General features: G+C 67.3%; 51 protein-coding genes and 1 riboswitch (2 of these 52 cut by a window edge). Of the genes, 32 read left to right on the plus strand and 19 right to left on the minus strand.

Going from position 1 to position 56,530, the window contains the following annotated elements; genetic code table 11:
• Window positions 1-908 carry the 3' portion of a zinc ribbon domain-containing protein gene (locus tag BLQ28_RS18135; RefSeq protein WP_093242295.1) on the plus strand. 46 nt of this gene lie to the left of the window's left edge, so only the last 908 of its 954 coding nucleotides appear in the window; the start codon falls outside the window, past its left edge; it ends in the stop codon at window positions 906-908.
• 133 nt (window positions 909-1,041) lie between these two features.
• Here the strand turns inward: BLQ28_RS18135 and BLQ28_RS18140 are convergent, their stop codons facing one another.
• Window positions 1,042-3,027 (minus strand): monovalent cation:proton antiporter family protein, encoded by a 1,986-nt coding sequence (locus BLQ28_RS18140; RefSeq protein WP_093242297.1) that lies wholly within the window; start codon window positions 3,025-3,027, stop codon window positions 1,042-1,044.
• A gap of 143 nt (window positions 3,028-3,170) precedes the next feature.
• Between BLQ28_RS18140 and BLQ28_RS18145 the strand changes: the two genes are divergently transcribed.
• Genes BLQ28_RS18145 through BLQ28_RS18160 form a run of 4 tightly spaced genes read left to right on the plus strand, consistent with a single transcriptional unit; the run spans window position 3,171 to window position 6,194 of the window.
• Window positions 3,171-4,172 carry a KpsF/GutQ family sugar-phosphate isomerase gene (locus BLQ28_RS18145; protein ID WP_093242300.1) on the plus strand — a complete coding sequence of 334 codons (1,002 nt, stop codon included), beginning with the start codon at window positions 3,171-3,173 and terminating at the stop codon, window positions 4,170-4,172.
• Window positions 4,172-4,720 (plus strand): KdsC family phosphatase, encoded by a 549-nt coding sequence (locus BLQ28_RS18150; RefSeq protein WP_093242302.1) that lies wholly within the window; start codon window positions 4,172-4,174, stop codon window positions 4,718-4,720. Before BLQ28_RS18145 ends, BLQ28_RS18150 begins: the two co-directional genes overlap by 1 nt.
• Window positions 4,717-5,379 (plus strand): LPS export ABC transporter periplasmic protein LptC, encoded by a 663-nt coding sequence (gene lptC, locus BLQ28_RS18155; RefSeq protein ID WP_176801157.1) that lies wholly within the window; start codon window positions 4,717-4,719, stop codon window positions 5,377-5,379. Before BLQ28_RS18150 ends, lptC begins: the two co-directional genes overlap by 4 nt.
• A 29-nt stretch (window positions 5,380-5,408) precedes the next feature.
• Window positions 5,409-6,194 (plus strand): SDR family oxidoreductase, encoded by a 786-nt coding sequence (locus BLQ28_RS18160; protein WP_093242305.1) that lies wholly within the window; start codon window positions 5,409-5,411, stop codon window positions 6,192-6,194.
• 90 nt (window positions 6,195-6,284) lie between these two features.
• On the opposite strand, the gene BLQ28_RS18165 is transcribed toward BLQ28_RS18160, so the two are convergent.
• Window positions 6,285-6,830 (minus strand): RNA recognition motif domain-containing protein, encoded by a 546-nt coding sequence (locus BLQ28_RS18165; RefSeq protein ID WP_093242308.1) that lies wholly within the window; start codon window positions 6,828-6,830, stop codon window positions 6,285-6,287.
• 260 nt (window positions 6,831-7,090) lie between these two features.
• A riboswitch (yybP-ykoY riboswitch) is annotated at window positions 7,091-7,254 on the plus strand.
• A 33-nt stretch (window positions 7,255-7,287) separates the two neighbouring features.
• Here BLQ28_RS18165 and BLQ28_RS18170 point away from each other — a divergent pair.
• From BLQ28_RS18170 to BLQ28_RS18185, 4 genes are all read left to right on the plus strand, one after another.
• Window positions 7,288-7,851 (plus strand): TMEM165/GDT1 family protein, encoded by a 564-nt coding sequence (locus BLQ28_RS18170; protein WP_093242310.1) that lies wholly within the window; start codon window positions 7,288-7,290, stop codon window positions 7,849-7,851.
• Window positions 7,852-7,984: 133 nt separating this feature from the next.
• Entirely contained in the window at window positions 7,985-9,139 is a 1,155-nt protein-coding gene (locus BLQ28_RS18175; RefSeq protein WP_093242313.1) for a homoserine O-succinyltransferase MetX, read from the plus strand.
• Window positions 9,136-9,723 carry a methionine biosynthesis protein MetW gene (gene metW, locus BLQ28_RS18180; RefSeq protein WP_093242315.1) on the plus strand — a complete coding sequence of 196 codons (588 nt, stop codon included), beginning with the start codon at window positions 9,136-9,138 and terminating at the stop codon, window positions 9,721-9,723. The genes BLQ28_RS18175 and metW overlap by 4 nt, the downstream gene beginning before the upstream one ends.
• 19 nt (window positions 9,724-9,742) lie before the next feature.
• Window positions 9,743-10,330, plus strand: coding sequence for an IMPACT family protein (locus BLQ28_RS18185; protein WP_093242318.1), 588 nt, complete (start codon window positions 9,743-9,745; stop codon window positions 10,328-10,330).
• Here the strand turns inward: BLQ28_RS18185 and BLQ28_RS18190 are convergent.
• Window positions 10,275-11,219, minus strand: coding sequence for an ion transporter (locus BLQ28_RS18190; RefSeq protein WP_093242320.1), 945 nt, complete (start codon window positions 11,217-11,219; stop codon window positions 10,275-10,277). The two genes, BLQ28_RS18185 and BLQ28_RS18190, sit on opposite strands and share 56 nt — an antisense overlap.
• A gap of 135 nt (window positions 11,220-11,354) precedes the next feature.
• On the opposite strand from BLQ28_RS18190, the gene BLQ28_RS18195 reads away from it, so the two are divergent.
• Window positions 11,355-11,861, plus strand: a complete 507-nt coding sequence (locus tag BLQ28_RS18195) for a bactofilin family protein (protein WP_093242322.1) — start codon at window positions 11,355-11,357, stop codon at window positions 11,859-11,861.
• Between the two features lie 30 nt (window positions 11,862-11,891).
• Here the strand turns inward: BLQ28_RS18195 and BLQ28_RS18200 are convergent, their stop codons facing one another.
• The gene (locus BLQ28_RS18200) at window positions 11,892-12,683 is read right to left on the minus strand and encodes a DUF72 domain-containing protein (RefSeq protein WP_093242324.1); all 792 of its coding nucleotides are present in this window, start codon (window positions 12,681-12,683) and stop codon (window positions 11,892-11,894) included.
• A 91-nt stretch (window positions 12,684-12,774) separates the two neighbouring features.
• On the opposite strand from BLQ28_RS18200, the gene BLQ28_RS18205 reads away from it, so the two are divergent.
• The gene (locus tag BLQ28_RS18205; protein ID WP_093242326.1) at window positions 12,775-14,286 is read left to right on the plus strand and encodes a M20 family metallopeptidase; all 1,512 of its coding nucleotides are present in this window, start codon (window positions 12,775-12,777) and stop codon (window positions 14,284-14,286) included.
• On the plus strand, window positions 14,283-15,134 hold the full coding sequence (locus BLQ28_RS18210; protein WP_093242328.1) for an alpha/beta hydrolase: 852 nt from the start codon (window positions 14,283-14,285) through the stop codon (window positions 15,132-15,134). The genes BLQ28_RS18205 and BLQ28_RS18210 overlap by 4 nt, the downstream gene beginning before the upstream one ends.
• A gap of 10 nt (window positions 15,135-15,144) precedes the next feature.
• On the opposite strand, the gene BLQ28_RS18215 is transcribed toward BLQ28_RS18210, so the two are convergent.
• The 6 genes from BLQ28_RS18215 to BLQ28_RS18240 form a co-directional block, all read right to left on the minus strand.
• Entirely contained in the window at window positions 15,145-16,320 is a 1,176-nt protein-coding gene (locus tag BLQ28_RS18215) for an MFS transporter (RefSeq protein WP_093242331.1), read from the minus strand.
• Window positions 16,317-19,247 (minus strand): DUF4132 domain-containing protein, encoded by a 2,931-nt coding sequence (locus tag BLQ28_RS18220; protein ID WP_093242334.1) that lies wholly within the window; start codon window positions 19,245-19,247, stop codon window positions 16,317-16,319. Before BLQ28_RS18220 ends, BLQ28_RS18215 begins: the two co-directional genes overlap by 4 nt.
• A gap of 123 nt (window positions 19,248-19,370) precedes the next feature.
• Entirely contained in the window at window positions 19,371-19,832 is a 462-nt protein-coding gene (locus tag BLQ28_RS18225; RefSeq protein ID WP_218121943.1) for a YidB family protein, read from the minus strand.
• Between the two features lie 101 nt (window positions 19,833-19,933).
• Window positions 19,934-21,289 carry a M20/M25/M40 family metallo-hydrolase gene (locus BLQ28_RS18230; protein ID WP_093242339.1) on the minus strand — a complete coding sequence of 452 codons (1,356 nt, stop codon included), beginning with the start codon at window positions 21,287-21,289 and terminating at the stop codon, window positions 19,934-19,936.
• Between the two features lie 106 nt (window positions 21,290-21,395).
• Complete coding sequence (locus BLQ28_RS18235) at window positions 21,396-22,124, minus strand: 16S rRNA (uracil(1498)-N(3))-methyltransferase (protein ID WP_093242341.1); 729 nt, start codon at window positions 22,122-22,124, stop codon at window positions 21,396-21,398.
• A 69-nt stretch (window positions 22,125-22,193) separates the two neighbouring features.
• The gene (locus BLQ28_RS18240; protein WP_093242343.1) at window positions 22,194-23,291 is read right to left on the minus strand and encodes an aminoglycoside phosphotransferase family protein; all 1,098 of its coding nucleotides are present in this window, start codon (window positions 23,289-23,291) and stop codon (window positions 22,194-22,196) included.
• Window positions 23,292-23,529: 238 nt separating this feature from the next.
• Here BLQ28_RS18240 and BLQ28_RS18245 point away from each other — a divergent pair, with 238 nt between their 5' ends.
• From BLQ28_RS18245 to rsmA, 3 genes are read left to right on the plus strand one after another with little or no spacing between them, the layout of a single operon-like run.
• Window positions 23,530-26,133, plus strand: coding sequence for an LPS-assembly protein LptD (locus BLQ28_RS18245; RefSeq protein WP_093242345.1), 2,604 nt, complete (start codon window positions 23,530-23,532; stop codon window positions 26,131-26,133).
• 21 nt (window positions 26,134-26,154) lie between these two features.
• Window positions 26,155-27,564: a peptidylprolyl isomerase gene (locus BLQ28_RS18250; RefSeq protein WP_093242347.1), complete on the plus strand. Its 1,410-nt coding sequence runs from the start codon at window positions 26,155-26,157 to the stop codon at window positions 27,562-27,564.
• 7 nt (window positions 27,565-27,571) lie between these two features.
• Window positions 27,572-28,336, plus strand: coding sequence for a 16S rRNA (adenine(1518)-N(6)/adenine(1519)-N(6))-dimethyltransferase RsmA (gene rsmA / locus BLQ28_RS18255; RefSeq protein ID WP_093242350.1), 765 nt, complete (start codon window positions 27,572-27,574; stop codon window positions 28,334-28,336).
• A gap of 52 nt (window positions 28,337-28,388) precedes the next feature.
• On the opposite strand, the gene BLQ28_RS32665 is transcribed toward rsmA, so the two are convergent.
• The 4 genes from BLQ28_RS32665 to BLQ28_RS18270 form a co-directional block, all read right to left on the minus strand.
• On the minus strand, window positions 28,389-28,637 hold the full coding sequence (locus tag BLQ28_RS32665) for a hypothetical protein (RefSeq protein WP_143012506.1): 249 nt from the start codon (window positions 28,635-28,637) through the stop codon (window positions 28,389-28,391).
• Window positions 28,616-29,041 (minus strand): barstar family protein, encoded by a 426-nt coding sequence (locus BLQ28_RS18260; RefSeq protein WP_086011111.1) that lies wholly within the window; start codon window positions 29,039-29,041, stop codon window positions 28,616-28,618. The genes BLQ28_RS32665 and BLQ28_RS18260 overlap by 22 nt, the downstream gene beginning before the upstream one ends.
• A gap of 50 nt (window positions 29,042-29,091) precedes the next feature.
• Window positions 29,092-29,505 carry a guanyl-specific ribonuclease gene (locus tag BLQ28_RS18265; protein ID WP_093243409.1) on the minus strand — a complete coding sequence of 138 codons (414 nt, stop codon included), beginning with the start codon at window positions 29,503-29,505 and terminating at the stop codon, window positions 29,092-29,094.
• A 181-nt stretch (window positions 29,506-29,686) separates the two neighbouring features.
• Window positions 29,687-32,035: an NADP-dependent malic enzyme gene (locus BLQ28_RS18270; RefSeq protein WP_093242353.1), complete on the minus strand. Its 2,349-nt coding sequence runs from the start codon at window positions 32,033-32,035 to the stop codon at window positions 29,687-29,689.
• 176 nt (window positions 32,036-32,211) lie between these two features.
• Between BLQ28_RS18270 and BLQ28_RS18275 the strand changes: the two genes are divergently transcribed.
• The 11 genes from BLQ28_RS18275 (at window position 32,212) to BLQ28_RS18325 (ending at window position 50,458) form a co-directional block, all read left to right on the plus strand.
• Entirely contained in the window at window positions 32,212-33,288 is a 1,077-nt protein-coding gene (locus BLQ28_RS18275; protein ID WP_093242356.1) for an SPFH domain-containing protein, read from the plus strand.
• A gap of 123 nt (window positions 33,289-33,411) precedes the next feature.
• Window positions 33,412-34,899 carry a DUF4178 domain-containing protein gene (locus BLQ28_RS18280; protein ID WP_093242357.1) on the plus strand — a complete coding sequence of 496 codons (1,488 nt, stop codon included), beginning with the start codon at window positions 33,412-33,414 and terminating at the stop codon, window positions 34,897-34,899.
• Between the two features lie 45 nt (window positions 34,900-34,944).
• Window positions 34,945-35,163, plus strand: coding sequence for a DUF350 domain-containing protein (locus tag BLQ28_RS18285; RefSeq protein ID WP_019653703.1), 219 nt, complete (start codon window positions 34,945-34,947; stop codon window positions 35,161-35,163).
• Between the two features lie 100 nt (window positions 35,164-35,263).
• Window positions 35,264-36,811 carry a polyamine aminopropyltransferase gene (locus BLQ28_RS18290; RefSeq protein ID WP_093242360.1) on the plus strand — a complete coding sequence of 516 codons (1,548 nt, stop codon included), beginning with the start codon at window positions 35,264-35,266 and terminating at the stop codon, window positions 36,809-36,811.
• Between the two features lie 7 nt (window positions 36,812-36,818).
• A complete protein-coding gene (locus BLQ28_RS18295; RefSeq protein WP_093242363.1) occupies window positions 36,819-38,456 on the plus strand; it encodes an FAD-dependent oxidoreductase in 1,638 nt (545 codons plus the stop codon).
• Window positions 38,453-39,574, plus strand: coding sequence for a saccharopine dehydrogenase family protein (locus tag BLQ28_RS18300; protein WP_256327353.1), 1,122 nt, complete (start codon window positions 38,453-38,455; stop codon window positions 39,572-39,574). The genes BLQ28_RS18295 and BLQ28_RS18300 overlap by 4 nt, the downstream gene beginning before the upstream one ends.
• Window positions 39,571-39,960 (plus strand): DoxX-like family protein, encoded by a 390-nt coding sequence (locus BLQ28_RS18305; protein ID WP_093242368.1) that lies wholly within the window; start codon window positions 39,571-39,573, stop codon window positions 39,958-39,960. Before BLQ28_RS18300 ends, BLQ28_RS18305 begins: the two co-directional genes overlap by 4 nt.
• Window positions 39,957-40,433, plus strand: coding sequence for a DUF2269 family protein (locus tag BLQ28_RS18310; RefSeq protein ID WP_093242370.1), 477 nt, complete (start codon window positions 39,957-39,959; stop codon window positions 40,431-40,433). Before BLQ28_RS18305 ends, BLQ28_RS18310 begins: the two co-directional genes overlap by 4 nt.
• A gap of 153 nt (window positions 40,434-40,586) precedes the next feature.
• Window positions 40,587-46,601, plus strand: coding sequence for an alpha-2-macroglobulin (locus BLQ28_RS18315; protein ID WP_093242373.1), 6,015 nt, complete (start codon window positions 40,587-40,589; stop codon window positions 46,599-46,601).
• Between the two features lie 71 nt (window positions 46,602-46,672).
• On the plus strand, window positions 46,673-49,030 hold the full coding sequence (gene pbpC / locus BLQ28_RS18320; RefSeq protein ID WP_256327354.1) for a penicillin-binding protein 1C: 2,358 nt from the start codon (window positions 46,673-46,675) through the stop codon (window positions 49,028-49,030).
• A 75-nt stretch (window positions 49,031-49,105) separates the two neighbouring features.
• On the plus strand, window positions 49,106-50,458 hold the full coding sequence (locus BLQ28_RS18325; protein WP_093242378.1) for an esterase-like activity of phytase family protein: 1,353 nt from the start codon (window positions 49,106-49,108) through the stop codon (window positions 50,456-50,458).
• A gap of 63 nt (window positions 50,459-50,521) precedes the next feature.
• On the opposite strand, the gene BLQ28_RS18330 is transcribed toward BLQ28_RS18325, so the two are convergent.
• The 5 genes from BLQ28_RS18330 to BLQ28_RS32670 form a co-directional block, all read right to left on the minus strand.
• Entirely contained in the window at window positions 50,522-51,058 is a 537-nt protein-coding gene (locus BLQ28_RS18330; RefSeq protein WP_256327355.1) for a Mor transcription activator family protein, read from the minus strand.
• 89 nt (window positions 51,059-51,147) lie between these two features.
• Window positions 51,148-51,555 carry a hypothetical protein gene (locus BLQ28_RS18335; RefSeq protein ID WP_093242380.1) on the minus strand — a complete coding sequence of 136 codons (408 nt, stop codon included), beginning with the start codon at window positions 51,553-51,555 and terminating at the stop codon, window positions 51,148-51,150.
• Window positions 51,552-51,803 (minus strand): hypothetical protein, encoded by a 252-nt coding sequence (locus BLQ28_RS18340; protein WP_143012507.1) that lies wholly within the window; start codon window positions 51,801-51,803, stop codon window positions 51,552-51,554. Before BLQ28_RS18340 ends, BLQ28_RS18335 begins: the two co-directional genes overlap by 4 nt.
• Window positions 51,800-52,192, minus strand: a complete 393-nt coding sequence (locus tag BLQ28_RS18345; RefSeq protein ID WP_093242387.1) for a hypothetical protein — start codon at window positions 52,190-52,192, stop codon at window positions 51,800-51,802. Before BLQ28_RS18345 ends, BLQ28_RS18340 begins: the two co-directional genes overlap by 4 nt.
• Window positions 52,192-52,593, minus strand: coding sequence for a transcriptional regulator (locus BLQ28_RS32670; RefSeq protein WP_143012508.1), 402 nt, complete (start codon window positions 52,591-52,593; stop codon window positions 52,192-52,194). Before BLQ28_RS32670 ends, BLQ28_RS18345 begins: the two co-directional genes overlap by 1 nt.
• Before the next feature lie 95 nt (window positions 52,594-52,688).
• Between BLQ28_RS32670 and BLQ28_RS18350 the strand changes: the two genes are divergently transcribed.
• From BLQ28_RS18350 to BLQ28_RS18375, 6 genes are all read left to right on the plus strand, one after another.
• A complete protein-coding gene (locus BLQ28_RS18350; protein ID WP_256327356.1) occupies window positions 52,689-53,411 on the plus strand; it encodes an XRE family transcriptional regulator in 723 nt (240 codons plus the stop codon).
• 115 nt (window positions 53,412-53,526) lie between these two features.
• Entirely contained in the window at window positions 53,527-54,102 is a 576-nt protein-coding gene (locus tag BLQ28_RS18355; protein ID WP_093242392.1) for a lysozyme, read from the plus strand.
• Window positions 54,099-54,749, plus strand: coding sequence for a hypothetical protein (locus BLQ28_RS33305; RefSeq protein WP_256327357.1), 651 nt, complete (start codon window positions 54,099-54,101; stop codon window positions 54,747-54,749). Before BLQ28_RS18355 ends, BLQ28_RS33305 begins: the two co-directional genes overlap by 4 nt.
• On the plus strand, window positions 54,746-55,015 hold the full coding sequence (locus BLQ28_RS18365; RefSeq protein ID WP_256327358.1) for a hypothetical protein: 270 nt from the start codon (window positions 54,746-54,748) through the stop codon (window positions 55,013-55,015). The genes BLQ28_RS33305 and BLQ28_RS18365 overlap by 4 nt, the downstream gene beginning before the upstream one ends.
• A 160-nt stretch (window positions 55,016-55,175) precedes the next feature.
• Window positions 55,176-55,655, plus strand: a complete 480-nt coding sequence (locus BLQ28_RS18370; RefSeq protein WP_093242397.1) for a hypothetical protein — start codon at window positions 55,176-55,178, stop codon at window positions 55,653-55,655.
• Between the two features lie 68 nt (window positions 55,656-55,723).
• On the plus strand, window positions 55,724-56,530 hold the 5' portion of the coding sequence (locus tag BLQ28_RS18375) for a phage tail tube protein (RefSeq protein ID WP_093242400.1). Its footprint extends 123 nt past the window's final position; 807 of the gene's 930 nt are visible here — the first part of the coding sequence; it begins with the start codon at window positions 55,724-55,726; its stop codon lies off the right edge, out of view.

The raw sequence follows: 56,530 nt of genomic DNA on the forward strand, positions 1-56,530 counted from the left end.
CGAATTTCTGCAGAAGCTGCGGCGACCCCCTGGTCGCCACGACCGACCGGATGCCACCGGCACCCAGCCCCGATCGCGAATGGGCCACCACCGCGCCGGCCCAGTTGCGCGCGCCGACCATTCCCGCGCCGCTGTTCGATCCTGGCGAACCCGTGCCTTCGCGTTCTTTCTTCGGCAAGTCGCCTTCGGTGCCGCCGGAAGACGAGCGAACCATCGTTGCCGCGCCCGGCCAGCCGTCGCGTGCGCCCTCGCCGTCTTCTGCTGGTTCGTCGTCGATGTCGGAAGCAGCCAGGGCCGAGCGGGCTGAAAGAAAGAAGACCCGGGTCAAGGTCCGGCGGACGGTTCCGGTCGAGCGGCCGCCGCGCAAGCGCGTGATCCTGCTGTGGCTGGGCCTGCTGGTGGTGGCGCTGGTGATGATCGTCGCGGGCTGGTATGGCTATGGGACGCGCAAGGCGCCGACAGCCGCCGAAGAGACGGCACCGCCTGTTTCGGAGCCGGCAGCCGCAGTTGTCGCAACGCCGCCGGTCGAAGCGCCGCCGGCGCCAGCCGCCGCCGAGCCGCCCGTGCAGCCGCAGGTGACAACGCCCGAAGCAGAAGCGTCACCGGCGCCTGTGGTGGCACCTCCTCCCAAGCCTGCCGCCAAGCCGCGCAAGCAGGCGACGGCTGCGTCACCGCCGCAGGGCGCCCCGGAGCCTTCTGCGCCGACCGTTGCGGCCGCCCCGCCGCCAACGCCCGCGCCTGCGGCCGAACCGATGGCCATGTGCGGCGACCGCAACTTCATCGCCAGGGCGCAGTGCATGGCCGCCCAGTGCCTGAAGCCTGAATACAAGGGGCACGCGCAATGTGAAGCGGTGCGCCGTCAACAGCGCATCGAAGAAGAAAAGCGCAATCCCACGTTGATCAACTAACTCGCCGCTGGCTGTGCGCACTTCGTGTCGCGCAGGCCTTTCGCGTTGCCAGTGCGGTCGCCGGCGTCGGGCAGATCCGGCGCCATGACTTCCGTGAAATGGAGCGGACAACCACCCCGTCAGGCTCAGGCGATCAGCCCTTTTGCAGCCGCTCTATAGCGATCGACAGCGCGGCGGGCTTGCCCGACAGCACCAGCGTGTCGCCGTCCGACAGCACCGTGTCGCCGGCCGGCGTGCGGGCCTGGCCGTCGTGGCGTCGCAGGCTGGCCACGCGCACATTCAGTGTCGGCAACGCGATCTGCTCAAGGCTCTGACCGATCGCGCGTGCACCCGGTGTGAGGGTGAAGCTGTTGAGTCGCTCGTGGTCGATCTCGTCGGCCTTGTCGTCGTCGGCGCCATGGAAGTAGCCGCGCAGCAGGTTGTAGCGGGCATCGCGCTGGTCTTGCACCACGCGGATCACCCGGCGCATCGGCACGCCGACCAGCGCCAGCGCATGGCTTGCAAGCATCAGCGAGCCTTCGATGGCCTCGGGCACGACCTCGGTGGCGCCGGCGGCCTGCAGTTTCTCGAGGTCGTGGTCGTCCTGCGTGCGCACGATCACCGGCACGTGCGGCGCATGGGCGCGGGTGTTGGCCAGCACCTTCATCGCGCCCGGCACATCGAGGTAGGTGACGACCACCGCGCTGGCGCGGGCCAGGCCGGCCGCCATCAGGGCCTGCAGCCGGGCCGCGTCGCCGAACACCACCGAGTCGCCGGCGGCGGCGGCCTGGCGCACGCGGTCGGGGTCGAGGTCGAGCGCCATGTACGGAATGCCTTCGCGCTCGAGGATGCGCGCCAGGTTCTGGCCGCAGCGCCCGTAGCCGCAGATGATCACGTGCTGCGCGGTGTTGATGGTCTTGCGCGCGATGGTGGTCATCTGCAACGATTGCTGCAGCCAGTCGCTGGCCACCAGCTTTCGCACGATGGCGTTGCTGTACATGATGATGAAAGGCGTGGCCAGCATCGACAGCACCATCGAGGCCAGCACCGGGTTGGCCAGCCAGGGCGGCAGCAGGCTGCGTTCTTGCGCCAGGGTCAACAGCACAAAGCCGAATTCGCCGGCCTGCGCCAGGTAAAGGCCGGTGCGCAGCGACACCCCCGAGGTGGCGCCCAGCACGCGCGCCAGCACCGTCACCAGCGCCAGCTTGAACAACAACGGCACCGCCAGCAGCACGCCCACCAGCAGCCAGCGCTCCACCACGATGTGCCAGTCGAGCGACATGCCGACCGTGATGAAGAACAGCCCCAGCAGCACGTCGTGGAAGGGGCGGATGTCGGTCTCGACCTGGTGCTTGTATTCGGTCTCCGACACCAGCATGCCTGCGATGAAGGCGCCCAGCGCCAGGCTCAGGCCGGCCAGTTCGGTCAGCCACGCGAGCCCCAGCGTGATCAGCAGCACGTTCAGGATGAAGAGCTCTTCGCTGCGCCGCCGGGCCACGAGCGTGAGCCACCAGCGCATGATGCGCGGGCCGCCATAGAGCAGCACGCCGATCAGGAAGGTCGCTTTCAGCAGCGCCAGGCCCAGTGCCTTGGCCAGTGCTTCGGGCGGCGCGCCGAGTGCGGGGATCAGCACCAGCAACGGCACCACTGCCAGGTCCTGGAACAGCAGCACGCCCATCACGCGCTTGCCGTGCTCGCTTTCGAGTTCGAGCCGCTCGGCCATCAGCTTGACCACGATGGCGGTGCTGCTCATGGTGAGCGCGCCCGACAACGCCAGCGTCGTCTGCCAGCCCAGGCGCCAGGAGGGCGGCAGCTGCGTGGAGATGAGCAGCGCGCCGATCGTGGCGAAGGCCATCGTCAGCAGCACCTGCAGCAGGCCGAGCCCGAACACGTGCTTGCGCATGGCGCGCAGCTTGGGCAGGCTGAATTCGAGCCCGATCACGAACATCAGGAACACCACGCCGAACTCGCCCAGGTGGCGGATGCCCTCGGAGTTCTGCGCCAATGCAAACGCATGCGGCCCGATCAGCACGCCGGCCGACAGGTAGCCCAGCATCGGCGGCAGCTTCAGCGACCGGCAGACCACCACGCCGATCACCGCGGCCAGCAAATACAACAGCGTGAGATCGAACGAAGACATAGGCGCCGATGCTAGAGCAAGACCCGTGCGCACGCGTTCGGGAAGGCACCGGGTACCCAGGGCGCGGGCGACCGTCTCCGGGGGGAGCCAGGGGCACAAAGTGCCGGGCGTGGGGACAGGCCCGTGGCCCGTAAAATCCGGCGATGAGCTCCCGCCCCGCCCCGGCCCTTGTGGTCGACCCCGAAGCCATCCTCGCTCGGGCACGCGTCACCTTCGACATCGAAGCCGAAGCCGTCCTCGGTCTGAAGACCCGGGTCGGCCCGAGTTTTGTGGAGGCCGTGCGCAAGATCCTCGACGTTCGCGGCCGCGTGGTCGTGATGGGCATGGGCAAGAGCGGCCACGTCGGCCGCAAGATCGCCGCCACCCTCGCCTCCACCGGCACGCCCGCGATGTTCGTGCACCCGGCCGAGGCCAGCCATGGCGACCTCGGCATGATCAAGTCGGTCGACCTGGTGCTCGCGATTTCCAACAGCGGCGAGGTCGACGAGCTGACGGTCATCCTGCCGGTGGTCAAGCGCCAGGGCGTGCCCCTGATCGCCATGACCGGCCGCGCCGACTCCACCCTGGCGCGCCACGCCGACATCGTGATCGACGCCGGCGTGGCCAAGGAAGCCTGCCCCCTCAACCTTGCCCCCACCGCGAGCACCACCGCCCAGATGGCGATGGGCGATGCGCTGGCGGTGGCGCTGCTCGACGCGCGCGGCTTCGGCTCGGAAGATTTCGCGCGCTCGCACCCGGGTGGCGCGCTCGGGCGCAAGCTCCTCACCCATGTCAGCGACGTGATGCGCTCGGGCGACGAAGTGCCGCGCGTACCGCCGTCCGCCACCATCAGCGAGCTGATGCGGGCCATGAGCATCAAGGGCTTCGGCGCCGCCGCCGTGGTCGAGCCCGATGGCCGCGCTTCGGGCATCTTCACCGACGGCGACCTGCGCCGCCTGATCGAAGCGGGCGCCGACCTGCGCACGCCCAAGGCGGCTGACGTGATGCACCGCGACCCGCGCACCATCCGCGTCGACGCGCTGGCGGTGGAAGCCGCCGAACTGATGGAGCAATGCGGCATCACCCGCCTGTTCGTGATCGACGGCGCGGGCGTGATCGTCGGCGCGATCAACACCAACGACCTGATGCGCGCGAAGGTCATCTGATGCCGCTCGAGTTCCAGGCCGAGACCTTGCTCGCCGCGCAGGACGTGCGCATCGTTTTCTTCGACATCGACGGCGTCCTGACCGATGGCGGCGTGTACTTCACCGAGCATGGCGAGACGCTCAAGCGCTTCAGCATCCTCGACGGCTACGGCCTGAAGCTGCTGCGCAAGGCCGGCATCACGCCGGCCGTGATCACGGGCCGCGACTCCAAGCCGCTGCGCGTGCGGCTCGAAGCATTGGGCATCGAGCACGTGCGCTACGGCACCGAAGACAAGCTGCCCGCCGCCCAGGCCATGCTCGACCAGTTGGGCTTCGGCTGGGCGCAGGCCGCCGCCATCGGCGACGACTGGCCCGACCTGCCGGTGCTGACGCGCGTCGGCTTTGCCGCGGCGCCCGCCAATGCGCATGCCGAAGTGCGGGGCATCGCGCGCTACGTCACCCGGGCACGCGGCGGCGAAGGCGCGGCGCGCGAATTCTGCGATCTGCTTCTGACAGCCTGCGGCCAGTACCGGCCGCTGCTCGACGCGGCCATGGGCCCGAACCGATGACCGACATCAAACGCGCGTGGAACCTGGTGCGCGACGCGCTCGACCGCGCAACGATCTACCTGCCCATCATCCTGACGGCGGCCGTGGCGCTCGGTACGTACTGGCTGGTGCGCAATGCGCCCAAGCTGCTGGAGCCCGCCGCCAAGGTCGCGCCCACGCACGAGCCCGACTATTTCATGCGCGACTTCGTGATCAAGAACTTCCTGCCCAGCGGCGAGCTGCGCAGCGAACTTCACGGCACCGAAGGCCGGCACTACCCGGACACCGACACCCTCGAAGTGGACATGGTGCGCATGCGCTCCGTGTCGCCCGAGGGGCTGGTCACCCGCTCGACGGCCAACCGCGGGCTGTCGAATTCCGACGGCAGCGAGATCCAGCTGTTCGGCAACGCCATCGTCATTCGCGACCCGGCCGTGGGGCCCAACGGCAAGCCGATGCCGCGCCTTGAATTCCGTGGCGAGTTCCTGCACACCTTCCTGGACACCGAGCGCGTCACGTCCAACAAGCCGGTCACCCTCATTCGCGGGGCCGACCAGTTCACGGGCGACACGCTCGACTACGACAACCTGAGCGGCGTGGCCAACCTGAATGGCCGGGTGCGCGGCCTGCTGATGCCGTCGCCGGCGATGCTCGCGCCGCCGCCGGCCAAGAAGCGCTGAAAAAAGAAGAACCCGGAAGCCACTCACGCATGACCACGTCTTCTCCGCTTGTTTTCATCACCGGCGCATCGAGCGGTATCGGCCAGGCCCTGGCCGCGAGCTTCAGCGACGCGGGCTATCGCCTGGCGTTGGTCGCGCGGCGCACGGGGGAGATCGAATCGTGGGCCAAGGCCTGCCAATTGAGTGCCGATCGCTATCAGGTCTATAGCGCGGACGTGGCGCAGACAGACAGCATCGTGGCCGCCGGCGCCGCCTGCATCGCGCAGCAGGGGTTGCCCGATGTGGTGATCGCCAATGCCGGCATCAGCGTCGGCATCGACACTGCGCAACGTGAAGACCTCGACGTGCTGGCGCAGACCTTTGCCACCAACAACGTCGGGCTGGCTGCCACCTTCCATCCGTTCGTGGAGGCCATGAGGAAGCGTGGCAGCGGCCGGCTGGTCGGCATCGCCAGCGTGGCCGCCATTCGCGGGCTGCCGGGGCACGGCGCGTATTGCGCCAGCAAGGCCGGCGTGGTCGCGTACTGCGAGAGCCTGCGCGGCGAACTGCACAACAGCGGCGTCAAGGTGGTCACGCTCTGCCCGGGCTATATCGACACGCCGCTGACGCAGGGCAATCGCTACGGCATGCCCTTCCTGATGAAGGCCGAGGACTTCGCCGCGCAGGCGCTGCGCGCCATCGAGGCCGGCACGAGCTACCGCGTGATCCCGTGGCAGATGGGCGTGGTCGCCAAGATCATGCGCATGCTGCCCAATGCCGTGCTCGACCGGGCGGTGCAGGGCCGCGCGCGCAAGAAGCGCAGCGGGGAAGCCTGAACAGGCTGAAGAAGAAAGGGCGCCACGCGCAGACCCATTGAAAAAGGCTCCCGAGGGAGCCTTTTGTCTTGGTGCGTTGATGCGCGTGGATCAGTAGCCGCTGTTGCCGCCACCGCCGTAGCCACCGCCACCACCGCTGCGACCACCACCGCCGCCGCCACGGGGGCCAGCGCCGTAGGGGCTGCGGAAACCGCCATCGCCACCACCGCCGCCACCACTGCGGCCACCGCCGCCGTAGCCGCCACCGCCGGAGCGACCACCGCCGCCGCTGCGATCGCCGCCACCACCGTAGCCGCCACCACCGCCGCCGTAGCCACCGCCACCACCGCCGCCATAACCACCGCCGCCACCACCGTAGCCGCCGCCACCGCTGCGCGGGGGACGTGCTTCCATGGGACGTGCTTCATTGACGACAACGCTGCGGCCGCCCAAGGGCTGACCGTTCATGCCGGTGATGGCTGCCTGCGCTTCCGCGTCACTGCCCATCTCGACGAAGCCGAAGCCCTTCGAGCGGCCGGTGTCGCGCTCCATCATGACCTTGGCGCTGGTCACTGCGCCGAACTGGCCGAAGGCCTGCTCGAGATCACCGTCGCGCACCGAGTAAGGCAGGTTGCCGACGTACAGTTTGTTGCCCATCAAGGGACTCCTATAAACACATCAAGAAAAGCGATGGAGTCCCGAAAGCATCACTCAAACGAGAGCCGTCGAGTCGCGCGAAACTGACCGATCACCGAACTGCCTCCCCACCAAAATGAAGAGGGAGGCTCGTGCATTATGGGTGAAATATCCGAAAAGCAAGCAGAAAATTGCTTCTTGCGGTAGCACTTGTCAAAACTTTAAAAGCTAGCGCACGCTTACGGAATCGGGAAGAGGTCCTTGGCGTTACAGGTAGAATCCGCCCCGTCATTGGGGAGTAGCCGCCTTCCGATTTGCGAGAAGGGCCCGCGTCAACAGACTTGTCCTGCCCCACACAGGACATGGCGCGTGCAGTGAACACACCTGGCGAGACCTTTGACCGTGCAACTTCGGGAAATATGGCCGAAGGTGTTGCACGGTCAATTGCGTCCTTCGGCCCAAGGAACCCACGTTCATCATGGAAGCTTTTCTCGTTGCAACCGGCGTAGTTGCGCTCGCCGAAATGGGCGACAAGACCCAACTCTTGGCCCTCTTGCTCGCTGCCCGTTTCAGGAAACCCTGGCCGATCGTGCTCGGCATCTTCGCCGCCACCATCGTCAACCACGCCCTTGCAGGTGCCGTGGGCAACTACATCACGCACTGGCTCGGGGCCGAGGCCCTTCGCTGGATCCTGGGCGGCTCGTTCATCGCGATGGCCGCCTGGATGCTGATTCCCGACAAGCTCGACGATGACGACGCCCCCGGCGTCTCGCAATTCGGCGTCTTCGGCACCACCGTCATCGCGTTCTTCCTGGCCGAGATGGGCGACAAGACGCAGATCGCCACCGTCATGCTCGCGGCCCGCTTCACCCAGGACTATTTCTGGGTCGTTGCCGGCACCACGCTGGGCATGATGCTGGCCAATGCACCGGTGGTGTGGCTGGGCGACAAGATCGTGAAGCGCGTTCCCATCAAGCTCGTGCACGGCATCTCCGCCGCGATCTTCCTGGTGCTCGGCATCATCATGATCATCGGCTGGTAGCAGTCGTTATCCGATGGGGCGATATACTGCCCCTTGCGCCGATTTGCTTCAGCTTGCGGGCGCTTTATAAATTCAGCTAAAGACAGGCGCGGCAGACCCGGCTCGTTTTTGGCGAGGCCGGGTTTTTTCATTCATGCCGTCACCTTTGGTCGTCACTTCGCAGTCGATGCAGTTCGCGGGCCCGCTGGCCCTGCGCAGCGGCACGTCGATCAGCGACTACACACTCGCCTACGAGACCTATGGCACGTTGAACGCCGACCGCAGCAATGCGGTGCTGGTGTGCCATGCGCTCAACGCTTCGCACCACGTCGCGGGGGTCTACGAGGGCCAGGCCCGCTCCGAGGGCTGGTGGGACAACATGGTCGGGCCCGGCAAGCCGGTCGATACCGACCGTTTCTTCGTGATCGGCGTCAACAATCTCGGCTCGTGCTTCGGCTCGACCGGCCCGATGCACGTCAACCCGGCCACGGGCAGCATCTACGGCGCCGACTTCCCGGTGGTGACGGTCGAAGACTGGGTCGACGCCCAAGCCGCGCTGCTGGATGCGCTGGGCATTCGCACGCTCGCGGCCGTCATGGGCGGCAGCCTCGGCGGCATGCAGGCGCTGTCGTGGACGCTGCAGTACCCCGACCGCGTGCGGCACGCCGTGGTGGTGGCCAGCGCGCCCAACCTCACGGCCGAGAACATCGCCTTCAACGAAGTCGCGCGCCGCGCCATCGTGACCGACCCCGACTTCCACGGCGGCCACTTCTATCAGCACGGCGTGATCCCCAAGCGCGGCCTGCGCATCGCCCGCATGATCGGCCACATCACGTACCTCAGCGACGACGTGATGAACGAGAAGTTCGGCCGCATCCTGCGCAGCGCGGTCGAGGGCGAAACGGTCGGCCTCGACTACCGCTACTCCACGCAGGACGTCGAGTTCCAGATCGAAAGCTACCTGCGCTACCAGGGCGACAAGTTCAGCGAGTACTTCGACGCCAACACCTACCTGCTGATCACCCGCGCGCTCGACTACTTCGACCCCGCACGCAGCCACGGTGGCCAGCTCAGCAAGGCACTGGCGCAGGCCACGGCCAAGTTCCTGCTCGTGAGCTTCAAGACCGACTGGCGCTTCTCGCCCGCGCGCAGCCGCGAACTGGTGAAGGCACTGCTCGACAACCGCCGCAACGTGAGCTACGCCGAGATCGATGCGCCGCACGGGCACGACGCCTTTCTGCTCGACGACGTGCGCTACATGGGCGTGGTGCGCTCCTACTTCGAACGCGTGGCGCAGGAATTCCAATGAGCGACCTCGACACCCAACGACTGATCGCCGCGCTGGTGCCCCAGGGCTCGCGCGTGCTCGACCTCGGCTGCGGCGATGGCGCCCTGCTCGACCTGCTGCAGCGTGAGCGCGGCTGCACCGGCTACGGCGTGGAGATTGCCGACGGCAACGTGCTGCAGTGCATCCGCCGCGGCGTCGACGTGATCCAGCTCAACCTCGACGAAGGCCTCGCGATGTTCGACGACGCTTCCTTCGATGTGGTGCTGCAGATCGACACGCTGCAGCACCTGCGCAATGCCGAGGTGATGCTGCGCGAGACCGCGCGCGTCGGCCGCTTCGGCATCGTCGCCTTCCCCAACTTCGCGCACTGGCCCAACCGCCTGAGCGTGGCGCGCGGCCGCATGCCCGTGACGCGCCGCCTGCCCTACCAGTGGTACGACACGCCGAACATCCGCGTCGGCACCTTCAAGGACTTCGAGGTGCTGGCCGGCAAGAACAACCTGCGCGTGCTCGATTCGTTCGGCCTGCAGAACGGGCGCGACGTGCGCTGGCTGCCGAACGCGCGCGCCAGCACGGCCGTCTTCAAGTTCGAGCGAGGCGGCTGAGCCGCGAGCACCGCACCGGATGAGCTTCACGCTGGCGCAGCCGGTTCACAGCGAGCTGGTCATCAAGAAGAGCCGTTTCATCGGCTGCGTGCAACCGGTGTCCGACCGGGCCGCTGCGCTGGCCGTGGTCGCCTCGCTGCGTGCCGAGCACCCTGCCGCTGCCCACGTGTGCTGGGCGCTGATGGCCGGTGGCCAGTCGGCCGCCAACGACGACGGCGAGCCCGGTGGCACAGCCGGCCGTCCCATGCTGGAAGTGCTGCGCCATCAGGAGATCGAAGGCTCGCTCGCGACCGTGGTGCGCTACTTCGGCGGTGTGAAGCTCGGTGCGGGTGGCCTCGTGCGGGCCTACACCGATGCCATCGCGCAAGCTCTTCTGGGCGCCACGCTCGTGCCGTTGGTGCGGCAGCGCAGCCTGCGTTGCGCGGTGCCCTATGCGCTCGAAGGTCTGGTGCGGCGCGAGCTTGCGGCGGTGGGTGCGGTGCTCGACGACGTGCAGCACGGCGACGATGTGCACTTTGCCTTCACGCTCCCCGCGCCCGAGGCCGATGCCTTCATCGCCCGCCTCGACGATGCTGCGCAAGGGCGCGTCGTCTGGCCGCAGGCGTGACGCGCCTGGCCGGTACCGCTGGTGCCGGTGCAGGTGCAGGCGTTGTCGCTGTCATGGCGAAGATGCCGCGCGGCGCCACGGCCGCAGGTGCCGCATCGTCGTTCGGTCCGCGCCGCGCCATCTCCGCCGTCACGATGCCGGTGGGCACGGCCAGCACGCCCCAGCCCAGCAGCATCATCACCGAGGCGATCGCGCGGCCCAGGTCGGTCTTGGGCACGAGGTCGCCGAAGCCCACCGTGGCCATCGTCGAGATGGCCCAGTAGATCGCCACCGGAATGCTGGTGAAGCCGTGCGTCGGCCCTTCGACCACGTACATCAGCGTGCCCATCACCAGCACCACCAGCATCACGAAGCCGACGAACACCGTGATCTTCCGGCGGCTCGATGCCACCGCCAGCACCAGCGCGCGGTACTCCACCGAGTAACGCGAAAGCTTGAAGATACGGAACACGCGCAACAGCCGCAGCACGCGCACGTCGATCAGGTAGGCCAGTTCGGGCGCGAGCGCCACCAGGAAGGTCGGCAGCAGCGCGAGCAGGTCGATCACGCCATAGAAGCTCAGCGCATAGCGCAGCGGCTTGTTCACGCACGACAGCCGCGCGATGTATTCGAGCGTGAAGAGAATGGTGAACACCCATTCGAGCGCATTGAACACAGGGCGCCATTGCTCGCGGATCGACTGCACGCTGTCCAGGATCACCACCAGCACGCTGGTCACGATCACCGCGATCAGCGCCAGGTCGAACAGCAGCCCGGCCCGCGTGTCGGCCTCGAAGATCACCGTGAACAGCGTGCGCCGCCATCCGCTGGCAGGCTTGTCGAAACGGGCGTCGGTGGTGGACGAGATGGCGCGTGCGGCGAGAGCGGAGTCGGTGTTCGGGCTTGTCATCTTCCAGGGCCTGGGTGGCATGAGCGGCCATTGTCATGCGCGGGAGCGACTTATTCGGTTACGCTTATTGCGCAATGAAGTGCCGCAGGCCATGAGTGCGTTCTTACGATAGTCCCTTTCTTGAGGAGCTCCCCTTTGGCTACACAGTCCCCCTTTTTCGGCAAGCGTGATCGTGACACCGACTCGTTGACGTCCCGCCCCGCGCCGCTGGTCGGTTCGGGCACCAATCTCTCCGGTACCCCCGTCAATCCTTCATCGCTGACCGCACAACAAGGCGGACTCGGCACCGCTGCGGCTGCAGCGCCTGCGGCCAAGGAAGGCGGCAGCAAGCTCACCGTCGGCCCGAACATCAAGCTCAAGGGCGTCGAGATCACCGATTGCGACACGCTCGTGGTCGAAGGCCTGGTCGAAGCGACCATGGACTCGCGCCTGATGCAGATCGCCGAGCAGGGCGAGTTCAAGGGCTCGGCTGAAATCGACATCGCCGAAATCCGCGGCGTGTTCGACGGCAACCTCACCGTGCGCGAGAAGCTCGTCATTCACTCGACCGGCAAGGTCACCGGCAAGATCCGCTACGGCAAGATCGTGATCGAAGAAGGCGGCCAGCTGTCGGGCGAGATCAGCTTCGGCGCCAAGGCTTAACGCAGTCTTCGGTTTACACGCCGTTCGGCCTCAGGCCGGCGGCGTCCATCCCAGGCGCTCCAGCAAGGCACCGGCCGCGGCCGGTGCCTTTTCCTTGGCGCCGTTGATGAAGTAGACGAACACGTCGCGCCTCTTAGTCGGCGGCCCGGCCCAGCCCTGCGCGCGCTCGGCCCAGGTGTCGAGCGCCTTCGGCCCGTAGCCGGTCTTGAGCTTCGCGTCGGCCATCATGAGCCGCGCATAGGCAAAGTCGCCTTCGGGTTCCTCGAACGACGGAAACTTGTCGGCATCGGTGAACACCGTCGACACCTTGTGCTTCTTCGCGAGCGCCTTGTAGGCCGGCACCATGAAGCTCTCGTGCCGCACGTCCATCACGTGGCGCAGCGTGCGGCTGCCCTCCTTCTTCGGCAGCAGTTCGAGAAAGGCTTCGAAGTCTTCGGGGTCGAACTGCTTGGTCGGCATGAACTGCCAGACGATCGGCCCCAGCTTGTCGCCCAACTCGGCGACGCCGCTGTCGATGAAGCGCTTGATCGAATCGCCCGCGCCCGACAGCAGCTTGCGGTTGGTCGCGAAGCGCGAGGCCTTCATCGAGAACATGAAGTCGGCCGGCGTGTCGTCGTGCCATTTCCTGAAGGTCTCGGGCTTGAAGGTGCTGTAGTAGGTGCCGTTGATCTCGATGGCACTCAGCTTGCGGCTCGCGTAGTTCAACTCCTTCGCGTGCGCGAGACCCTGGGGGTAGAAGTTGTCGCGCCAGGGCTCGTAGGTCCAACCGCCGATGCCCACCCTGATGTCCACCTTGGTCCGAGTCGATGCTGCCTTGCTCACATTGCGCTCCGGGTTGAGATCGCCCGCACTCTACGCGCGGTCGCGCCAAGGCGCAAAATGCGTTTTTTTCGTCACCCGCGGAGAACCCACGATGAACGCCCCCCTGCACCGCGAAATGCCCGCAGGCCTGCTCGATGCCGAGCGCGCCCTCTCCGACGTCACCGCCCGCTGGGACGGCGACATCGTCAAGCAACTCACCGACTACATCGCCATTCCCGCCAAGTCGCCCGGCTTCGACAAGGATTGGTCGGCCAACGGCTACCTCGAGACCGTGCTGCGCAATGCCGCCGCCTGGGTCGAGGCGCAGAAGGTCGAGGGCCTGAAGCTGGAGATCGTGCGCCTGGAAGGCCGCACGCCGGTGCTGTTCTTCGAAGTGCCGGCCACCGGCACCGACATGACCGAGACCGTGCTGATGTATGGCCACCTCGACAAGCAACCCGAATTCACCGGCTGGCGCAACGACCTCGGCCCGTGGACGCCCAAGTACGAGAACGGCCTGCTCTACGGCCGCGGGGGCGCCGACGACGGCTATGCGGTGTACGCCAGCGTCGCCGCGCTGCAGGCGCTCAAGAGCCAGGGCGTGGCGCATCCGCGCATCGTCGGCCTGATCGAGACCTGCGAGGAAAGCGGCTCCTACGACCTGCTGCCGTATGTCGACGCGTTGCGTCCGCGCCTGGGCAATGTCGAGCTGGTGATCTGCCTGGACTCCGGTGCCGGCAACTACGACCAGCTGTGGCTCACGACCTCGCTGCGCGGCATGGCCAGCGGCACGCTCAAGGTCGAGGTGCTGACTGAAGGCATCCACTCGGGCGACGCCTCGGGGCTCGTGCCGTCGAGCTTCCGCATCATGCGGCAGGTGCTCGACCGCCTCGAGGACAGCGCCACCGGCCGCCTGCTGCCCGCGAGCTTCCACTGCGAAGTGCCGGCCGACCGCCTCGCGCAAGCCAAGGCCACGGCCGCCATCCTCGGTGACGAGGTCTACAAGCGCTTCCCATGGGCGCACTACGACTGCGGCGGCTCGACCATGTTCGCGCTGCCGACCACCATCGATCCGGTAGAGGCATTGCTCAACCGCACCTGGAAGCCCACGCTGTCGGTGACCGGCGCCGAAGGCTTTCCGGCGCTGAAGGATGCGGGCAACGTGCTGCGTCCGTACACCGCGTTCAAGCTCTCGCTGCGCCTGCCGCCGCTGGTCGATGCGGCCGAGACGGTGCAGACGCTCAAGGCTCTGCTCGAAGACAACGCGCCCTACCAGGCCCGCGTCACTTTCGAGAGCAACGGCGGCGCCACCGGCTGGAACGCACCGACCATCACGCCGTGGTTCGAGGATGCGCTCAACAAGGCCTCGCGGGCGCACTTCGGCGCGTCGTGCGGCTATATCGGCCAGGGCGGCACGATCCCGCTGATGAACATGCTCAGTGCGGGCTTCCCCAAGGCGCAGATGATGGTCTGCGGCGTGCTCGGCCCGAAGAGCAACGCGCACGGTCCCAACGAGTTCCTGCACGTGCCCTACGCCAAGAAGCTGACGGCTGCCGTGGCCGAGGTGATCTCCGCACTCCCGGCCGCGCACCGCGCCGCCAGCGTGGAGCCCGTGGCGGCTTGAGCGCACTGCCCTTGCCGCATCGCGTGTCGCTGTCCACACCGGACGGCGAGACGCTGGCGCTGCGCCGCCTGCCTGCCCCCGGCGAGCCGCGCGCGGTGGTGGTCGTGGTGCACGGGCTCGGCGAGCATGCCGGCCGCTATCACGCACTCGCCGAAGACCTGCACGAATGGGGCTTTGCCGTCTGGGCGCATGACCACCACGGCCACGGCGAATCGACCGGTGCGCGCGGCGGCCTGCCGAGCGAACTGCGGCTGGTCGACGATCTCGCGCTGGTGATCGACGATGCGCGCCGCGAAAACCCCGGGCTGCCCTTGGTGCTGCTGGGGCACAGCCTCGGTGGCTTGGTTGCGGCGAGTCTGGTGGCGCGCGGCGTGCGGCCGGTCGACGGGCTGGTGCTGTCGTCGCCGGGGCTCGACCCGGGCCTGAGCGGTTTCCAGAAGGCGCTGCTCACGGTGCTGCCGCGCATCGCGCCGAACCTGCGCGTGGGCAACGGGCTCGACGACAACTACCTCTCGCACGATCCGGCCGTGGTGCAGGCCTACCGCGACGATCCGCTCACGCACGATCGCGTCGGCAGCCGCCTCGCGCGCTTCCTCGCCTACGAAGGGGCTTCGGTGCAGCAGCACGCCGCCAACTGGCCGGTGCCTACCCTGCTTCTCTATGCGGGCGACGACCGCCTCGTGATGCCCGCCGCAAGCCGCGCGTTCGCTGCGGCTGCCGCGCCCAGCGGCATGGTCGAGGCGCACTGCTTTCCGTCGCTGTACCACGAACTCTTCAACGAGCTGGAAGCCGCGCCCGTGTTCGCGGCCCTGCAGCGCTGGCTCGACCGGCGCTTTCCGCCGAGCTGAACGGCGACTGTCAGATCGCGGCCGTAGCGGCGCTTCGCTGCCTGCGCGCCAGCCAGATCAGCGCGATACCTGTCAGCGCCACCGGCACCAGCGATCCGAAGTTCAGCAATTGCCAGCCCTGTGTCGTGACCAGCACGCCCGAGGCGAACGAGGTCAGTGCCAGCGTCGCGAACACGCAGAAGTTGAGCGCGCCCTGCGCCCGGTCGCGCTCTTCGGGCGTATAGGCCGTGAGCGACAGCGTCGTACTGCCGGTGAACAAGAAGTTCCAGCCCACGCCCAGCAGGCACAGCGCCACGATGAAGTGATGCAGCTCGACGCCCGAGAGCGCGACCGCGATGCATCCGAGGTTGAGCGCCAGCCCCACGCCCATCACCGGCAACGCGCCGAAGCGGCGGATCAGGTGGCCGGTGAAGAAGCCCGGCGCGAACATGCCGATCACGTGCCATTCGAGCACCAGCGCGGCATCTGAAAAAGGCAGGCTGCAGATCTGCATGGCGATGGGCGTGGCGGCCATCAGCAGGTTCATCACGCCGTAGCCCAGCGCGCCCGAGGCTGCGGTCACGATGAACACCGGCTGCCGCACGATCTCGCGCAATGGCCGTCCGCCCGCGGCGTCGTTGCGCTTTGGCGTGGCCGGGAATTCGATGAAATGCATCACCGCCATCGACAGCAGTGCGACCGCGGCCAGCGCGACGTACGCGCCGGCGAATGGCACGGCGAACGCGTCGCGCGTGACGGTTGCCAGGTTGGGCCCCGCAACCGCGCCGATGAGGCCACCCGCCATCACCATCGAGACCGCCTTCTCGCGCCATGCCGGCGCCGCAAGCTCGGCTGCTGCGAAGCGGTAGAGACCGGCGTTGGCGTTGTAGTAGCCCGCGATCAACGTGGCAAAACACAGCAGCCAGAAGTTCTTCGAGACGGCGGCGTAGGCGCACACCAGTGCCGACGCAAACGCCACCGCCAACCCGATCTGGAACGAGCCACGCCGGCCGAAGCGCTGCTGCGTGCGCGCCACCAGCCCGGTGCTGAGCGCGCCGCCCACCACATAGCCCATCACCGGCAGCGTCGCCATCCAGCCGTGGGGTGCGATGCCCAGGCCGACCAGCCCGTTGATCGCGATGAAGGTGACGTTGTTGGTCAGGAGCAGGCCCTGACAGATGGCGAGAAGCCAGAGGTTGCGGTTCATGGTGTGGCGGCCCGGATCACGCGGCTCAGGTCGCGTTCGATTTCGCTGAGCACGATCGGGGTGAGTTCGCCGAGGGTGGCATCGGCACCGTCGAGCACCACGGCACTCACGGTCTGCAGGTCTTTCCCGTCGGGGCTGTCCTGCACGAACCAGCCTTCTTCGAGCTGCAGGCAGATCTGGCGTCCTCCAGGCAGCGGCTTGTTGAAGCTGTTGACCATGCCACCCTCGCCCACCTCGCGCTGCCAGCCGCGCGTTTCCAGGCCGAGCAGGCCTGCGTTCGACACGGACCGACCGGCCCAATGATCGAGCCCCCGGCGCGAGCGCTGCGCTTCGTCGAGCGTGAAGGTCTCGCGCATCAGTTGCTCGAAGGGCTGCATCAGCTCGTAGTCGGCCAGCACCGACCCCCACGCGCCCGCGAGCGTGGGGTCGAGCGCAGCGATCTCCAGCGGATGCGGAATGCCGATGCGGCCGTCTTCGGGCAGCGCGAAGGCGTCGTCTTGCAGGTCGGTGAGTTCGCCCTCCGCAGTGACGCGGAAGGTGCCTTCGAGCTGGTCTTGTGCATCGAACAAGCCCCAGACCAGCGGCCGGCTGAAGACACGCAGCACCGGATGGTTCGCGAAGAAGGGAACGAACTCGTCGGGCGCCCAGCGGCGCTGGTCGCACATGGCGGCTTCGAGCCGCTTGAGCTGCGCGCTGGCGACGGTCTTCGCGAGCTTGCGCAGTTCCTTGAGCTGCGTGGTCGCAGCGGTGGCCTTGCCCGCGTCGTCGCCTGCGTTCGGCTTGGGCAGCGCCTTGAGCAGCTTGCCGGCGCTGTCGCGCAGCACGGGCTGGAAATTGTCGTCCATGCGCACCTCGAAGCTGCGCGGACCGAAGTCGAGCGACAGGCGGGCGCGTGCGTCCAGGCCGAGGTCGGGCACGGTACGGTCGGCCAGCTGTTCCATGCTGAGGCCGCGTTGTTCGGCCACTTCGCCCAGCATGCGGTCGGCCCGGGTGCGCAGGTCGTCGTAGCGCGTTTGGCGGGCCAACTCGCTCAGGTGCATGAGGGCGGTGTCGCTGCCGATCTCGCCGAGCATCTCGAGCGCGTCGTAGGCCCGAACGCGGTCGAGCGCGGCGCGCCACTGGCGCAGCAGGCCGAACAGCTGGCGTGCGGTTTCGTCGTCGCCGAAGCGGCCCTGCAACGCGAAGGCCCAGCGCTCCTTGCTCGGGCGGCCGTTGCCGATCCACCAGGCCAGCAGCGCGCGGCCGAAGCGCGCCAGGGCGTCGGGAGCGAGTACGGCAAGCAGCGCGCTCAGGCCGGGGTACGGCGCATCGGATTTGCTCAGCATCATGGCCATGAGCACGTCGGGCACGACGGCCTGCGGCAGCGCATGGCCGCTGTCCTTCAGGACGAGGCGCGGCAGCGTCGCCAGCGGCAAGGCCTTGGGTACGGCGGGCAGGCTCTCGGGCAGCACGTCCTCGGGGGCGGTGGACAGCAGCTGCGTGATGGCGCTTGCGGCTTCCGGGCTGTAGGCGTTGGCCTGTGCGTGAACCTTCTCGGCATGGCCGGCGTCCTGCAGCCATCGCAACGCGGCCTGGGCGGCATCGCGTGGTGCACCGGGCGCGCCCAGCGCGGCAGGGATGAGGCCACGCGCGGCCGTCTCCGGGTAGTGGGTCAGCCACTCGCCTGCTTCACGCCGGACCCAGCGGTTGGTGTGGAAGCCCTTCGCGACCCAGTTGGCGAGCTGGTCCCATTCGATGACCGAGACCAGCTCGAACATCGCGCGCGCACCCTGCTTCAGGTAGCGCTGCAGGCCCGGCAGCGCAGCGGTGCCGAAGTGATGGAGCACGGGGCGGATGCGCATGGCATCGCCCATGTAGTGCGCCTCTTGCGGCATCTGCTCGAACACCGCGATGGCCACGGGGGTCGGCAGTTGCCAGAGGAAGTCGGTGTGGCCCCACGTGCCCGGCGGCGGTGTCGTGAAGTCTTCCGGCTCGATGCGGCGGCCAGCCATCACCGGTTCGATCGACTCGGGCCGCAGGCCCATCAGCCACAAGGCCTTGCGGGGGGCGTCCCATGACGGGGCCTGCGCCTGCACCTCGGCCGGCGCGGCGGACCCGGTGCGTGCGAAGTCCGCCATCCGCCGGTCGGAATCTTCGCGTCGGGATGCGACTTCGCGCTTCAACCAGTCGGAGGCGGTCTCGGCCTGGTCGTGCGGGACGTGCGGTGGGGGGGTGAAGCCATCCCAGTGCAGCGTCGCGGGCTCGCATCGCAGGGGCAATGCCAACGTCGGGGTGGCCGGCAGCGCCTGCCGGTTCTTCCAGGGCGGATGGCGCAGGAAGGCGGGCCATTCTTCCGGTGCGGCATCGACCAGGCCTTCGGAGCCATCTTCCTGCAGGCGCTCGAGCGTCTTGCGCTGGGCGGCATCGCAAGACGCCTCCAGGGGCGCCTGCCAGTCGGGGTTCGCGGCCAGCAGTTCCAGCACCAGCGCGGCGCCGGCCTGGTGGCGCGCGGGGTTGGCGGACAGCAGCTCGCGCAGTACGAACAACGGCCAGCGCGCGGCCTGCCTGATCAGGGCGTTCTTGCAGTCGAGTTGCTTGACCTGGGTGACGAGGAAACGCACGACGGCCGCATCGTGGATCGCCAGCAGATCGGCGATGGCTTCCTTGCGCAGCGCGGGGTCGAGGAACAGCTCCACCGCGTTGGGGCCGTGCAGTTCGAGCATGCGCAGCCGCGCCGGACGCAGCTGCCAGGTCGGGAGGCGATGGCGCCGGAAGAAGTCGAGGCTGTCGGCCAGGCTCCGTTCAGTTGCGAGCGTGCCGCCGCAGTTGCTGCAGGGGCGGTCCTCGAACTGCGCCAGCGCTTCGCGCATGGCCTTGGTCCACCGGACGGTGCCGTCGGGCTGCGCCTCCAGGCCATCGTCCCCCTTCGACTTGCGACTCCCTGCCATGCCATTCCCCGGAATTGATGCGAGCGGGATTGTCGGCCAACGGAAGCCGTCGCAGCGGGAGAGAACGGACGAAAAAAAGCGCCCTTGCGGGCGCCGGAATTCTTGACGGGCAGCTGCCTTGTTTCAGGGCTGCTTGCCTTGCAGCAGGCCGCTGAGCGAACCCAGCAGGTCTTCATGGTTGCCCAGGCCCTGGTCGGGCACCTTGCCATGCGGCGTGAGCTGGTCGATGAGCGACGGCAGCATGGTGGCGAGCATCGGCAGCAGCGTTTGCGCATTGACGCCGAGCTTGGACGCGATGGCGGCGATGGTGTCGCTGCCCAGTGCGTTTTGCAGTTGGTCGCCCGTGACCGGCTGGTTTTCTCCCTTGCCGATCCACGAACCGATGACATTGCCCAGCCCGGCCTGCTCGAATTTCGAGACCAGCCCTCCCAGGCCGCCTTGACCGCCGTTGTTGGCAAGCAGGCCGCCCAGCGCGCCGGCCAGGCCGCCGAGATCGCCCAGCCCCCCGAGGCCCCCACCTTGCGGTTGCTGCTGTTGTGCAGCGCCTCCTAGCACTTGACCGAGTACCGAATCGAGCAATCCCATGGCCGTTTCCTTGGTGTGTGACAGAACCGCTGGCATTTTGCGGTGCCGCGGACCGTAAGAAGAAAGTGGTGTATCCACTTTCAAACTTGCATCGTGACAAATTACTTGGTGCGCGGAGCCCGTTTGGGAAGCAATGCGGGATTGACCCCTTGCACCCCCACCAGGCCCAGCACGGTAACGAGCGAATTCTGCGCGCCTTTCCATGCATCTGTCACGTCGATCGATTCGCTCAGTGCGTGAAAACCGGAAGCCTTGCCGCCACCGCCCACGATGATGGCCGGGATGCCGAGCGAGATCGGCACGTTGGCATCGGTGCTGCCGCCGCGCAGCAGAGTCTTGTGGCCGAAGGCGGCGTTCGAGCGCGTGGCCGCCTCGACGATCACCGAATCGGGTGGCGTGCGGCCACCGGGGCGGTCGCCGATCAGCTTGGTGCTCGCGCTCAGCGTGTTCACGTTCCAACGCTTGTTTTCTTCGACCACGGCGTCGTCGATGGCCGTGAGGATCTTCTTTTCGGTTTCCAGCAACGAGGCCATGTCGTCCGAACGGATGTCGATGGCCATGCGCGCATCGGGCGCGATGGTGTTGACCGACGTGCCGCCGCCCACGGTGCCGACGGTGAAGGTGGTCTTCGGAAAGCTCGGCGTGCGGATGTCGGCGATCTTGGCGATGGCGCGGCCCATGCTGTGGATCGCACTCGGCACCTGCCCGAAGGCCCCGAAGCTGTGGCCGCCCGGCCCCTGGAACGTGACCTCGTAGCGATGGCTCGCGGTGCCCAGCACCAGCACGCTGCCCGGCGGCGAGGGCTCCAGCCCGACCATGCCGTCGATGTCGAGGTTGTCGCGAAAGATCGCCTTCATGCCGCGCAGGTTGCCCAGCTCTTCCTCGCCGACGTTGCCGACGATCATCAGGTCGCCCACGGTCTGGATCTTGTTGTCGTTCAGTACCTTGAGCCACGACAGGAGCACGGCGAGTCCGCGCGTGTCGTCGGCGATGCCAGGGGCATGTAGGCGGCCATCGCGCTCTTTCACCTTTACGTCGGTGCCGGCGGGAAACACCGTATCGAGGTGCGCCGAGATCAGCAGCTTGGGCCCGTTGCCGGTGCCCTTGCGCAGGCCGATCACGTTGCCTTCGGCATCGATCTTCGCGTGCGTCAGGCCGAGCGCCTTCATGCGCGCGAGGAAGGCTTCAGCGCGCTTGTGTTCCTTGAACGGGGGCGCCTCGATCTCGGTGAGCATCTTCAGGTCCTCGACCGAGCGCTCGTGATCGGCCTTGACCGCGTCCAGCAGCTTCTGGATGGTGGGCGAGGCCATCAGCTGCGTGAAGGCCTTGTCGACTTCGGGGCTGACCTGCGCGGGCGTGGGGGCGACGGCCGGATTCTGAGCATGGACGCCCCGCGCTGCGCAAAGAGCTGCAAGAACGAGAGGGGCGAGACGCAGCGCGCTGGACAGGCGAGGCATGGGGCAAAAGTCCTTCTTTTGTATTAACTGGGTAACGATTGTTTCCCAGACTTTCTGCGAGCGCGTCGCGGAAAACACCCACCCCTTCCGTTCGGCCTAGCGCCGACTAGAGCCCGGCGAGCGACACCAGCGCGGCCAGTGCCGCGGTTTCGGCGCGCAGCACGCGGGTGCCGAGCGTGACCGGCGCGAAGCCACGGGCAATGGCTTCTTGCTCCTCGCTGCTGCTCAGGCCGCCTTCGGGGCCGCTCAGCACGAGCACGTCGCGGGCATCGGGCGCGATGTCGGCGATCCGGCGTGTGCCTTCGGCGAGGCTCAGTACGAGGCGCACGGCTTCGACGTTGGCACCTTGCGCATCGATCCAACCCGAAGCGCCCGAGAAAGAGCGCACCGGATGGATCAGCGGCACGCGGTTGCGGCCGCACTGCTCGCAGGCCGCGACGGCGATAGCTTCCCAGTGCGCCCGCTTCTTCTCGGCGCGCTCGCCCGACAGGCGCAGCACGCCGTGGGCGGTGGCCAGCGGCTGGATGCTCGCCACGCCCAGCTCGGTGGCCTTCTCGACCAGCCAGTCCATGCGCTCGTTGGCGGGCATGCCGACCGCGAGGTGCACGGCGCGCGGTGCTTCGCGCTCCACCGCCAGATGGGCACCGACCGTCACCGAGACGTCGCTGCGCCCCATGCGTTCGACCGTGGCCGTGTACTCGCCGCCCGCGCCATCGAACAGCGTGAGCGCGTCGCCGGGCTGCATCCGGAGCACCTGCACATGGCGCGCGGCACCGGCCGGCAAGGCCAGGTTGGCACCGGCGGTCAGCGGGATGGAGCAGTGAAAACGGGGCATGCTATGAAATAAGGAGCGAGGAACGACCGTTGTATGGCCGTCACAGGCCCTTCGCTTTTCAGCTTTCCTTCAGACACGGCCGTAGGCGAAGCCGGTGAGCGCCGAAGTGCCCTCGATTTCGTCGATCACGCGCACCAGCGGCGTGAGTTCCATGTAGCGGCCCGCGGTGGCGCGGATGTAGGCAATGAAGCGTGGCGTGTCGGCCAGGTAACGGGGCTTGCCGTCGCGCAGCGTGAGGCGCGCGAAGATGCCGGCGACCTTCAGGTGGCGCTGCAGGCCCATCCATTCGACCGCGCGATAGAAGGCGCCGAAGTCTTCGTCGACCGGCAGGCCGGCCTTGCGGGCGGCCACCCAGTAGCGGACGGTGATGTCGAGCACGAACTCCTCGTCCCAGCTCAGGAAGGCGTCGCGCATCAGGCTGGCGATGTCGTAGGTGATCGGGCCGTAGACCGCGTCCTGGAAATCGAGCACGCCGAGCGCGGGGGCCGCACTCATCATGAGGTTGCGGGGCATGAAGTCGCGGTGCACGTACACGCTGGGCGACGCGAGGTTGCTGTCGACGATCAGCTTGAAGCTGCGCTCCAGCCGCTCCTTGAGCTTGCCCTCGACGGCGATGCCGCGATGGCGCCCGATGTACCACTCGGGGAACAGAGCCAGCTCGCGCTCGAGCAGTGCCCTGTCGTAAGGCGGCAGGACGCCGGGCTGGGAGGCCAGTTGCCAGCGGATCAGGGCGTCGATCGCCTGGTCGTAAAGCGGGCGGCCGGTGTCCGGACGGGCCGGATCGAGCACGTCGAGCATCGTGTGGCGGCCCAGGTCGTCGAGCAGCAGGAAGCCGTTGATCCGGTCCCATTCGAGCACCGTGGGGGCGAGCACGCCGGCGTCGGCCATGAGCTTGGCCACCTGCACGAAGGGGTCGCTGTTTTCCTTGTCGGGCGGCGCGTCCATCACGATGCGCGTGGGGGCCGTCGCATCGGTGGTGTCGAGGCGAAAGTAGCGGCGAAAACTGGCGTCGGCCGAGGCCAGGCGGACCGTGTCAGGCAGCAACCGATGGGCGCCGGCAATGCCGGTCAGCCAGCTCCGGAAGACTTCGGCCCGCTGTGGATCTGTCCAGTGAATGGTCTCGGCGGAGCGTGGGGCCAATGTGGCCGGGGGCAAGGGTGCTGTCATGGATAATCGATTCTACAAATCCGCCTGGCGCGGCAATCCCCTTGGGCCGGCTTCCGGCCGGACCGGGTTGCTGCCGGCCCCTGCAACCCGCCGGCCTGCCGCGCCGTCTCCCCGACGATATCCTTCGTTCCGAACCGATGCCTACGACCCAACGCCCCCACGCTTGGCACCTTGTGCGCTCGCTGCCCTTCCCGGGAGCGTCGCCGGCTTTCCCCGGAACGGCCAGGCGGGAGGCTTGATGAGCCGACGTGTTGCTTCGCGGCGCTCCGGCCCGCCGCTGCCACTGGCTGTGCTGTCCCTGGCGCTGTTGCACGCGCACGGCGCCTACGCACAGTCCGCTGGCGGGCTCGATGGGCCCCTGACGCTCAAGCGCACGCCGCTGCTGACGGAAGTCGTGCCCCCGACGGAGCGCGGCCAGTTGCCCAGCCTCGTCACCGGCGATCGCATGTCCGGCCGGCCCGACCTGGAAACCATCGTCGAAGGCAACGCGACGTTGCGGCGCGGCGCCCTCGCCATCACCGCGGACCGCCTCGAGTACTACCAGCCCGACGACCGCGCCAAGGCCACCGGCAATGTGCGGGTCAACCAGGCCGGCAACGTGTACGAGGGCCCCGAGCTGCAGCTCAAGCTCGAGACCTTCGAGGGCTTCTTCAACAATGTGCGCTATCACTTCCTGGCGAACGACGCGCACGGTGAAGCGCAACGCATCGATTTCGTCGATTCCAATGTGTCGATCGCCCGGCAGGCCACCTACACGACCTGCCGCCGCGAAGACTTCCCCGGCTGGATGCCCGCCTGGCTGCTGACCGCAACCTCGATCACGACCGACACCCAGGAAAGCGAAGGCGTGGCCAAGAACGCGCGGCTGAGCTTCATGGGCATCTCGACGCCGGCGCTTCCGAGCGTGAGCTTCCCGCTGTCGAATGAACGCAAGAGCGGCCTGCTGCCGCCGACCGTCGGTATCGACAACACCAACGGCATCGAGATCGCGCAGCCGTACTACTGGAACATCGCACCCAATCGCGACGCCACGTTCACGCCGACGCTGATGACCAAGCGCGGCATCAATTTCAGCAACGAGTTCCGCTACCTTGAGAAGGAATATGGCGGCTCCATCCGGTTTGACCTGATGGGCAGCGACCGCCTGCTGGGCCAGCGCTACAACGAGAGCCTGCAGCAGGTGGCCAACGGAACGGTCACGGCCAGCTCCATCGGCCAACCGCCCACCAGCAGCAAGCGCTGGGGCCTCTGGCTCAACCATCACCAGGATTTCGACGCCAAGGCGCTGGGGCTCGATTCGCTGTCGGCCAGCGTCAACATCAACCGGGTCAGCGACAACGACTACTGGCGCGACTTCACGCGCACGCCGTCGGTCGCTATTCGCCAGTTGCCCAACGACGCCTCGCTCAATTGGAGCAAGGGCGACTGGAGCGGCACCGTGCGCACGCTGGCCTACCAGACGCTGCAGTACTCGCTGTCGCCGATCACGCCTTCGTACGACCGCCTGCCGCAGGTCACCGCCAACTACAAGAAGTACGACTGGCACGGCTTCGATGTCGCGTTCACCGCGGACTACACGCACTTCAGTGCGCCGCGTATCCTGTTCGGGCAGAACGGCTTCGACATCAACCAGCAGTCGCAGCCCGACGGGGACCGTGCCTACGTGCTGGGCTCGATCAGCCGGCCCTTCATCACGCCGAGTTCGTTCGTGATCCCGAAGCTGCAGGTGCAGTCGGCCGCCTACAACTACTTCGTGCCACAGGCGAATCTGCCGAAGTTGACGCTCAACGGCATCACCTACGTCAACGGCATTCCCTACAACTCGAATTCGCCGGTGCTCATCGGCACGTCGAGCACCAGCACCGTGCCGACCTTCAGCCTCGACAGCGGCCTGATCTTCGAGCGCGACGCCAGCTACTTCGGCCGTGCCTTCCGTCAGACGCTGGAGCCCCGCGCGTACTACGTCTACACGCCGTACCGCGACCAGAGCATGCTGCCGAACTACGACACGGCAGCCAACGACTTCAGCTTTGCGACGATCTACACCGAGAACGCGTTCTCGGGCAACGACCGCATCTCGGACACCAACGCACTCACGCTCGGGGTGACCTCGCGCCTGATCGACCCCGGCACCGGCGTCGAAGCCGTGCGCTTCGGCGTCGCCCAGCGCTTCCGCTTTGCCGACCAGAAGGTCACGCTGCCCGGCGCGGCACCCGTGACGGATCGCACCAGCGACCTGTTGCTCGGCGGCCAGATCAACTGGACGCCGAAGTGGAGCCTGGACACCCTGCTCCAGTACAACCCCGATACGCGACGGTCGACGCGCTCGGCCATCAGCGCGCGCTACAACCCCGAGCCGTACCACAACCTGAGCGTGGCCTTCCGCTACCAGGCTCCCAGCGCCGCCTACCTGGCGGCGAAGGCGGCCGATCCGAACACCACGGCGACGAATGACGGCAGCAAGTCGATCGACGTGGGCTGGCAATGGCCGGTCAACGACCTGTGGGGCGACAAGGGCAAGGACCTCGGCCCCGGCAAGGGCCAGGGCGGTGGACGCTGGTACGCTGTGGGCCGCCTGAACTACGACCTGCAGGCCAAGGGGCTCACGGACGGTGTGCTCGGCTTCGAGTACGACGGCTGCTGCTGGATCGGGCGCGTGGTGTTGCAACGCATCACGACCGGGCAGGTGAAACCCAACACCCGCATCATGTTCCAGCTCGAGTTTGTCGGGTTCTCCAGTGTCGGGTCGAGCCCGATGCAGGCCTTGCGGCAAAACATCCAGCGCTACCAACCCTTGCGCCAACCTGGCGAGGCACCAAGCCGCTTCACCAATTACGACTGAGACGACAGACTGAGCATCGCCATGAAACACATCCGTTCCATCATCACCCTGGGCTGCCTTGCAGCAGTGGCAGCAACGTCGGGCGCACAGGGCTTTCGCTCTGGCAGCGGCATCACGGACATCATGCGCGCCGGTCCGCGCCTAGGCCCACCGGCCGCGCGCCCTGCGGCGAATGCACCCGCCGCGGCGCCGGTGCAGCGCTCCGCCGAATTCATCGTCGCACTGGTCAATTCCGAGCCGATCACCAACACCGATGTGCAGTCGCGGGTGGATCGGGTGATCAAGGAAAACGCCGAAGCCCAGCGCGTGCCGCGCGCTGAGCTCACGCGGCTCGTGCTGGAGCGCCTGATCTCCGAGCGCGCCCAGCTGCAGCTGGCCAAGGAAAACGGCCTCAAGGTCGACGAGGTCGCCATCGATCAGGCCGAGCAGACCGTGGCCCGCCAGAACGAGATCAGCGTGACCGAGCTGCATCGCCGCGTGGCCGCCGAAGGCATCGCGCTGGCGGATTTCCGCCGCGACCTGCGCGACCAGTTGCTGCTCACGCGTTTGCGTGACCGTGAGGTCGAGTCGAAGGTCAAGGTCAGCGATTCCGAGGCCGACGAATACCTGCGCGACCAGCGCAACCTCGCTGTCAAGAACACGGCCCTGGAAAACCTCAATCTCGGCCAGGTGCTCGTCGCCGTGCCCGAGAACGCGACCGATGCCCAGGTGGCGGCCGCGCAGAAGAAGGCCCAAGACCTCGCGCAGCGTGCGCGTGCCGGCGAGGACTTCGCCAAGCTGGTGCGAGAAAACTCGGATTCGCCGGACCGCGCCAACGGTGGCGCGATGGGCATGCGCACCGCCGACCGCTATCCGTCGCTGTTTGTCGACGCCACGCAGTCGACGGCGGTGAATGGCATTGCCGGCCCCGTTCGTTCGAGCGCGGGCTTCCACGTGCTCAAGGTGCTTGCGAAAGCCCAGCTCGGCTCGGCCGATGCCACCGTCACGCAGACGCAAGTGCGCCACATCCTGCTGCTCAACGACCCCAAGCGCACCACGGCGCAGGCGGTGGCACAGCTCGCTGAATTCAAGCGCCGCCTGCAGGCCGGCACGGCCGACTTCGCGGGCCTGGCCCGCGACAACTCGCAGGACGGCAGCGCCAAGGATGGCGGCGACCTCGGCTGGTCGCAGCCGGGCCAGTTCGTGCCCGAATTCGAAGAAGCCATGGACCGGCTCTCCCCAGGTCAGATCAGCGACCCCGTGGTGTCGCGTTTCGGCGTGCACCTGATCCAGGTGGTCGCCCGCCGCGATGCCAAGTTGAGCCAGGGCGAGCAGCGCGAAGCCGCCCGGGCAGCGCTGCGCGACCAACGCATCGACGAAGCCTTCAACACCTGGGCACAGGAAGTGCGCGCCCGCGCCTACGTCGAATACCGCGAACCCCCGCAGTCCTGATCATCTGATGGCACACATCGCCAGGAAGCGATTCGGGCAGCATTTCCTGTCCGACGGCGGGATCATCGACGCGATCGTGCACGAGATCGCGCCGCAACCCGGCGATGCGATGGTCGAGATCGGCCCAGGGCTCGCGGCGCTCACGCAGCCGCTGGTCGAGCGGCTTGGGCGCCTCACCGTGATCGAGCTCGACCGGGATCTCGCCAAGCGCCTGCGCGAGCATCCGCAGCTGGACGTGATCGAATCCGACGTGCTGAAGGTGGACTTCGCGGAACTGGCCGCCCGCTTCCCGGCAAAGCCGCTGCGCGTGGTGGGCAACCTGCCCTACAACATCTCCACGCCGATCCTGTTCCACCTGCTGGGCGCGGCGCACCTGGTGGCCGACCAGCACTTCATGCTGCAAAAGGAAGTGATCGATCGCATGGTGGCCCGGCCTGCCACGTCGGACTACAGCCGCCTGAGCGTGATGCTGCAGTGGCGCTACGACATGCAGAACGTGCTGTTTGTGCCGCCCGAGAGCTTCGATCCGCCCCCGCGCGTCGACAGTGCCGTGGTGCGGATGGTGCCGTTGGCGCAGCCTCCCGCCGTCGATGCCGCGCGGCTCGGCGAGATCGTGCAGGTCGCCTTCAGCCAGCGCCGCAAGATCCTGCGGCACACGCTCGGCCGGTGGCTCGAAGAGCATGGGTTCGCCGGCGAGTTCGACCCGCAGCGGCGGGCCGAAGAAGTACCGGTGGCCGAATACGTGGCATTGGCCCAGGCCGTTCCCCCATGAAAAAAGCCCGTCGATGACGGGCTTTTTTCATGGGGGGAATGACCGCTTGCTTTTACGCTGCCGCGAGCCAGTAACCCGCGTTGAACGGGCTGCTCATCCGCAGTGCCAGGGGCGACACGTCGACCAGTTTGTCGGTCGGCATTTTTTCGCCGGCCGGCTCGGTGCTGGCGGCGGCCGCTGCGGTTGCCGCGGTGTTGTTGACGTCGATGCCATCGAGGGTTTCAGCGTTGGGCTGAGCCTCGTTCGCCCGTTCTGCTTGGCTGGTAGATGCAGAACGGGCTACAGAAAAGAATAGAAGCACCGGAACGGGACCTTGCGGTCGCCCCAGTAGTCCGAGGCGTCGCGGAAGATGTCGAGCAGTTGCTCGCGCGCTTCCTTGTCGAACTTGGCGTTGGCCGGGATCTGTTCGAGCACGATGACGAAACCTGGCTGCGGGCCCGATTTATGCAACGGATCGGTCATGCAGTCGTACAGCGCGTCGAAGTTCTTGCCGAAGTGCGCCGGGAACGTGAACTGCTGGGCGATCAGGTCGAGCACGTCCTGCTTGGTCTGGGCGTTGCCCAGGTTGGCATACAGGAAGTGCTGGCCGGCCGCGTTGGCTGCGTCCTGCAGGTCGTTCACGCGGAACGCGCGGATCGATTGCACGATGTTCGGGCGTACGGCACGAAGGGATAAGGTCATCTCCGCTGGTCTTTCCATAGTCATCATCATTTCTTCGGGGCGCTTCGGGGCGCCGCTCAGGTCGTTGTCATCGCTCATGGCGCAATCCGTCTGAAACTCGCATAGTGGTCTGCCGTGTACCAGCAGGCCTCGGGCGTCGTGCGTTGTTCACCACCGCAGACTATTCGTTGTGCACCACGATTGCGCGAGCCGGGTGTCGTCACCGTGTACTCGCGGTAGTGGCCACGTCGTGCCGGTGGCAGGAGACGCTCGCGATTGCCAAATACCGTGCCGTCCTTGTCGTACCGGAAGGGGCCGCCGTTGAGGATGGCCTGGTAGGTCCGCTGGCCTTGCACCGGCAAGTCGGTCAGTGCAATCGATTCCTCGGAGGACGTTTTTCCGGAGCCGAACCATCCGCGGGCCTCGGCCCCGGTCGTCAGCGCCGCCAGCATCAGGCCGGTGAGCGCAAACTTAGTGACTGAGGACGTGATCGAGGCGTAAGCCGCCATGGGGCACCACAAGGAAAAGAGCGGGGGGTTCGAATTGCGCTCAACCTCGGGGTTAACCCGCAAATTCAAGCCCGCGAGTGTGCACCACGCTGGCGAAAATAGCAAGCGACTGCTCAAAGTTTGAGCAGCTTAAAGGGGCGAGAGTGGCGTTTTAAGTTGGCGACCACTCTCGCCAAAGGGCCTATCTCTCGGCGTTTGCGTCAGCCACTGTCAAGGCTGTCATGTTCACGATGCGGCGAACAGTCGCGCTGGCCGTGAGAATGTGCACAGGTTTGGCCGCACCGAGCAGAACCGGGCCGATCGCGATGTTGCCGCCTGCCGCCGTTTTGAGCAGGTTGTACGAAATGTTGGCCGCATCGATGTTCGGAAATACCAACAGGTTGGCATCGCCCGCCAGCGCGCTGTGCGGCATGACGACCGCGCGCTGCTTGCTGTCCAGCGCCACGTCGCCGTGCATTTCGCCGTCGACTTCGAGCCAGGGAGCCTGCACGCGCAGCAGGTCGAGCGTCTTGCGCATCTTGATGGCGCTGGGCTCGTTGCTGGTGCCGAAGTTGGAGTGCGACAGCAGCGCGGCCTTCGGCTTCAGGCCGAAACGCATCATTTCCTCGGCCGCCATCGTCGTGATCTCGGCCAGTTCTTCCGGCGAAGGGTCGTAGTTGACGTGCGTGTCGACCAGGAACACCTGGCGGTCAGGCAGCAGCAGGCCGTTCATGCAGGCGTACACCGGTACGTCCTGCGGCGTGCTTTGGCAGCCGCCGGGGCGCTTGCCGATCACCTGGTCGATGTAGTGCAGGTGGATCAGCGTGGTGCCCCAGGTGCCGCAGATCATGCCGTCGACCTCGTCCTTGTGCAGCAGCATCGCGCCGATCAGCGTGAGGCGGCGGCGCATCTCGATCTTGGCGGTCTGCACCGTCTGGCCCTTGCGCTCGGTCATGCGGTGGTAGGTCTGCCAGAAGTCGCGGTAGCGGTGGTCCTGCTCGACGTTGACGACGTCATAGTCCAGCTCTTCCTTCAGGCGCAGGCCGAACTTCTCGATGCGCTGGGCGATGACGGCCGGGCGGCCGATCAGCGTCGGGCGCGCGACGCCTTCGTCCACCACGATCTGGGCGGCGCGCAGCACGCGTTCTTCTTCGCCTTCGCAGTACGCCACGCGCTTTTTCGAGGCACGCCGGGCCGCTTCGAAGATCGGCTTCATCGTCGTGCCCGAGGCATAGACGAAGTTCTGCAGCTTGTCGCGGTAGGCGTCCATGTCCTTGATCGGACGCAGCGCCACGCCGCTTTCCTCGGCCGCCTTGGCCACGGCCGGCGCGATCTTCATCATCAGGCGCGGGTCGAAGGGCTTCGGGATCAGGTATTCGGGGCCGAAGGACAGCTTTTCACCGACGTAGGCGGCAGCCACGCGCTCGCTCTGCTCGGCTTGCGCCAGGTCGGCAATGGCGTGCACCGCGGCGATTTCCATCTCGTCGGTGATCGTGGTCGCGCCCGAATCGAGCGCGCCGCGGAAGATGTACGGGAAGCACAGGACGTTGTTGACCTGGTTCGGGTAGTCGGTGCGGCCCGTGGCCATGATCACGTCGGGGCGCACCGCGTGGGCGTCTTCGGGCGCGATCTCGGGATTCGGGTTGGCCAGCGCGAAGATCACCGGCTTGGCCGCCATCTTGGCGACCATCTCGGGCTTGAGCACGCCACCGGCCGACAGGCCCAGGAACACATCGGCACCCACGATCACTTCCGACAGCTTGCGCAGGTCGGTCTTCTGCATGTACTGGCGCTTGTCGTCGTCCATCAGCTCTTCGCGGCCTTCGTAGACCACGCCGGCCAGGTCGGTCACGAACACGTTCTCGCGCTTCAGGCCCACCTTGAGCAGCAGGTTCAGGCAGGCCAGCGCCGCGGCGCCTGCGCCCGAGGTCACCAGCTTGACCTCGGCGATGTTCTTGCCCGCCACCTTCAGGCCGTTGACCATGGCGGCTGCCACGGTGATGGCCGTGCCGTGCTGGTCGTCGTGGAACACCGGGATCTTCATGCGCTTGCGCAGTTCGCGCTCGACGTAGAAGCAATCGGGCGCCTTGATGTCTTCAAGGTTGATCGCGCCGAAGGTCGGCTCCAGCGAGGCAATGATCTCGACCAGCTTGGCCGGGTCTTTCTCGTCGATCTCGATGTCGAACACGTCGACGCCGGCGAACTTCTTGAAGAGAACGCCCTTGCCTTCCATCACCGGCTTGGACGCCAGCGGGCCGATGTCGCCCAGGCCGAGCACGGCGGTGCCGTTGGAGATCACGCCCACGAGGTTGCCGCGCGAGGTGTACTTGAAGGCGTTGGCCGGGTCCTTGACGATCTCCTCGCAGGGCGCCGCCACGCCTGGCGAGTAGGCCAGCGACAGGTCGCGCTGGTTGACCATCTGCTTGGTCGCCGCGATGGCGATCTTGCCGGGAACGGGAAACTCGTGGTACTCGAGGGCGGCACGGCGCAGCTCGGCGCGTTTGTCTTCGGGCGTGGGAGTCGATGAGGTCGATGGGTTCGAATCGGACATGTGCCGTAGCTCCTGGTGGCGCTTCTTCTGGGGGCGCCGATTGTAGACCTCGGCCCATGACGGCCTACGCCGCATGGCCGAGCAAGGCATGACCAATCGCACTGCGCGCCGTCAAGGCGATGTGGCAATATGCGCGGCTGGGACAAAACCTGAAAAAAACCTGCAGAGGAACAACCATGGCCCTGATGGATTTCATCAAGAAACAGTTCATCGACATCATCCAGTGGACCGAGACCGGCGACGGCACGCTGGCCTGGCGTTTCCCGATGGCGGACATGGAAATCCAGAACGGTGGTTCGCTCACCGTTCGCGAATCGCAGGTGGCGGTTTTCGTCAACGAAGGCAAGGTGGCCGACGTGTTCGGCCCCGGCCTGTACAAGCTCACGACGCAGACGCTGCCCGTGCTCACGTACCTCAAGAACTGGGACAAGCTCTTCGAGTCCCCCTTCAAGAGCGACGTCTATTTCTTCAGCACGCGCCAGCAGGTCGACCAGAAGTGGGGCACGCCCCAGCCGATCACCATCCGCGACAAGGACTTCGGCGCCGTGCGCCTGCGGGCCTTCGGCAACTACAGCTTCCGCATCGGCGATGCCAAGCTGTTCCACACCGAAATCTCCGGCACGCGCGACATCTACAGCGTGGCCGACCTCGACGGCCAGCTGCGCGGCTTGGTGCTGCAGAACATCAGCAACGCCATCGCCTCCAGCGGCGTGCCTTTCCTCGACCTTGCGGCCAACCAGATCCAGTTTGCGCAGGCGCTCGCTGCGCAGCTCGTGCCCGAGTTCGAGAAGATCGGCATCAAGCTCGAGAACATCACGGTCCAGAACGTCTCGCTGCCCGAAGAGCTGCAGAAGATCCTCGACCAGAAGATCGGCATGGGCATGGTCGGCAACGACATGGGCAAGTTCATGCAGTACCAGACGGCGCAGGCGATCCCCAAGTTCGCCGAAGGCGCGGCCAGCGGCGGCGGCATTGCCGGCGACGCCATGGGCCTGGGTGCCGGCGTGGCGCTCGGCCAGGTGATGGCGCAGAACCTTGCACAAGGCCTGAACCCGAACAACGCCAATGCAGCAGCTGCTGCTGCCGCCGCGGCGGCTGGTGCAGCCGCCAACGCACAACCCACCGTGGCGGTGGTGAGCGCGGCCGACGTGATGACCACGCTCGAGAAGCTCGGCGAACTGAAGACCAAGGGCATCCTCACGCAGGAAGAGTTCGACGCCAAGAAGGCCGACCTTCTCAAGAAGCTGGTCTAACCCCAGGCTTCGCGCGCTTCGTGTCGCCTCTCTTCCCCCCTTGCAGGGGGCGATACCAGCGGCCCGGCGTAGCCGGCTCCGCGGTGTCTCCCGCCTCGTTCGCCGTTTCTTCCGCAGCGCGCCATGGCTGAGGAAAACGGCAATCAACGCTACTACCGCGCGCCCTGCCCCGGCTGCGGCGCGCCGGTCGAATTCCGCTCGGCGCAATCGACGCACGCGGTCTGCCCCTATTGCCAGAGCACCGTCGTGCGCCAGGGCGACACGCTCGCGCGCACCGGCAAGATGGCCGAGCTGTTCGACGACTTCAGCCCGCTGCAGCTGTTCGCCGCCGGCCGCATCCAGGACAAGCCCTTCACGCTGATCGGCCGGCTGCAATACACCTACCCCGGCGGCCGCTGGACCGAGTGGATCGCCGCCCTCGACGGCGACCGCACCGGCGTGCTCAGCGAGGACAACGGCGCCTACGTCTTCGCCTTGCCCTTCGACCTGCAGCGCACCGCGCCGCCGCCTGTCGACCTGCGCGTGGGCGCCACCAGCGCCTTCGCAGGACAGAGCTACACCGTCACCTCGAACGAGCAGGTGGCGCTGACCTCCGCGCAGGGCGAGCTGCCGCACCTGCCCGAACTCGGCCGCTCCTTCGCGATGGTCGAGCTGCGCAACGACAAGGGGCTGGTGCTCAGCATCGACTACGGCACCGCGACGCCCACCGCGTACCTGGGCCGTTCGGTGCAGCTCGACGACCTGCAGCTCACCGGCCTGCGCGCCGAATCCGCCAAGGACGAAAAGGGCCGCAGCTTCAACTGCCCCAATTGCGGCTCGCCCGTCACCGTCAACCTGGCCGACAGCAAGAGCATCACTTGCGGCTCCTGCAACAGCATCATCGACCTGTCGCAAGGCATCGGCGGCGAGCTCAAGCATGCGACGCAGGACGAGCCCGTGCGCCCGCTCATCGCGCTCGGCACCATGGGCCAGTTGCAGGGCGCGCAATGGCAGGTGGTCGGCTTCCAGCACCGCATGGGCACCGAGCCCGGCGATGACGAGCAGTTCGGCTGGGACGAATACCTGCTCTACAACGCCAAGCGCGGCTTCAGCTTCCTGGTCGATGCCGAAGACGGCTGGAGCCTCGTCAAACCCACCACCGGCGCGCCGGTGATGGCCGAGAACGGCAGCACCGCCACCTACCTCAACAAGCGCTACCAGCAGCAGTACGCCTACAACGCCGAAACCAGCTACGTCGCGGGCGAGTTCTACTGGCAGGTCGAGCGCGGGCAGAAAACCTTCAACCGCGACTACGCCAGCGGCCCCGCGCTGCTGTCGATGGAGCGCTCGGCCAACGAGCTGACCTGGTCCTCGGGCATCAAGCTCGACAGCGGCGTCGTGGCCACGGCCTTCAAGCTCGACGCCAAGAAGGACATGTTCAAGCGCGGCGATGCGCTGCCCGTGAGCGCCGCCGCCTCGAAGCTGGGCTGCGGCACGATCATCATCATCGTCGTCGTGATCATCATCCTGCTGATCATCCTGAGCACCTGCAGCAGCGGTGGTTCCTCGAGTGGCTCGCGCAGCTCGGGCGGCTCGTACGGCGGCTATTCGAGCGGCGGCGGGCACAAATGAAGTACATCATGTCGGTGTCACTCACTACTACGACTGGAGGTCCCCATGGGATTTGAATGGCTGAAACCGGGCGTGGTCCTCGGATCGCTCGTGTACGCGCTGATCGGCGTGGTCATCTTCTGGCTCTGCTTCCTCATCATCGACAAGATCACGCCCTATGACCTGTGGGGCGAGATCGTCGAGAAGCAGAACGTGGCACTCGGGCTGGTGGTTGCCGCAATGAGCCTTGGCATCAGCATCATCGTCGCCGCGGCGATCCATTAGCCCTTCGACCTTGCACTTCGCTTTGCCACGTGCCGTTCGCCACCCCGCCAAGGGGCGGCGCGGTCTGCCTCGGCGCGGACCGGCGGCAACCGCCTGATCCATGGACACCCCTGCCAGTCCGCTGCCGGCCAAAGGCCCGCAGCCTGTTGAAATCGCCCTGCTCGCCAGCGTGTTCGTGGTTGCCGCCTGCGGGCTGGTCTACGAACTGAGCGCGGCGGCACTCAGCTCTTATCTGCTCGGCGACTCGGTGCTGCAGTTCAGCACCATCATCGGCACCTACCTGTTCGCGATGGGCGTGGGCTCCTGGCTATCGCGCTATTTCGAGCGCCAGTTGCCCGCGCACTTCCTTCGCATCGAATTGATGGTGGCGCTGATCGGCGGTGCGCTGCCGGCCATCCTGTTCCTGGCCAACGCCTACGTGCCGGGCGCCTTCCGGCTGCTGCTCTACGGCCTCGTGATGGTCGTCGGCACGCTGGTGGGCCTCGAGATCCCGCTGGTGATGCGCATCCTGAAGCGCAACATCGTGCTCAAGAATCTCGTGTCGCAGGTCCTGACCTTCGACTACCTCGGCGCGCTGGCGGTGTCGGTGGCGTTCCCGCTGGTCCTCGTGCCGCAGCTCGGCATGATCCGCACCGGCCTGCTGTTCGGCTTCATGAACGCAGCGGTGGCGGTGTGGGCGCTGTGGCTGTTTCGCCATGAGCTGCGCCGCATCGGCGCGCATGCGATGGCCTGCTTTCTGTCGCTGGCCGTGCTGCTCGGTGCCTTCATCGGCGCCGACCACATCACCACGCTGGCCGAAGACAAGTTCTACCAGGACCACATCGTGTTCAGCGCCACCTCGCCCTACCAGCGCATCGTGGTCACGCGCGGGCTGCTGGGGCATCGGCTCTTCCTGAACGGCAACCTGCAGTTCGCGGAGCGCGACGAGTACCGCTATCACGAGGCCCTGGTGCATCCGGTGATGGCAGCGCAGGGCGCGCCGAAGAAGGTCGCGGTGCTCGGCGGCGGCGACGGCATGGCGGTGCGCGAGATCCTCAAGTACCCCTCGGTCGAGTCGGTCACGCTGGTGGAGCTCGACCCGAACATGACGCAACTCTTCACCGCGCATGAAACGCTGGCGCGGCTCAACGGCCATTCGCTGTCGTCGCCGAAGGTGAAGATCATCAACACCGACGCCTTCCAGTGGCTGCAGCAGCCGGGCGACACGTACGACGTGATCGTGGTCGACTTTCCAGATCCGACCAACTTCGCCATCGGCAAGCTCTACACCAACAGCTTCTACGCGCTGCTCGAAAAGCGGTTGTCGGCCAGCGGCTACGCGGTGATCCAGACCACTTCGCCACTGGTGGCGCGCAAGAGCTTCTGGACCGTGGCGACCACCATCGAATCCGTCGGCCTGACCGCAACGCCGTACCACGCACACGTGCCGAGCTTCGGCGAATGGGGCTACATCATCGCCAGCCGCCGGCCCTACCGCATGCCCGATGCGCTGCCCGCGGGGCTGCGCTTTCTTTCGCCCGCCACCTTGCCGCTGATGTTCGACTTTCCGCTCGACATGGCGCGCGTGCCGACGGAAGTGAACCGCCTCTCGAACCAGATCCTCGTCACCACTTACGAACAGGAGTGGGGCAAGGTGATGGCGCACTAGCCGCGTCATGCAGCGTCGCGAATTCCTCGGCGTGGCGGCAGGTGCGGCGGGCGCCCTCGCGCTGGCCGGCTGCGAAGCACCCCCGCCGCCCATCGAAGGCGGCTTCACCGGCATTGACGTCACGCGTGGCCACGCCATGCGCGATGGCGCGCTCAAGAGCCAGGCGCCCGCCACCGTGAAGCGCACGCGCGTCGTCATCGCCGGCGGCGGTGTTGCCGGCCTCGCGGCCGCGCGCGCGTTGCGCCTTGCGGGCACCGAAGACTTCGCGCTGCTCGAACTCGAAGACACCGCGGGCGGCAATGCGCGCGGCGGCATGGTCAACGGCATCGCCTGCCCGCTCGGCGCGCACTACCTGCCCGTGCCCGGCGATGACGCGCGCGAGGTGCAGGACCTGCTCGAAGAACTCGGCCTGCGCCGCCGCGTGGCCGGCCGCTGGACGTACGACGAATTCAACCTTTGCCACAGCCCGCAGGAGCGCCTGTACCTGCACGGCGAATGGCAGGACGGCCTGCTGCCCGTGCACGGCGTGGGCGAGGCCACGCTCGCGCAGTACCGCCGGTTCGCACAGCGCATCGATGCGCTGCAGCATGCGGCGCACTTCGCCATTCCCACGCTCAAGGTCGCGGTCACGCCCGAGCTGCTGGCGCTCGATGCCCTCTCTTTCGCCAAGTGGCTCGACAGCGAAGGCTTCAGCGACGTGCAGTTGCGCTGGTACCTCGACTACTGCTGCCGCGACGACTACGGCGCGGGCATCGACCACGTCTCCGCCTGGGCCGGCATCCATTACTTCGCGAGCCGGCACGGCTTTCATGCGCCCGGCGATCCCACGGGCAGCGTCAACGATTCGAGCCCCGAGCGCGACGGCATCCTCACCTGGCCCGAGGGCAACGGCTGGCTCACGCGGCAATTGGCCGCGCCGCTCGGCGACCGGCTGCACACGGGCCAGGTCGTCACGCGCATTGCCGATGTGCGCGGCGGCGTCGAGGTCGATGCGTGGGATGCCGCCACCAAGTCCCTCGTGCGCTGGCAGGCCGAGCGCTGCATCGTCGCGCTGCCGGTGTTCATCGCCGCGCGCGTGGTCGAGAACCCGCCGCCCGTGCTCACGAATGCTGCCGCGCATGTGCGCTACGCGCCGTGGCTGGTCGCCAACGTGCACGTGCGCGGCCCGCTGATCGACAAGCCCGGCGCCGCGCCGAGCTGGGACAACGTGATCTACGGCACGCGCGGCCTCGGCTATGTCGATGCGCGCCACCAGACGCTCGACCCCACGCCGCGCGGCACCGTGCTCAGCTGGTACCGCCCGCTCGGCCCGAGCAGCTACGACACCACCGACGGCCGCCGCCTGCTGCTCGACCGCCCGTGGACTGGCTGGCGCGACGACCTGCTCGCCGAGCTCTCGGTGCCGCATCCCGATCTGCCTTCGCTGGTCACGCGCATCGACATCACGCGCTACGGCCACGCCATGTCGATCCCCCGGCCGGGGCTGCTGGCGCAGATCGGCTCGCAGCGCAGCGCGCCGGACGCGGCGCATCGCGGCAGCGTCGTCGCGGGGCGGCTGTCGTTCGCGCACGCGGACTGGTCGGGCTATTCGATCTTCGAGGAGGCGTTCACGCGCGGGCACGTTGCGGGGACCCAGGCGGCATGATGAAGACGCTGGTGCTCGGCGGCTACGGCAACTTCGGCGCCCGCATCTGCCGCGCGCTGGCACCGAGCCCCGACATCGAACTGCTGGTGGGCGGCCGCGATCTCGAACGCGCGACGGCCTTTGCGCAAACCTTGGGTGGCCGTGCGCGCGGCGTTCGCGTCGATGCCCAATCGCCCGACCTCGCACAGGGGCTGGGCTACCTGGGCGTGGACCTCGTCATCCACACCGCAGGCCCGTTCCAGAACCAGGACTACCGTGTGCCGCAAGCCGTGGCCGCAGCCGGCGCGCACTACATCGATCTGGCCGATGGCCGCCGCTTCGTCTGCGACTTTCCTGCGGCGCTCGATGCCGCCTTTCGCAACGCGGGCCGTACCGCAGTGGCCGGCGCGAGCACCGTGCCCGCGCTGTCGTCGGCGGTGGTCGACCATCTCGCTGCCGGCTGGCAAGGCATCCACGGCATCGACATCTGCATCGCGCCCGCGCAGGGCGCGCCGCGCGGCGAAGCAACGCTGGCCGGCGTGCTCGCCTACTGCGGCGAGCCGATCCGCGTCTGGCAGAACGGCCAATGGACCGAACAGCCCGGCTGGGCTAATCCGGTGAAGGTGCAGTTCGCACGCATGAAGCCGCGCCGCGGCGCCTTGTGCGACATCCCCGACCTCGAACTTTTTCCTGCGCGCTACGCCGGCGTGCAGTCGGTCATGTTCCGCGCGGCGCTCGAAGTCGGTCTGGCACAGCGGGCCTTTGCCTTCATGGCGTTCATGCACCGCGTGGGTTTGCTGCCCGCGCCGCAAAAGCTGGCACCGCTGCTGCATTCGACAGGCCGCGTGTTCGATGCGCTCGGCACGGCATTGGGCGGCATGGTGGTGCGCGTGACGGGCACCGATGCGCAAGGCCGGGCAGCTCGGCACGCATGGCACATCGCATCCGACGACAACCACGGCCCCGAGATCCCCTGCATGGCAGCCATCCTGCTGGCACGCCGCCTTGCATGCGGCGATGCGTTGCCCACGGGCGCACACGCTTGCGCGGGCCTGCTCGCGTTGCCGGAATTCGAGCCCGAGTTCGCCCGCTGGGGCATGGTGACCGACCTCATCGACGAGGCGGTGCCAGCGCCATGATCCGCACTGCGACGCGCGCCGAAAGCGACGACCGCCTGCTGCGCCTGAGCCTCGTCGCGGTGTGGCTGGTGACGGCCGTCGTCAGCATCGTGGAGCTGAATGGCCAGAGCCGGCAGGTGCTGGCCCAGGCCGGCATCGCATCGCCGCCATGGCTGGTGCAGTGGCTGATCGTCGGCGGTGCCGCGGCGGACCTCGCCGTCGGCCTTGCGCTCTGGCTGCGGCCCGGCCGCGCCAGCTATGGAGCCGCCCTCGCCTTGATGCTCGTCATGACGCTCGTGGCGACCGTGCTCCAGCCCACCTTGTGGCTGCACCCGCTCGGCCCGCTGCTCAAGAACCTGCCCATCGCTGCCTTGCTCTGGCATTTGTACCGACGCGCGACGCCATGAACACCTACCTCGTCCTCAAGTGGCTGCACATCGTCTCCAGCGTGCTGATGGTCGGCACGGGTCTGGGGTCGGCCTTCTACATGTTCTTCACCAACCGCAGCGGCAGCGTCCCGGCGCAGGCCGTCGTGAGCCGCCTGGTCGTGCGGGCCGACTGGTGGTTCACCACGCCCACCGTCATCCTCCAGCCGGTGACAGGCTTCGCGCTGGCGCACATGGCGGGCTGGCCGTTGTCGACGCCATGGCTGGCGCTGTCGCTCGGCCTGTTCGTGATCGCGGGCCTTTGCTGGCTGCCGGTGGTGTGGCTGCAGATCCGCATGGCGGCCCTTGCGGCCGAGGCGCACCGTGACGCCGCCCCGCTGTCACCGCTCTACACGCGCTACCAGCTCTATTGGGAATTGCTGGGCTACCCAGCCTTCGTGGCCATGGCCGCCGTCTTCTGGTTGATGGTGAACAAGCCCCAGCTTTCGTTCTGAGATGACGGGGCGCACTGGTACGGACAGCGCCCACTGTGCACACGCCCTGAATGCCTCCGTGCGGTTTTCACGCAGACTTCACACACAGCGCCATCTCTTCACAGATCGGCAGCACACTGCCGAACGCCTACAAAAACACTTGGGGGAGCTTCCATGCTTCAAGTCGCCAATCGAAAACTCGCATCGCTGAGCGATGTGCTCTTCACCGGCCTGAGCCGTGTGCTCGGTTTTCTGCGTCCGCTGGCCCGCGGGCTCATCGGCTCCTGGCGACCCCCGGGCTGGCTGCGCATCATCGGCGCATTCCTTCTCCTCGGCCTGCAATGGCTGCAGCAACGCCTCGCATGGCTGGTGCTGCTCGCACTGCTGGCGCTGGCCGGCTGGGCGGCAAGCCCGCATCTGCTGAAGTGGTGGCACGGCCTCACGCCGGACCGCGTCGAGCCCATCGTCGCCACCGCGAAGCTGGAGCCACCGCAACGCACGCAGATCGAAAACGACAAGGGGCCGAACCCCGTCGTCATCAACTTCTCGGCCTCCGTGGCGCCCATCGCGCGCATCGGGCAAGAGGCGACCGGCATCACCATCGAGCCCGCCATCGCCGGCCGCTGGACATGGACCAAGCAGAACCGGCTTGAGTTCCTGCCCGCGCAAGACTGGCCCATCGGCCAGCCATACAAGGTGCAGTTCACCGGCAACGCGCTCGCGCCGCACATCGAGATGGAGCTGCGCAAGTACGAGTTCACCTCGCCCGAGTTCAGCGCACGCATCGGCGGCGCCGAGTTCTACCAAGACCCGGTGCAGGCCAACGTGCGCCGTGCCCTCTTCCAGGTGCGCTTCTCGCACCCCGTCAACACCGCCGAGTTCGAAAAGCGCCTGGTGCTGACCTACGACCAACCCTGCGGCTCCTCGATCTTCAGCGTGGGCAAGTGCGCCAGCGAGAAGTTCACGGTGAGCTACGACAAGCTGCGCCTTGCCGCCACCGTCCAGTCGGAGCCCCTGCCCATTCCCGAGAAGACGCGCCCGGTCGTGCTCAGCCTCACGGCGGGCGCGGTGGCGCAGAAGGGTGGCCCCGCGCAGCGCGGCGACGTCTCGCGCGCGGTCGACATCCCCGGCCTCTTCAGCCTCGACATCTCCAGCGTCGAGCCCACCATCGTCACCGGCGAAAACGGCGAGCCCGAACATGTGATGCACGTCACCGCCTCGATGCCCGTGCACGAGCGCGAAATGGCGCGCGTGGTGCAAGCCTGGCTGCTGCCGGTGACGGAAGACCCGAAGGGCGATCCGGAAGACAAGTTCGACTGGTCGGCCGCCTCGTCGAAGATCACCGACGCCGTGCTGCGCCGCGCAAAGAAGATCAACCTGCAGCCCATCGCCAGCGAACGCGAAGTGACCGAGATGGTCAGCTTCCGCATGCCCCAGGCCGAGGGCGGGCGCTACCTGCTGGTGCGCGTGGCCAAGGGCCTGAAGACGCCGGGCGGCTACCAGCTGGGCAACGCGCGGCAAGACGTGCTGCTGCTCAAGACCTTCGCGCCCGAGCTCACCATCATGAGCCAGGGCTCGCTGCTCGCGCTGTCGGGCGAGCGCAAGCTGCCGATCCTGGTGCGCGACCTGCCGGGCATCCGCCTTGAAATCGGCCGCCTGCTGCCGCAGCAACTGCAGCACCTGGTCACGCAGACCAACGGCGACTTTGCGCATCCGCAATTCAACGGCGGCCTGCAGTCGGACGACCTCGTCGACCGCTTCCAGAAAGAGATTCCGCTCAGCATCCCCGCCGGCAAGGCGCACTACGAAACCGTCGACTTCGCCGAGTACCTGCGCAGCGACGTGGCCGACCGGCGCGGCGTTTTCCTGCTCAAGGTGCAGGGCTACGACCCCAAGGCCAAGAAGAAGCCCGAGGGCGATGCCGCGCAGGCCCAGCCCGAGAAAGATCAGCAACAGGAAGACCAGCAGTCTTCCGACGATGAGGGCAACCCCGAAAGCGGCAACCCCGAAGACCAGAAGGACCAGCGCCTGGTGCTCGTCACCGACCTGGGCATCGTCGCCAAGAAGTCGCTCGACGGCACGCGCGACGTGTTCGTGCAGAGCATCGCCAACGGCCAGCCCGTGGCCGGTGCGCTGGTCGAGGTGTGGGGCCGCAACGGCATGATCGTCGCGTCGCAAACCACCGATGCGACGGGCGCCGCCAAGCTGCCCAACCTGGCCGGCTACCAGCGCGAGAAGGCACCCGTGGTGCTGGTCGTGCGCAAGGACGGCGACCTGAGCTTCCTGCCCTTCAACCGCAGCGACCGCACGCTGGACATCTCGCGCTTCGACGTCGGCGGCCTGCGCGCGGCCGGCGTGCCGAACCAGATGACGGCGTACGTGTTCAGCGACCGCGGCATCTACCGCCCCGGCGACACCATGCACATCGCGATGATGGTGAAGGCCGGCAACTGGGGCACCTCGCTGCGCGACCTGCCGCTCGAAGCCGAGATCATCGACGCGCGCGGCCTCAGCGTGCGCCGCGAGAAGCTCAAGCTCGGCCCCGGCGGCGCGGCGGAAATCGCCCACACCACGCAGGACACCTCACCCACCGGCAACTACACCGTCAACCTCTACCTGCCGCGCGAGTCTTCGCCCGGCACGCCCGAGGTCGCGGGCCTGCTCATCGGCAGCACCACCGTGAAGGTGCAGGAGTTCTTGCCCGACCGCACCAAGGTCGTGGCCAAGCTCAGCAGCGAGATCGCCGAAGGCTGGGTGAGCCCCAAGGACCTGAAGGCGCTGATCGACGTGCAGAACCTCTTCGGCACGCCCGCGCCCGACCGCAAGGTCGAAGGCACGCTCACGCTGAGCCCCGGCTTCCCGGTGTTCCGTGCCTTCACCGACTACGCCTTCTTCGACCCGCAGCGCGCCACCGAAAAGCAGGTCGACGACCTGGGCAGCGTGCAGACCAGCGCCGACGGCAAGGCGGAGTTCGACCTGCGCCTGTCGCGCTTCGATGCCGCCACCTACCAGGTGCACGTGCTGGCCAAGGCCTTCGAGCCCGAGGGCGGGCGCAGCGTCTCGGCCGAGGCCCAGACGCTGGTGAGCGACATGCCCTACCTCGTGGGCGTGAAGGTCGACGGCGACACCAGCTATGTGAGCAAGGGCGCCGCGCGCAACGCCACCGTGATCGCCATCGACGCGAAGGCGAAGAAGACGGCGGTGGCCGACCTGAAGATCGAGCGCGTGGAGCGCAAGGTGCTGTCGGTGCTCATCAAGCAGGACAACGGCCTGTACCGCTACGAGTCGCGCAAGAAGGAAATCGTGATCGACACGAAGCCCTTCGCCCTTGCCGCGAACGGCAACAGCGTGGCGCTCGACACGAGTGCGCCCGGCAACTTCGCCTACGTGGTGCGCAACGCCGAAGGCATGGAGCTGAACCGCGTCGAGTACAGCGTGGCGGGCAACGCCAACGTCTCGCGCTCGCTCGATCGCAATGCCGAGCTGCAGCTCACGCTCGACCGCAAGGACTACGAGCCCGGGCAAGAGATCGAGGTGAGCATCCGCGCGCCCTACGTCGGTGCCGGCCTCATCACCATCGAGCGCGACAAGGTCTACGCCCATGCGTGGTTCAAGACCGACAAGACCGCCTCGGTGCAGAAGATCACGCTGCCCAAGGACTTCGAGGGCACCGGCTACATCAACGTGCACTTCGTGCGCGACCCGGCCTCGGACGAGGTCTACATGAGCCCGCTGTCGTACGGCATCGTGCCCTTCGCCACCGCGCTGACGAAACGCACCGCCAACCTGCAGCTCACCAGCACCGAGTTGGTGAAGCCGGGGCAGACGGTGAAGATGAAGCTCACCAGCGACAAGCCCACGCGCGCCGTGTTGTTCGCGGTGGACGAAGGCATCCTGCAGGTGGCGCGCTACAAGACGCCCGACCCGCTCAAGCACTTCTTTCAGAAGCGCGCGCTCGAAGTCGGCACCCTGCAGACGCTCGACCTGATCCTGCCGGAGTTCAAGAAGCTCATGCAGGGCGCCGCCCCCGGCGGTGACGGCGAAGGCGAACTCGGCAAGCACCTGAACCCGTTCAAGCGCAAGCGCGACAAGCCGGTGGCCTACTGGTCGGGGCTGGTCGACGTCAACGGCAGCCGCGAGTTCAGCTACACCGTGCCCGAGAGCTTCAACGGCAGCCTGCGCGTGATGGCCGTGGCCGTGAACGACGAGACCACCGCCGCCAAGAGCACCCGCACGGTTGTGCGCGGCGACATGGTGATCTTGCCGAACGCACCGCTGGCCATGGCGCCCGGCGACACCGTCGAGGTGGGTGTGGGCCTTGCCAACAACATCGTGGGCTCGGGCAAGGAGGCGCCCATCGCGCTCACGCTCACCGCCTCGGGCGGCCTCGAAGTGGTGGGCGACGCCACGCAGACGCTCAAGGTCAAGGAACGCGGCGAGGTCAGCACCAAGTTCAACGTGCGCGCCAAGCCGGGCGAGCAGGCCGTGCTGGGTTCTTCCGCACTGGTGTTCACATCGACGCACAAGAACTTCAGCGCGCGCCTGTCGACCGAAGTGAGCGTGCGGCCCGCATCGCCCTTCGTCACGCTGGTGCAGGCCGGCAGCTTCCAGCGCGCGGGCGAGCTGAGCAGCCAGGCCGACCTGTACCCGAACTTCCGCCAGAGCGATGTGGCGGTATCGGCTGCGCCGTGGGCCTTCGCGACCGGCCTCATGCAGTACCTGGAGGCCTACCCGCACGGCTGCACCGAGCAGATCACGAGCCAGACCTTCCCGGCCGTGCTGCTGAGCAGCCGCCCCGAGCTGGTCAAGGAAATGGCGCGCGGCCGCACGGCCGAGCAGGGCCCGATGCCCGAGGCGCGCAAGACCTTCGAGCGCTACCTCGTGCAGCTGCGCGCACGGCAGACGGCCGACGGCGGCTTCTCGCTGTGGCCCGGTGCCGGCACTGACGCCTTTGCCACGCTCTACGCGGTGCACCTGCTGATCGAGGCGAAAGACCACAAGCTGCCCGTGCCGCAAGACCTGCTGCAAAAGGCCAACACCTACCTGCAAGGCTGGCTCGGTAGCGGCGACACCACGCTCGACGGCTGGCGCCAGCGCACGCAGGCCGCCTACCTGCTCACGCGCCAGGGCATCATCGCGCCGGCCGCGCTGGCCAACCTGCGCGAAGCCTGGCGCAACAAGCAGACGCAGGGCTGGAGCGACGACCTCGGCGCCGTGTACCTCGCCGCGAGCTACCAGCTCGTGAAGCAGGAACAGGTGGCCAACGAGCTGCTCAACCCGGTGTGGTCCGACCTGCTCACGCGCACCGAGAAGAACACGCGCCGCAACGTCTGGGGCGCCTACTACGACCCGCTGGTGCACGACAGCATGATGCTGCACTTGGTGGCGCGCCACTTCCCCTCGCGCCTGAAGACGCTCAAGCCGGCGGTGTGGGAGCGCATGGGCGCGATGGTGCGCGACGGCTGGTACAACAGCCTGTCGTCGGCCTCGATGCTGCTGGCGGTCGATTCGTACTTCGAGGCCGTGGGGCAGAACGTCGAAGGCAAGCTCACGGCGCAGGCCGTCAACGCGCAGGGCCAGGCGGCAGCGCTTGCATTGGGCGCGGTCAACCCGATCACGCGCGCTGGCGTACCGGCCGGCACTGCCAAGCTGAAGCTGTCGAACGACAGCGACTTCAACCTCTACTACAGCTGGGCCGAGCAGGGCTTCGAGCGCAACGTGCCCGCCACGCCAGTGAACCAGGGCCTCGAGATCTTCCATGAAGTGCTCGATGCCAAGGGCAACCCGGTCACCAAGGTCAAGCTCGGCGACGAGGTCACGGTGCGGGTGCGCGTGCGCAGCCTGGAGCGTGCGCAGCTGAACGACGTGGCGCTGGTCGACGTGCTGCCCGGCGGGCTGGAGCCGGTGCTGCAGGCCGTGGGCGACGACGACGATGCCAACGCCGATGCGCCGATCTGGAAGAAGCGCCTGGGTAGTGGCGGCTCGTGGAAAGTGCAGTACGCCGACATCCGCGAAGACCGCGTGGTGTTCTACGGCAGCGTCAACAAGGACCTGCTCGAAGTGACCTACAAGGCGCGCGCCACCAACGTGGGTGACTTCGTGGTGCCCGCGGCGTACGGCGAGGCGATGTACGACCGGCGCGTGTTCTCGCGCTCGGCGGGCGCGCGCTTCCAGGTGGTGGGGAATTGATCATGACGTGCCCGGGTCTTGTCCCCTCTCCCGCTTGCGGGAGAGGGCCAGGGTGAGGGTGCAGCGCCACCATGACCACCGTGCCCGATCCGTCGCCGCCGCCCTCACCCCAACCCTCTCCCAGAGGGAGAGGGAGGAAGACGGTCATCGCCTTCGCAATCGTCGTCGTGCTGCTCGCACTGCTGCGCTTGTGGCCGCACGCGCCGCTCGGCGAAACGATCGGCAGCTCGCGCGCCGTGTACGCGCAGGGCGGCGAGCTGCTGCGCCTCACGCTCGCGGGCGACGAGCAATACCGGCTGTGGGTGCCGCTCGATCGCATCTCGCCCACGCTGGTCGATGCGGTGCTGCTCTATGAAGACCGGCGCTTTTACATACACCCCGGCGTCAACCCCGCCGCGCTGGTGCGCAGCGCATGGCGCATTGCCAGCGGCGAGCGCCGGCAGGGCGGCTCGACGCTCACCATGCAGCTGGCGCGGCGCGTCTACGGCATCGACAGCCGCACGGCCATGGGCAAGATCGCGCAGATCGGCGCGGCACTGTGGCTCGAAGCGCGCTTCGGCAAGCGCGAGATATTGGAGGCCTACCTCAACACCGCGCCCTACGGCGGCAACATCGAAGGCGTGCAGGCCGCGAGCCTGATCTACTTTCGCAAGGACGCCGCCAAGCTCAGCCTGCCCGAGGCGCTGACGCTCGCGGTGATTCCGCAGAACCCCGTCAAGCGCATCGCCGAGCGCGGCCGCAATGCCGAGCTGCAGGCGGCGCGCGAACGCCTGTGGGCGCTGTGGGCCGAGCGCGACCCCACTGCAAAGCAGCATGCGCCCGATGCGCAGCTCGCGCTGTCGGCGCAGTCGCGCGGCAGCCTGCCCTTTCTTGCGCCGCACGCCACCGACATGCTGCTCGCACAGGAGCGCGGCGTGCTGGAAGTGCACGCCACCCTCGACCTGCGCATGCAGGCCACGCTCGAACGCGTGATGGCCCAGTACCTGCGCACGCACGCCGACGTGGGCATGACCAACGCGAGCGCCCTGCTGCTCGACGCCTCGACCATGCAGGTACGCGCGATGATCGGCTCGGCCGACTTCCGCAACGACGCCATCGCCGGCCAGGTCAACGGCGTGCTGGCCAAGCGCTCGCCGGGCTCCACGCTCAAGCCCTTCATCTATGCGCTGGCGCTCGACCAGGGGCTGCTGCATCCGAAGACCATGCTGAAGGACGCACCGACCTCCTTCGGCCCCTACACGCCCGAGAACTTCGACCATCGCTTCGCCGGGCCCCTGTCGGCGCAGGACGCGTTGATCCGCAGCCGCAACATCCCGGCCGTGGCGGTGGCGGCGAAGCTCTCGAAGCCGGGGCTCTACGACTTCATGCGGCTTGCGGGCGTGCAGAAGCTGCAGAGCGAATCGCACTACGGCCTGGCCTTGGTGCTGGGCGGCGGCGAGGTCACGCCCGAAGAGCTGGCGGGCCTCTATGCCACGCTGGCCAACGGCGGCATCTCACAGCCCATCCGCTACACGCAGCCCGCGCCCGACGAGCGGCCCGCGCAGCCGTTGCGCCTGCTGAGCGAAGAGGCATCGTTCATCACGCTCGACATGCTGCGCCACACGCCGCGCCCCGACACCACGCTGCCCGCGCGCCCCGCCATCGCATGGAAGACGGGCACCTCGTGGGGCTTTCGCGATGCGTGGACGGCCGGCGTGTTCGGCCGCCATGTGCTGGTGGTGTGGGTCGGCAATTTCGATGGCAGCAGCAACCCCGCGCTGGTGGGTGTCGACGCGGCCGCACCGCTGTTCCTGCGCATGGTCGATGCGTTGCGCGCCGAGCGGCTCGACCCCGGCGATGTCGCCACGCGGCAGCCGCCCGACCTGCGGCAGGTCGAGGTCTGCGCCGCCACCGGTGGCCTGCCCGATGCGCTGTGCCCGGTGCGCACCACCACGTGGTTCATCGCCGGCAAGTCGCCGATCCAGGTCAGCAACCTGCACCGCGCGGTGTGGGTCGACGAGACGACGGGCAAGGTGGTCTGCGGCCCGCAGCCGAATGCGCGCCAGCAGGTGGTGGAGCAATGGGGCAGCGACATGCGCCGCCTGTTCCGCCAGGCCGGCCTGCCGCGCGCGAGCGCACCGGCCGACGGCTGCGAGAAGGATGGCAACGCACCCGAGAGCGCGCCGCTCATCACCTCGCCGCTGCGCGGCGTGCGCCACACGCTGCGCGTGAAGAAGCCCGAGCCCCTGGTGTTGCGCGCCGAGGCCGCGGCCGGCACGCAGACGATCTACTGGTTTGCCGACGATGCATTGATCGGCCGCGCCGCACCGGGCGAAGGCATCACCTGGATGCCCGACCTTGCGGAGTCGGGCCGGCGCTATGTGCTGCGCGCGGTCGATGACCAGGGGCGCGCGGAGTCGCGCGAAGTCACGGTCGACATCGCACCTTGACCTGAAAGGATGTCACGGCTGCGTCATGCCCTCCCGGCATGGTCACGCGTTTTCGACTTGACACCTTTCCCGTACATGACGCGCCTTGCCTCCCTCTCTTTCATCGCCCTTGCCGCAGCACTTGCATGCGGCAGCGTGACGGCCCAGACCGCCTTCCCCTCCACGCTCGCCGGCCACGCCGTGCTGCCCGCGCAGAGCTTCGTGGCCGCGCCGAAGGACGCACCGGCCGACCTGCAGGTCAGCGGCAAGTTCACGACGGCCAAGCGCGTCGAGGCGGTGGGCAGCGTCGAAGGCCTGTCGGCCGGACGGCCCACCGGCGTGTCGCTGCCCTTCAAGGGCCAGCCGCTGCAGGGCCATTCGGGCATCAAGAAGATGGACGACGGCAGCTTCTGGATCCTGACCGACAACGGCGCGGGCACCAAGGCCAACTCGCCCGACTTCATGCTCTACCTGAGCCACTACAAGGTGGACTTCAAGAGCGGCAAGTTCAATCGCCTGAACACGATCTTTCTGCACGACCCCGACAAGAAAGTGCCCTTTCGCATCGTTCACGAAGGCACCAAGCAGCGCTACCTGACGGGCTCGGACTTCGACCCCGAGAGCTTCCAGTTTGCCGGCGGCGCGCTGTGGATCGGCGAAGAGTTCGGCCCCTTCCTCATCAAGGCCGACCTCAAGGGCAAGGTGCTCGCTGTGTTCGACACGCTGGTCGACGGCAAGGCCGTGCGCTCGCCCGACCATCCGGCCGTGACCACGCCGGGCGCACCGGGCGGCGCGGTCGAGTTCCAGGTCAAGCGCTCCAAGGGCTTCGAGGGCATGGCCGCATCGAAGGACGGCAGCAAGCTCTATGCGCTGCTCGAAGGCCCGGTGTGGAGCGCCGAGGCCAAGGACTATGAAAAGGTCGAAGGCAAGGAAGCACTGCGCGTGCTGGAGTTCGACGTGGCCACCGAGAAGTGGACGGGCCGCCATTGGAAGTACGTGCTCGAAGCGAATGGCAACGCCATCGGCGACTTCAACATGATCGACGGCACCACGGGCCTCATCATCGAGCGCGACAACGGCGAAGGCACGCCCGACAAGGCCTGCCCCGAAGGCCAGAAGCGCACCGACTGCTTCCATGACATCGCCAAGTTCAAGCGCGTCTACAAGGTCGAGCTGACCGATGCGAACGTGGGCGGCCCGGTGCGCAAGATCGGCTACATCGACCTGCTGAACATCGCCGATCCGAACAAGCTCGCGCGCAAGCCGCTGAACGACGGCGTGCTCAAGTTCCCGTTCTTCACGATCGAGAACGTCGACGTGGTCGATGCCACGCACATCGTGGTGGGCAACGACAACAACCTGCCCTTCTCCAGCAGCCGCGAGCCGAACAAGGCGGACGACAACGAGCTCGTGCTGCTCGAAGCGGGCGCGCTGCTGCAGGCGAAGTAACGAACGGGCCACAGCCCACGGGCCCCGCGCACGCACACGCGGCGCGAGGCCCCGCCACTGGTTCTAGAACGCGATGTCCGCGACGATGCGCGCCACCTGCCGTTCGACCAGTTGATGTTCTGCCGCCAGCGCGCGCACCGACTTGCCGGTGCTGAAGTCCGTGCGGATCTGCTCGTTGCGGATGGCGTCGAAGGCGCGTTGTGCCTTCGGCAGCACGAAGCGCAGGCCAGTGCCGTCGACCGCGTACTCCGCACTCAGCGCGCGCAGCTTGTCGAGGCCGATCAGCCCCGCGAACGGATGGTCGGGTGCCGGGTGCGCGGGGATGTAGATCCGCAGGCCGCCATAGCGCTCGATCAGCCGCAAGGTGGCGGGCAGCCCGATCAGCCGCACGAACTCGCGCAGCCGGGGCGGCAGCAGTTCGGTGGCCAGCGCGGCAGCGGCCTGCCGCAGGCCGGTGCCTCGTTGCGACGGCGAAGGTGGTGGCGGCGCGATGTCGCGGGATGGCGGCGACACGGGGCTTGCGAATTCAGGCGTGCCCATGCGTCGGCCATGGGTGGCGTCTTTCCAGTAACCAGGGTGGTGTGCGACGGCTTCTTGCATGGTGTGTCCTCTCAGGCGTTGACGTTGTTGGCGGCGTTGCGCTTGCCGGGCGGGAACCCGGGCGGTGGCGATGGACGGCGTGCCGCCGCTCATCGCGAGGTTCCCCAGTAGCCGCTGCGGTGGCCGAGCAGCAGGCTCGGGATGCGGGCGAAGTCCATCGCGCCGGGGCGCACGACCGTGGTGACTTCGGGCGTGTAGACGCTGGTGTCCAGGCGCAGCACCCGGCGTGCCGCCGCGATGCGTGCGGCCAGCGGGCCGGGGCCCTGCTTCCAGCGCGACTGGCCGCCGACCGTCACGCGGTGAACGTGCCCGCAATCGGCCAGCCTGGCCAGCTGCTGGCGCAGCACCGCACCGCCGGGTTCGGGCTGGTAGCCTTCGACGCACCGGGCCAGCATGCCTTCGAGCTCCTTCGCGGAGGCGGCCTCGTGCGCTTCGAGGTGGGTGGCGACGGCGCGCTGCACCTGGCCGGCCAGTGGGGAATCGGGTGTCGTCTTCATGCGTCGTCTTCCTCGTTCGTTGCGGGGCCACCGAAGGTGTCGAGCACCCGGCGGGCGATGCGGTCGGTGCGGGCCTTGCCGGCTCCGTATTTGCCGCTGCCGTTGAGCACCTGACTCACCGCGGCGGGGCTCAGGTGCAGTTGCGCGGCGACCTCGGAGCGCTTGCGTTCGGCGCAGGCGCTGCGCAGCAGGGCGAACCAGGGCTCGCTCATATAAGCAGTGGTGCAAGGTGCGGCCGTGCTGGTCATCGAGCGCCTCCGTGCGGCACAGGCGGCGTGGCGCCGATGTCGCGCAACAGGGCGTAGCGCTTCAACCCATCCACGCGGCGGGCATCGACGCGCACGGCCTGCGGGCATTGCCGCGACCAGGACAGCATGAGCGCGCCGGCCTGGCGGCGGCCCAGCGCGATGTCGTCGTCGGTGTCGGCCAGCAGCAGCGCGGCGGCTTCGTCGGCCGTCAGCGCGCGGCGGATGCGCAGCAGGTTCCACAGGCGGGTGGCGAACGGATCTGCGTGGCGCACGACCGCATCGGGGGCGGCGGTGGGCGTGCTCGTTTCGCCCTGGGCCGCTTCGGCGCGGCGGTCTGCCAGCGCCATCAGCGCCTTGGCGACGAACCATTCGGATGTGCTGTTTTCCATCACACGCCTCCTGCCGGGCGCACGCGGCCAGCGGTTTCGACAAAGCTTTTTTTCACCGTACGTTTCTCCTCGCTAGTGGCACTGCCCGGTTCATTGGCCTGCCCGGTGAAGGACGCAGACTTCTTCGGGCACTCTTCAAACATTCCTGTTTCTTCGCCTTGCCCGCGGTGCGCCAACCTTGAGGGGCGGACCAGGGGCCGTTGCACGGCAACCCACGGACGGTGCAGAACTGCATCGAAATGCGCGTATCCGTGTTCTTTTTCAAACTTGGATGGGTTGGTTTCACTCATTTGCAGTGCTTCTTTAACCTGAACAGGGTGCCAAGCCATCAAAATATCTTGTTTTGTGTCTATGGCTCCGATTATGCACATCAAACAGGTTTTTGCAACTGTGAAGAACATGAAAACCAACATTTACACGTTGCCAGACACAAAATGGGTTGTAAAAAGACCTCTGTGTGTCTAGCATGTGCGCGTTCGCACAAATCAAAGTTATCGTGACGTCGCAAATCAACACTCCGCCCGACGACACCCAGGTGAAGGCTCGCGTCGGCGAGCTGGCCCTCGCGCAAGGCGCGCGGGTGCGCGATCTGCGCAAGCAGAAGGGGCTCACCATCGATGACCTCGCCCAGCGCAGCGGGCTGCACTTCAATACGGTGGGCCGCATCGAGCGCGGCGTGAGCGACGCCAGCCTCGAGCAGCTGTATGTGATGGCCCTGGCGCTGGGGGTCGATCCTTCCGAGCTCAACCCGTTTCAGCCCGCCAATCCACCGAGCGAACTGTCGAGCGGGCTGGACGACGAGGTCTTCGTGCTGGTCGAGTTGCTCGACGTGCGCGTGAGCGCCGGCAGCGGCGCCATCAACGGTTCGCAGGAACACATGGGCCGCTTCGCGTTCAGCCGTTCATGGATGGCGCGCAAGGGCGTGAAGCCGGCGCACGCGCGCATCGTCCACGCGCGCGGCGACTCGATGGCCGACAAGATCAACAACGGCGACATCCTGCTGGTCGACACCGCCACCAAGTCGCTCGACCAGGACGGCGTGTACGTCATCCAGCTCGACGGCCACGACTACGTGAAGGTGCTGCAGCGCGACTTCTCCACCGGCGGGCTGCAGATCATCAGCTACAACCCCGCGTACAAGCCGCAGGTGCTGAGCGCCGACCAGGCCGCCGAGCTGCACATCAGCGGCCGCGTCGTCTGGCACGGCGGCGAAATCTGAGGCTGCGCGACAGGCGTCGCAAGACACGGAATACGGGGCGTAACGCGCCCTGAAAAAAAGGGGCCGGCTCATGTCGGCCTCAGTCATTTGAGCCCTTCGCCCGACCATTCGGGTCATGGGCAAAGACACCTCTCGAACCTTCCTTTTCAATGCGCGCCGCGCGCGTGAGCGGGGCCAGGCACCACGGCAATTGCTGGCCGTGCTCGCGCTCAGCGCGGCGGGGCTGATCGGCATCGTCGCGCACGAAGGCTACAGCGACAAGGCGTACCCCGACCCCGTGCACGGCACGGCCGTGCCGACCATCGGCTTCGGCACCACCGGCGGCGTGCGCATGGGCGACACCACCACGCCCGTGCCCGCGTTGCAGCGCGCGCTGCGCGACGTGCAGGCCTACGAGAGCGAGATCAAGCAATGCGTGAAGGTGCCACTGCACCAGCACGAGTACGACGCGTACGTGAGCCTGGCCTACAACATCGGCGCGTTCAACTTCTGCACCGGCGGCCAGAAGGGCCGCACCTCGGTGCTCGTGCAGCGGCTCAACGCCGGTGACTACGCGGGCGCGTGCAACGCCATCCTCGGCTGGAAGTACGTGGGCAAGACCGACTGCTCGGCGCCCGGCAACAAGACCTGCGCCGGCATCTGGAAAGACCGCCTCAAGCTGCACGCGCAGTGCATGGGGAACGCGCCATGAACCTCACAGCAAGGCTCTGGTTGGGCCTGTTCGCCGGTGTCGTGATGGCGTTGCTGCTCGCGGCCGCAGGGTTCGCGCTGCACGGTGCCGGCCGCATGCAGGAGCGCGCCCTCTGGCAGCAGAAAGAGGTGCAGCGCGCAACGCAACTCGCGCAAGACCTGCAGGCCGAGTACGAGCGCGGCCGTGCCGCGTCGGCGCAATACCAGCTCGGCGCGAGCGCCTTGCAGGCCCGCTATCTCTCCCTCGAAGGCCCGACCCATGATCTACGTCAGCGCGTTTCTCTTGTCCTTCCTCCTGCTGTTCCTGATCGCCGCGCTCAGCGGCCTGCCGGTGCTGCGCCGTCTGCAGCACCCGGACCGCATGCGGATGCTGCGCCGCCTGGCGACACACAGCATGACGCTGTCGGCGGCCCTCATCGCCTCAGCCTTGCTGCTGTCTGGCTGTGGAACAGCGCCCTTGCGGGCACCGACGTACCCGCGGGTGCCTGCGGACTTGCTGACACCTCCAGCGAAGCCTGTGCTGCTGATGCCGGCCTCACGGTCGACGACGCCTGGACCAACCACGACATCAACGCCCGCTCTTGCGCCGCGGACCGGCTCCGGCACCGCGCGCTGATCGAGTTCCTTACAGAAAGACCCGCCCCATGAGCGACCTCCACGAACGCACGCAAGAGCTGCTGCTGCTCGGTCAGATCCACGGCCTGGTGCAGGCCCTGAAGGACGGACAGGACCGGCAGAACCGCCGCATGGACGGCTTCGACACCCGCTTCGACGCACTCGATGGCCGGCTGCGTTCGGTCGAGCAGCGTGCCGCGGTGTTCGGCGCCGCATCGGGCGGCGCGATGGCCATCGGCACGGCGCTGCTCGCAGAGGCCGTCAAGCAGTGGTTTCGCAACGGGCCCGGTGTCAATTGACGCGAGGGGCCGGCGGATGTCGGCCTCAGCCCATCGGGCCTTCGCCGCGACAGTTCATACACCGACTCACCCACCCATTCATTCACCCATCAACGAAGCGATCGATGCACTTCCTCAACAGCAAGCGCCAGTCCTCGCACCCAACGAACGGAGCCCAGGCATGAGCCGTCTCGACACCCTTCGCAGCGCCATCGTGCAGACGCTGAACGCCGTGCCGCAGATCGGCCGCGTTCACGACCGCGAGCGTTCCCTGGCCGACGAAGCCGCGCTGCGTGCGCTCTTTCTGCATGACCTGCCGGGCGGTGGCCAGCAGCTGCGCGGCTGGTGGCTGCGCCGCACCGCCACCGAAGAGCGCAGCGTCAACAGCGGCCGCACGATGAGCGTCGACAGCTGGACCGTGCACGGCTATCTCGCGTTCGACGACGCCACGGCTTCGGAGCACGTGTTCGACGCGCTCATCGAAGACATCCGCGACGCCGTGCGCGCCGACCCCACCTTCGGCGGCGCATGCGCCACCGGACCGCTCACCGACGACAAGCGCACCGACGGCGTGCAGGTCGACGGCACCGGCCTCGTCAGCTTCTGCGGTGTGCGCTGTCATGGCGTCGCGCTGCAGCTGCGGACCTGGCGCTACCTCTGACCGCCAGCGAGCAGGTCTTTTCTTTCTTTTTTCGACAACCCAACCAACCACCAACGGAGAACGCCGACATGGCAAAACTCATGCGCAAGATGGCCATCCTGGCCAAGGCTGAAACGACACGCGGCACCGACGCCCTGCCCACCGGCGCGGCCAATGCGATCCTGGTCAGCGAAGTCACGCTGACCCCCATCGAAGGCGACGTCGTCCAGCGCGACAACGTGCGCCCGTACTTCGGCTCGCGCGGCTCCGTGCTGGTCACGCAGTACAGCAAGATCGCCTTCTCGGTCGAGATCGCCGGCGTTGCAGCAGCGGGCGATGTGCCTGGCTACGCCGCGCTGATGCGCGGCTGTGCCATCGCCGTCAACACCGCCGCGGGCGTCAGCACCACCTTCACGCCGGCCACCGATGCGCTGGAGTCGCTCACCATCTACGGCAACGTCGACGGCACCGTCTACAAGATGACCGACGCGCACGGCAACGTGAAGGCCACCATCAATGCCAAGGGCATTCCGAAGTGGCAGTTCGAGTTCACCGGCCTGTTCGTGCCCGCCGAAGACGCACCGCTGCCCGTGGCCGACTACACCAAGTTCATGGACCCGCTGGGCGTGAACAAGGCCAACACCACGCTCACGCTCGACGGTCTCGGCGTGGCCGCCAACGCCTTCGCCTTCGACGCCGGCAACACCGTCGTCAAGCGCGACCTGATGACCGTCGATGCCGTCGACATCACCGCGCGCGTGTCGACCGGCTCCGTCACCTTCGAGAACACCTCGGTCGCCACCAAGGACTGGATCGGCATGGCGCGCGCCAGCCAGCGCGTGAACCTGGCGCTCAAGCATGGCCAGGGCGCAAGCAACGTCGTCGAGTTCCTGTCG

It is taken from the genome of Variovorax sp. EL159, from assembly GCF_900100965.1.
In the GTDB taxonomy this organism is placed as follows: domain Bacteria; phylum Pseudomonadota; class Gammaproteobacteria; order Burkholderiales; family Burkholderiaceae_C; genus Variovorax.

Bases quoted from the DNA above. Each gene is read 5' to 3' on its own strand.
- BLQ28_RS18300 (WP_256327353.1), top strand. From the start codon at position 38,453: ATGATGAAGACGCTGGTGCTCGGCGGCTACGGCAACTTCGGCGCCCGC.
- lptC (WP_176801157.1), top strand. From the start codon at position 4,717: ATGACCGACATCAAACGCGCGTGGAACCTGGTGCGCGACGCGCTCGAC.
- BLQ28_RS32670 (WP_143012508.1), bottom strand. From the start codon at position 52,593: ATGTTCTTCACAGTTGCAAAAACCTGTTTGATGTGCATAATCGGAGCC.
- BLQ28_RS18355 (WP_093242392.1), top strand. From the start codon at position 53,527: ATGGGCAAAGACACCTCTCGAACCTTCCTTTTCAATGCGCGCCGCGCG.
- BLQ28_RS18170 (WP_093242310.1), top strand. From the start codon at position 7,288: ATGGAAGCTTTTCTCGTTGCAACCGGCGTAGTTGCGCTCGCCGAAATG.
- rsmA (WP_093242350.1), top strand. From the start codon at position 27,572: ATGGCACACATCGCCAGGAAGCGATTCGGGCAGCATTTCCTGTCCGAC.
- BLQ28_RS18305 (WP_093242368.1), top strand. From the start codon at position 39,571: ATGATCCGCACTGCGACGCGCGCCGAAAGCGACGACCGCCTGCTGCGC.
- BLQ28_RS18230 (WP_093242339.1), bottom strand. From the start codon at position 21,289: ATGCCTCGCCTGTCCAGCGCGCTGCGTCTCGCCCCTCTCGTTCTTGCA.
- BLQ28_RS18260 (WP_086011111.1), bottom strand. From the start codon at position 29,041: ATGACTATGGAAAGACCAGCGGAGATGACCTTATCCCTTCGTGCCGTA.
- BLQ28_RS18330 (WP_256327355.1), bottom strand. From the start codon at position 51,058: ATGCAAGAAGCCGTCGCACACCACCCTGGTTACTGGAAAGACGCCACC.
- BLQ28_RS18280 (WP_093242357.1), top strand. From the start codon at position 33,412: ATGGCTGAGGAAAACGGCAATCAACGCTACTACCGCGCGCCCTGCCCC.
- BLQ28_RS18185 (WP_093242318.1), top strand. From the start codon at position 9,743: ATGAGCTTCACGCTGGCGCAGCCGGTTCACAGCGAGCTGGTCATCAAG.
- BLQ28_RS18240 (WP_093242343.1), bottom strand. From the start codon at position 23,291: ATGACAGCACCCTTGCCCCCGGCCACATTGGCCCCACGCTCCGCCGAG.
- BLQ28_RS18165 (WP_093242308.1), bottom strand. From the start codon at position 6,830: ATGGGCAACAAACTGTACGTCGGCAACCTGCCTTACTCGGTGCGCGAC.
- BLQ28_RS18190 (WP_093242320.1), bottom strand. From the start codon at position 11,219: ATGACAAGCCCGAACACCGACTCCGCTCTCGCCGCACGCGCCATCTCG.
- BLQ28_RS18245 (WP_093242345.1), top strand. From the start codon at position 23,530: ATGAGCCGACGTGTTGCTTCGCGGCGCTCCGGCCCGCCGCTGCCACTG.
- metW (WP_093242315.1), top strand. From the start codon at position 9,136: ATGAGCGACCTCGACACCCAACGACTGATCGCCGCGCTGGTGCCCCAG.
- BLQ28_RS18140 (WP_093242297.1), bottom strand. From the start codon at position 3,027: ATGTCTTCGTTCGATCTCACGCTGTTGTATTTGCTGGCCGCGGTGATC.
- BLQ28_RS18275 (WP_093242356.1), top strand. From the start codon at position 32,212: ATGGCCCTGATGGATTTCATCAAGAAACAGTTCATCGACATCATCCAG.
- BLQ28_RS18205 (WP_093242326.1), top strand. From the start codon at position 12,775: ATGAACGCCCCCCTGCACCGCGAAATGCCCGCAGGCCTGCTCGATGCC.
- BLQ28_RS33305 (WP_256327357.1), top strand. From the start codon at position 54,099: ATGAACCTCACAGCAAGGCTCTGGTTGGGCCTGTTCGCCGGTGTCGTG.
- BLQ28_RS18370 (WP_093242397.1), top strand. From the start codon at position 55,176: ATGAGCCGTCTCGACACCCTTCGCAGCGCCATCGTGCAGACGCTGAAC.
- BLQ28_RS18270 (WP_093242353.1), bottom strand. From the start codon at position 32,035: ATGTCCGATTCGAACCCATCGACCTCATCGACTCCCACGCCCGAAGAC.
- BLQ28_RS18175 (WP_093242313.1), top strand. From the start codon at position 7,985: ATGCCGTCACCTTTGGTCGTCACTTCGCAGTCGATGCAGTTCGCGGGC.
- BLQ28_RS18160 (WP_093242305.1), top strand. From the start codon at position 5,409: ATGACCACGTCTTCTCCGCTTGTTTTCATCACCGGCGCATCGAGCGGT.
- pbpC (WP_256327354.1), top strand. From the start codon at position 46,673: ATGACCACCGTGCCCGATCCGTCGCCGCCGCCCTCACCCCAACCCTCT.
- BLQ28_RS18340 (WP_143012507.1), bottom strand. From the start codon at position 51,803: ATGACCAGCACGGCCGCACCTTGCACCACTGCTTATATGAGCGAGCCC.
- BLQ28_RS18250 (WP_093242347.1), top strand. From the start codon at position 26,155: ATGAAACACATCCGTTCCATCATCACCCTGGGCTGCCTTGCAGCAGTG.
- BLQ28_RS18290 (WP_093242360.1), top strand. From the start codon at position 35,264: ATGGACACCCCTGCCAGTCCGCTGCCGGCCAAAGGCCCGCAGCCTGTT.
- BLQ28_RS18220 (WP_093242334.1), bottom strand. From the start codon at position 19,247: ATGGCAGGGAGTCGCAAGTCGAAGGGGGACGATGGCCTGGAGGCGCAG.
- BLQ28_RS18295 (WP_093242363.1), top strand. From the start codon at position 36,819: ATGCAGCGTCGCGAATTCCTCGGCGTGGCGGCAGGTGCGGCGGGCGCC.
- BLQ28_RS18335 (WP_093242380.1), bottom strand. From the start codon at position 51,555: ATGAAGACGACACCCGATTCCCCACTGGCCGGCCAGGTGCAGCGCGCC.
- BLQ28_RS18345 (WP_093242387.1), bottom strand. From the start codon at position 52,192: ATGGAAAACAGCACATCCGAATGGTTCGTCGCCAAGGCGCTGATGGCG.
- BLQ28_RS18145 (WP_093242300.1), top strand. From the start codon at position 3,171: ATGAGCTCCCGCCCCGCCCCGGCCCTTGTGGTCGACCCCGAAGCCATC.
- BLQ28_RS18215 (WP_093242331.1), bottom strand. From the start codon at position 16,320: ATGAACCGCAACCTCTGGCTTCTCGCCATCTGTCAGGGCCTGCTCCTG.
- BLQ28_RS18150 (WP_093242302.1), top strand. From the start codon at position 4,172: ATGCCGCTCGAGTTCCAGGCCGAGACCTTGCTCGCCGCGCAGGACGTG.
- BLQ28_RS18225 (WP_218121943.1), bottom strand. From the start codon at position 19,832: ATGGGATTGCTCGATTCGGTACTCGGTCAAGTGCTAGGAGGCGCTGCA.
- BLQ28_RS18235 (WP_093242341.1), bottom strand. From the start codon at position 22,124: ATGCCCCGTTTTCACTGCTCCATCCCGCTGACCGCCGGTGCCAACCTG.
- BLQ28_RS18325 (WP_093242378.1), top strand. From the start codon at position 49,106: ATGACGCGCCTTGCCTCCCTCTCTTTCATCGCCCTTGCCGCAGCACTT.
- BLQ28_RS18265 (WP_093243409.1), bottom strand. From the start codon at position 29,505: ATGGCGGCTTACGCCTCGATCACGTCCTCAGTCACTAAGTTTGCGCTC.
- BLQ28_RS18315 (WP_093242373.1), top strand. From the start codon at position 40,587: ATGCTTCAAGTCGCCAATCGAAAACTCGCATCGCTGAGCGATGTGCTC.
- BLQ28_RS18310 (WP_093242370.1), top strand. From the start codon at position 39,957: ATGAACACCTACCTCGTCCTCAAGTGGCTGCACATCGTCTCCAGCGTG.
- BLQ28_RS18365 (WP_256327358.1), top strand. From the start codon at position 54,746: ATGAGCGACCTCCACGAACGCACGCAAGAGCTGCTGCTGCTCGGTCAG.
- BLQ28_RS18285 (WP_019653703.1), top strand. From the start codon at position 34,945: ATGGGATTTGAATGGCTGAAACCGGGCGTGGTCCTCGGATCGCTCGTG.